48 protein-coding genes and 1 pseudogene (2 of these 49 cut by a window edge) are annotated in these 56,992 nt (G+C 69.9%); 19 read left to right on the top strand and 30 right to left on the bottom strand.

Going from position 1 to position 56,992, the window contains the following annotated elements:
* The 3 genes from ABIE21_RS02180 to ABIE21_RS02170 all read right to left on the bottom strand — a co-directional run.
* Positions 1–777, bottom strand: partial view of an aldo/keto reductase gene (locus tag ABIE21_RS02180; RefSeq protein ID WP_354023145.1) — the 5' portion only. 210 nt of this gene lie to the left of the window's left edge; 777 of the gene's 987 nt are visible here — the first part of the coding sequence; its start codon is at positions 775–777; the stop codon falls past the left edge of the window.
* Between the two features lie 399 nt (positions 778–1,176).
* A complete protein-coding gene (locus tag ABIE21_RS02175) occupies positions 1,177–3,456 on the bottom strand; it encodes a polyribonucleotide nucleotidyltransferase (RefSeq protein WP_354023144.1) in 2,280 nt (759 codons plus the stop codon).
* Between the two features lie 269 nt (positions 3,457–3,725).
* Positions 3,726–4,940, bottom strand: coding sequence for an MFS transporter (locus ABIE21_RS02170; RefSeq protein ID WP_354023143.1), 1,215 nt, complete (start codon positions 4,938–4,940; stop codon positions 3,726–3,728).
* 80 nt (positions 4,941–5,020) lie between these two features.
* Here ABIE21_RS02170 and ABIE21_RS02165 point away from each other — a divergent pair, with 80 nt between their 5' ends.
* From ABIE21_RS02165 to ABIE21_RS02155, 3 genes are all read left to right on the top strand, one after another.
* Positions 5,021–5,908: a LysR family transcriptional regulator gene (locus tag ABIE21_RS02165; RefSeq protein WP_354023142.1), complete on the top strand. Its 888-nt coding sequence runs from the start codon at positions 5,021–5,023 to the stop codon at positions 5,906–5,908.
* A 137-nt stretch (positions 5,909–6,045) separates the two neighbouring features.
* On the top strand, positions 6,046–7,077 hold the full coding sequence (locus ABIE21_RS02160) for a glycoside hydrolase family 6 protein (protein ID WP_354023141.1): 1,032 nt from the start codon (positions 6,046–6,048) through the stop codon (positions 7,075–7,077).
* 160 nt (positions 7,078–7,237) lie between these two features.
* A complete protein-coding gene (locus ABIE21_RS02155) occupies positions 7,238–8,218 on the top strand; it encodes a glycoside hydrolase family 6 protein (protein ID WP_354023140.1) in 981 nt (326 codons plus the stop codon).
* Here the strand turns inward: ABIE21_RS02155 and ABIE21_RS02150 are convergent.
* The 9 genes from ABIE21_RS02150 to ABIE21_RS02110 form a co-directional block, all read right to left on the bottom strand.
* Entirely contained in the window at positions 8,215–9,069 is an 855-nt protein-coding gene (locus ABIE21_RS02150; RefSeq protein WP_354023139.1) for a fumarylacetoacetate hydrolase family protein, read from the bottom strand. The two genes, ABIE21_RS02155 and ABIE21_RS02150, sit on opposite strands and share 4 nt — an antisense overlap.
* A 57-nt stretch (positions 9,070–9,126) precedes the next feature.
* A complete protein-coding gene (locus ABIE21_RS02145; protein WP_354023138.1) occupies positions 9,127–9,756 on the bottom strand; it encodes an FMN reductase in 630 nt (209 codons plus the stop codon).
* Positions 9,753–10,883 carry an LLM class flavin-dependent oxidoreductase gene (locus tag ABIE21_RS02140; RefSeq protein ID WP_354024385.1) on the bottom strand — a complete coding sequence of 377 codons (1,131 nt, stop codon included), beginning with the start codon at positions 10,881–10,883 and terminating at the stop codon, positions 9,753–9,755. The genes ABIE21_RS02145 and ABIE21_RS02140 overlap by 4 nt, the downstream gene beginning before the upstream one ends.
* 168 nt (positions 10,884–11,051) lie before the next feature.
* Entirely contained in the window at positions 11,052–11,624 is a 573-nt protein-coding gene (locus ABIE21_RS02135; RefSeq protein WP_354023137.1) for a hypothetical protein, read from the bottom strand.
* Positions 11,625–11,689: 65 nt separating this feature from the next.
* Positions 11,690–12,406, bottom strand: a complete 717-nt coding sequence (locus ABIE21_RS02130) for an anti-sigma factor domain-containing protein (RefSeq protein ID WP_354023136.1) — start codon at positions 12,404–12,406, stop codon at positions 11,690–11,692.
* Entirely contained in the window at positions 12,387–12,959 is a 573-nt protein-coding gene (locus ABIE21_RS02125) for an RNA polymerase sigma factor (protein ID WP_354023135.1), read from the bottom strand. The genes ABIE21_RS02130 and ABIE21_RS02125 overlap by 20 nt, the downstream gene beginning before the upstream one ends.
* 67 nt (positions 12,960–13,026) lie before the next feature.
* Positions 13,027–13,668 carry a class F sortase gene (locus ABIE21_RS02120; protein ID WP_354023134.1) on the bottom strand — a complete coding sequence of 214 codons (642 nt, stop codon included), beginning with the start codon at positions 13,666–13,668 and terminating at the stop codon, positions 13,027–13,029.
* A gap of 16 nt (positions 13,669–13,684) precedes the next feature.
* The gene (locus ABIE21_RS02115) at positions 13,685–14,554 is read right to left on the bottom strand and encodes a DUF4397 domain-containing protein (RefSeq protein ID WP_354023133.1); all 870 of its coding nucleotides are present in this window, start codon (positions 14,552–14,554) and stop codon (positions 13,685–13,687) included.
* Positions 14,555–14,706: 152 nt separating this feature from the next.
* Positions 14,707–15,315, bottom strand: coding sequence for a helix-turn-helix domain-containing protein (locus ABIE21_RS02110; protein WP_354023132.1), 609 nt, complete (start codon positions 15,313–15,315; stop codon positions 14,707–14,709).
* 42 nt (positions 15,316–15,357) lie between these two features.
* Between ABIE21_RS02110 and ABIE21_RS02105 the strand changes: the two genes are divergently transcribed.
* On the top strand, positions 15,358–15,990 hold the full coding sequence (locus tag ABIE21_RS02105) for a class I SAM-dependent methyltransferase (protein WP_354023131.1): 633 nt from the start codon (positions 15,358–15,360) through the stop codon (positions 15,988–15,990).
* On the opposite strand, the gene ABIE21_RS02100 is transcribed toward ABIE21_RS02105, so the two are convergent.
* The 3 genes and pseudogenes from ABIE21_RS02100 to rpsO all read right to left on the bottom strand — a co-directional run bounded on the left by ABIE21_RS02100 (position 15,959) and on the right by rpsO (position 18,213).
* On the bottom strand, positions 15,959–17,017 hold the full coding sequence (locus ABIE21_RS02100) for an FUSC family protein (protein ID WP_354023130.1): 1,059 nt from the start codon (positions 17,015–17,017) through the stop codon (positions 15,959–15,961). The two genes, ABIE21_RS02105 and ABIE21_RS02100, sit on opposite strands and share 32 nt — an antisense overlap.
* An 82-nt stretch (positions 17,018–17,099) precedes the next feature.
* A pseudogene (locus tag ABIE21_RS02095) lies at positions 17,100–17,861 on the bottom strand (fructosamine kinase family protein).
* An 82-nt stretch (positions 17,862–17,943) separates the two neighbouring features.
* Entirely contained in the window at positions 17,944–18,213 is a 270-nt protein-coding gene (rpsO, locus tag ABIE21_RS02090) for a 30S ribosomal protein S15 (protein ID WP_184234419.1), read from the bottom strand.
* A gap of 334 nt (positions 18,214–18,547) precedes the next feature.
* Between rpsO and ABIE21_RS02085 the strand changes: the two genes are divergently transcribed.
* A complete protein-coding gene (locus ABIE21_RS02085; protein WP_354023128.1) occupies positions 18,548–19,906 on the top strand; it encodes an HNH endonuclease signature motif containing protein in 1,359 nt (452 codons plus the stop codon).
* Positions 19,907–19,965: 59 nt separating this feature from the next.
* Here the strand turns inward: ABIE21_RS02085 and ABIE21_RS02080 are convergent, their stop codons facing one another.
* The 5 genes from ABIE21_RS02080 to ABIE21_RS02060 form a co-directional block, all read right to left on the bottom strand.
* Positions 19,966–20,883, bottom strand: coding sequence for a nuclease-related domain-containing protein (locus ABIE21_RS02080; protein WP_354023127.1), 918 nt, complete (start codon positions 20,881–20,883; stop codon positions 19,966–19,968).
* Between the two features lie 225 nt (positions 20,884–21,108).
* The gene (locus ABIE21_RS02075; protein ID WP_354023126.1) at positions 21,109–22,122 is read right to left on the bottom strand and encodes a glycoside hydrolase family 43 protein; all 1,014 of its coding nucleotides are present in this window, start codon (positions 22,120–22,122) and stop codon (positions 21,109–21,111) included.
* A complete protein-coding gene (locus ABIE21_RS02070) occupies positions 22,119–22,979 on the bottom strand; it encodes a carbohydrate ABC transporter permease (protein WP_354023125.1) in 861 nt (286 codons plus the stop codon). The genes ABIE21_RS02075 and ABIE21_RS02070 overlap by 4 nt, the downstream gene beginning before the upstream one ends.
* Entirely contained in the window at positions 22,976–23,947 is a 972-nt protein-coding gene (locus tag ABIE21_RS02065) for a carbohydrate ABC transporter permease (protein ID WP_354023124.1), read from the bottom strand. The genes ABIE21_RS02070 and ABIE21_RS02065 overlap by 4 nt, the downstream gene beginning before the upstream one ends.
* Positions 23,940–25,256, bottom strand: coding sequence for an ABC transporter substrate-binding protein (locus ABIE21_RS02060; RefSeq protein WP_354023123.1), 1,317 nt, complete (start codon positions 25,254–25,256; stop codon positions 23,940–23,942). Before ABIE21_RS02060 ends, ABIE21_RS02065 begins: the two co-directional genes overlap by 8 nt.
* Positions 25,257–25,474: 218 nt before the next feature.
* Between ABIE21_RS02060 and ABIE21_RS02055 the strand changes: the two genes are divergently transcribed.
* The 7 genes from ABIE21_RS02055 (at position 25,475) to ABIE21_RS02025 (ending at position 38,012) form a co-directional block, all read left to right on the top strand.
* The gene (locus ABIE21_RS02055) at positions 25,475–26,488 is read left to right on the top strand and encodes a LacI family DNA-binding transcriptional regulator (protein WP_354023122.1); all 1,014 of its coding nucleotides are present in this window, start codon (positions 25,475–25,477) and stop codon (positions 26,486–26,488) included.
* A gap of 92 nt (positions 26,489–26,580) precedes the next feature.
* A complete protein-coding gene (locus ABIE21_RS02050; RefSeq protein WP_354023121.1) occupies positions 26,581–28,428 on the top strand; it encodes a glycoside hydrolase family 2 protein in 1,848 nt (615 codons plus the stop codon).
* 63 nt (positions 28,429–28,491) lie between these two features.
* Positions 28,492–29,679: a MarP family serine protease gene (locus ABIE21_RS02045; protein WP_354023120.1), complete on the top strand. Its 1,188-nt coding sequence runs from the start codon at positions 28,492–28,494 to the stop codon at positions 29,677–29,679.
* 49 nt (positions 29,680–29,728) lie between these two features.
* On the top strand, positions 29,729–35,659 hold the full coding sequence (locus ABIE21_RS02040; RefSeq protein ID WP_354023119.1) for a DUF4011 domain-containing protein: 5,931 nt from the start codon (positions 29,729–29,731) through the stop codon (positions 35,657–35,659).
* Positions 35,660–35,803: 144 nt separating this feature from the next.
* Positions 35,804–36,058: a hypothetical protein gene (locus ABIE21_RS02035; protein ID WP_354023118.1), complete on the top strand. Its 255-nt coding sequence runs from the start codon at positions 35,804–35,806 to the stop codon at positions 36,056–36,058.
* An 86-nt stretch (positions 36,059–36,144) separates the two neighbouring features.
* Positions 36,145–37,353 (top strand): BTAD domain-containing putative transcriptional regulator, encoded by a 1,209-nt coding sequence (locus ABIE21_RS02030; RefSeq protein WP_354023117.1) that lies wholly within the window; start codon positions 36,145–36,147, stop codon positions 37,351–37,353.
* Positions 37,354–37,442: 89 nt separating this feature from the next.
* Positions 37,443–38,012, top strand: a complete 570-nt coding sequence (locus tag ABIE21_RS02025) for an HdeD family acid-resistance protein (protein WP_354023116.1) — start codon at positions 37,443–37,445, stop codon at positions 38,010–38,012.
* A 32-nt stretch (positions 38,013–38,044) separates the two neighbouring features.
* On the opposite strand, the gene ABIE21_RS02020 is transcribed toward ABIE21_RS02025, so the two are convergent.
* The 6 genes from ABIE21_RS02020 to ABIE21_RS01995 all read right to left on the bottom strand — a co-directional run bounded on the left by ABIE21_RS02020 (position 38,045) and on the right by ABIE21_RS01995 (position 44,843).
* Positions 38,045–38,962: an NADP-dependent oxidoreductase gene (locus ABIE21_RS02020; RefSeq protein WP_354023115.1), complete on the bottom strand. Its 918-nt coding sequence runs from the start codon at positions 38,960–38,962 to the stop codon at positions 38,045–38,047.
* Positions 38,963–38,985: 23 nt separating this feature from the next.
* Positions 38,986–39,819, bottom strand: coding sequence for a nuclease-related domain-containing protein (locus tag ABIE21_RS02015; protein WP_354023114.1), 834 nt, complete (start codon positions 39,817–39,819; stop codon positions 38,986–38,988).
* 148 nt (positions 39,820–39,967) lie between these two features.
* The gene (locus tag ABIE21_RS02010; protein WP_354023113.1) at positions 39,968–42,202 is read right to left on the bottom strand and encodes a UvrD-helicase domain-containing protein; all 2,235 of its coding nucleotides are present in this window, start codon (positions 42,200–42,202) and stop codon (positions 39,968–39,970) included.
* Between the two features lie 265 nt (positions 42,203–42,467).
* Positions 42,468–43,712 (bottom strand): PrsW family intramembrane metalloprotease, encoded by a 1,245-nt coding sequence (locus tag ABIE21_RS02005; RefSeq protein ID WP_354023112.1) that lies wholly within the window; start codon positions 43,710–43,712, stop codon positions 42,468–42,470.
* A gap of 104 nt (positions 43,713–43,816) precedes the next feature.
* Positions 43,817–44,326: a hypothetical protein gene (locus tag ABIE21_RS02000; protein ID WP_354023111.1), complete on the bottom strand. Its 510-nt coding sequence runs from the start codon at positions 44,324–44,326 to the stop codon at positions 43,817–43,819.
* Positions 44,327–44,336: 10 nt separating this feature from the next.
* Positions 44,337–44,843, bottom strand: coding sequence for a winged helix-turn-helix transcriptional regulator (locus ABIE21_RS01995; protein WP_354023110.1), 507 nt, complete (start codon positions 44,841–44,843; stop codon positions 44,337–44,339).
* A 58-nt stretch (positions 44,844–44,901) separates the two neighbouring features.
* On the opposite strand from ABIE21_RS01995, the gene ABIE21_RS01990 reads away from it, so the two are divergent.
* The gene (locus ABIE21_RS01990) at positions 44,902–46,140 is read left to right on the top strand and encodes an MFS transporter (RefSeq protein WP_354023109.1); all 1,239 of its coding nucleotides are present in this window, start codon (positions 44,902–44,904) and stop codon (positions 46,138–46,140) included.
* 62 nt (positions 46,141–46,202) lie between these two features.
* Here the strand turns inward: ABIE21_RS01990 and ABIE21_RS01985 are convergent, their stop codons facing one another.
* Together ABIE21_RS01985 and ABIE21_RS01980 are read right to left on the bottom strand one after the other, a co-directional pair.
* A complete protein-coding gene (locus tag ABIE21_RS01985) occupies positions 46,203–47,042 on the bottom strand; it encodes a hypothetical protein (protein WP_354023108.1) in 840 nt (279 codons plus the stop codon).
* 77 nt (positions 47,043–47,119) lie between these two features.
* Positions 47,120–48,541 (bottom strand): FAD-binding oxidoreductase, encoded by a 1,422-nt coding sequence (locus ABIE21_RS01980; RefSeq protein WP_354023107.1) that lies wholly within the window; start codon positions 48,539–48,541, stop codon positions 47,120–47,122.
* Between the two features lie 115 nt (positions 48,542–48,656).
* Here ABIE21_RS01980 and ABIE21_RS01975 point away from each other — a divergent pair, with 115 nt between their 5' ends.
* Genes ABIE21_RS01975 through ABIE21_RS01960 form a run of 4 tightly spaced genes read left to right on the top strand, consistent with a single transcriptional unit; the run spans position 48,657 to position 51,986 of the window.
* Positions 48,657–50,168, top strand: coding sequence for a DNA-3-methyladenine glycosylase 2 family protein (locus ABIE21_RS01975; protein ID WP_354023106.1), 1,512 nt, complete (start codon positions 48,657–48,659; stop codon positions 50,166–50,168).
* A 21-nt stretch (positions 50,169–50,189) separates the two neighbouring features.
* A complete protein-coding gene (locus tag ABIE21_RS01970; RefSeq protein ID WP_354023105.1) occupies positions 50,190–50,714 on the top strand; it encodes a DUF6328 family protein in 525 nt (174 codons plus the stop codon).
* The gene (locus ABIE21_RS01965; protein WP_354023104.1) at positions 50,711–51,730 is read left to right on the top strand and encodes a YihY/virulence factor BrkB family protein; all 1,020 of its coding nucleotides are present in this window, start codon (positions 50,711–50,713) and stop codon (positions 51,728–51,730) included. The genes ABIE21_RS01970 and ABIE21_RS01965 overlap by 4 nt, the downstream gene beginning before the upstream one ends.
* The gene (locus ABIE21_RS01960; protein WP_354023103.1) at positions 51,720–51,986 is read left to right on the top strand and encodes a DUF7218 family protein; all 267 of its coding nucleotides are present in this window, start codon (positions 51,720–51,722) and stop codon (positions 51,984–51,986) included. The genes ABIE21_RS01965 and ABIE21_RS01960 overlap by 11 nt, the downstream gene beginning before the upstream one ends.
* 36 nt (positions 51,987–52,022) lie before the next feature.
* Here the strand turns inward: ABIE21_RS01960 and ABIE21_RS01955 are convergent, their stop codons facing one another.
* The gene (locus ABIE21_RS01955; protein WP_354023102.1) at positions 52,023–52,862 is read right to left on the bottom strand and encodes a Ku protein; all 840 of its coding nucleotides are present in this window, start codon (positions 52,860–52,862) and stop codon (positions 52,023–52,025) included.
* A gap of 74 nt (positions 52,863–52,936) precedes the next feature.
* On the opposite strand from ABIE21_RS01955, the gene ABIE21_RS01950 reads away from it, so the two are divergent.
* Positions 52,937–55,471 (top strand): ATP-dependent DNA ligase, encoded by a 2,535-nt coding sequence (locus tag ABIE21_RS01950; RefSeq protein ID WP_354023101.1) that lies wholly within the window; start codon positions 52,937–52,939, stop codon positions 55,469–55,471.
* A gap of 9 nt (positions 55,472–55,480) precedes the next feature.
* Positions 55,481–56,032: a protoporphyrinogen oxidase gene (locus ABIE21_RS01945; RefSeq protein WP_354023100.1), complete on the top strand. Its 552-nt coding sequence runs from the start codon at positions 55,481–55,483 to the stop codon at positions 56,030–56,032.
* 27 nt (positions 56,033–56,059) lie between these two features.
* On the opposite strand, the gene ABIE21_RS01940 is transcribed toward ABIE21_RS01945, so the two are convergent.
* Positions 56,060–56,992 carry the 3' portion of an aspartate ammonia-lyase gene (locus ABIE21_RS01940; protein ID WP_354023099.1) on the bottom strand. Its footprint extends 669 nt past the window's final position, so only the last 933 of its 1,602 coding nucleotides appear in the window; its start codon lies beyond the right edge, outside the window; it ends in the stop codon at positions 56,060–56,062.

The raw sequence follows: 56,992 nt of genomic DNA, 5'->3' as shown, positions 1-56,992 counted from the left end.
ACCGCGGCGGTTGACGTACTTTGCCGCCTCTCCCCCGCGCTCGTTCTTCGCGAGGTCGCCGCGCGATCGGTACTTGCCGGTGAGGAAGCCGCTCGCCAGGGCGAACCGCGGCATCACGCCGAGCCCCTGACGGTCGGCGACGCGCGCCAGGTCGCCCTCGTACTCGCCGCGGTGCATGAGGTTGTAGTGGTTCTGCAGGGCGACCATGGGCGCGATGCCCATCTGCCCGGAGGCGATGCGAGCCTCGATCAGCCGGTTGCCGGTGTGGTCGGAGACACCGAAGTAGCGCACCTTGCCCGCGCGGATGAGCTCGTCGACCGCGAACAGGGTCTCTTCGAAGGGAACGGACTCGTCGTCGACGTGCAGGTACAGGAGGTCGACGTAGCCGGTGCGCAGGCGCTCCAGGGAGGCATGCACCGACGCGGTGAGGGCGCGGGCCGAGAGACCCGGGTTGTCGGCGCTCTTGCCGACCTTGGTCGCCACGACCATGTCTCGGCGGTTGCGGCGGTCGCGCATCCAGTTGCCGATCATGATCTCGCTGCGGCCAGCGGCGTAGGAGTCGGCCGTGTCGATGAAGTTGCCGCCGGCGTCGGCGTAGGAGTCGAGGATCGCGTTGGTGGCGACAACGTCTGAGGTCCAGCCGAAGACGTTGCCGCTCATGGCGAGAGGGAAGACGTGCAGGTCTGACGCGCCCAGCTGGCGGTTCACGGAGCGGAGGGCCGACGGGGAGCTCGCCACGGGGCCGGTGCTGGTCGTCGCCAGTTTCGTGTCGGCCATTCTCGTGTCCATCACACTCGTCATGCTTCGTTCCCCCGGGTACACAATGCCGCTCTGCTCCGCGTCACGACAACACTGAGTCACGACAACGCTCGGCTTGCACCGCCTCGGGATAGACGGCGCCAGTCCCGCTGACTGGCTTGCTCCGAGAATATGCGCAGCCCCCGACATTTCCGCCGCGACACGGCGATCGTTATCAGCCCGTAGCCGATCGGACTTCTGCCCGTCACATTCTGGCCGAAATCACCCCCGAACTGGGCTTTGCGCGCGCTCCCCAGACCCAGGGAACGCGACAGGCTCAGGGAACGCGACGCAGAGAAGCCCCCCACCTTGCGGTGAGGGGCTTCTCCGTCTTACTCGAGCGCCTGGCGAGAGGCCTCGAGCAGAACCATCAGGCTATCAGCCTTCTGCGGGAGCCTCGGGACCCTCGCTGGCCGCGGCGCTACCCTCGGTGTCTCCACCGGCGGTCTCGTCCTCGACGGGAGCGAGCGACAGCTTTCCGCGGTCGTCGATCTTGGTGATCTCGACCTGGATCTTCTGGCCGACCACGAGCACGTCTTCGACGTTCTCGACGCGCTTTCCACCGGCGAGCTTACGAACCTCGCTGATGTGGAGCAGGCCGTCCTTGCCCGGGGTGAGCGAGACGAACGCACCGAAGGTCGCGATCTTGACGACCGTTCCCAGGAAGCGTTCCCCGACCTCGGGGTTGAGCGGGTTGGCGATCGCGTTGACGGCGGCACGGGCGGCCTCGGCCGAAGGACCGTCGACAGCACCGATGTACACGGTTCCGTCGTCCTCGATCGAGATGTCGGCTCCGGTGTCGTCCTGGATCTGGTTGATCGTCTTGCCCTTCGGGCCGATCAGCTCGCCGATCTTGTCGATCGGGATCTGCACCGAGATCACGCGAGGCGCCGTGGGGGCCATCTCGTCGGGAGCGTCGATCGCAGCGTTGATCACGGCGAGGATCGCGGTGCGAGCCTCCTTGGCCTGCTTGAGCGCGCCATCCAGAACGGAGGAGGGTAGGCCGGCGAGCTTCGTGTCGAGCTGGATCGCGGTGACGAACTCGCTGGTGCCGGCGACCTTGAAGTCCATGTCGCCGAGAGCGTCTTCAGCGCCGAGGATGTCGGTGAGTGCCGCGTAGCGCGTCACTCCGTCGATCTCGTCGGAGATGAGGCCCATGGCGATGCCGGCGACCGGTGCGCGCAGCGGCACACCGGCGTTGAGCAGCGACAGGGTCGAGGCGCAGACGGAGCCCATCGACGTCGAACCGTTGGAGCCGAGAGCCTCGGACACCTGGCGGATCGCGTAGGGGAACTCCTCGCGGGGAGGCAGAACCGGTGCGATGGCGCGCTCGGCGAGGAAGCCGTGCCCGATCTCGCGACGCTTCGGCGAACCGACGCGGCCGGTCTCACCGGTCGAGTAGGGCGGGAAGTTGTAGTGGTGCATATAGCGCTTCTTGGTGACAGGCGCGAGGGAGTCGATCTGCTGCTCCATCTTGAGCATGTTCAGCGTGGTGACGCCCAGGATCTGGGTCTCGCCGCGCTGGAAGATCGCCGAACCGTGGACGCGGGGAATGACCTGCACCTCGGCGTCGAGCGCGCGGATGTCGGACAGGCCACGGCCGTCGATGCGGATTCCCTCGGTCAGGACGCGGGTGCGCATGACCTTCTTGCTGACCGACTTGTAGGCGGCGGATATCTCACCCGTGGCGCTCGCGTCGAGCTTGCCCGATTCGATCTCGGCTGCGACGTGCGCCTTGACGCGGTCCTTGAGCTCGTCGTCGGCGTCCTGGCGGGCGACCTTGTCGGCGATTTGGTAGACGCCCTTGAGCTCTTCGTAGGCGAAGCCCGCGACCGAGTCGTAGGTGGCCTGCTGGTACGGCGGGAAGACCGGGTACGCGGCGATCGGCTTCGCGGCCTGCGCTGCGACCTCGAGCTGGGCCTTGATGAGCTGCTTGAGGAACGGCTTGGATGCCTCGAGGCCCTGGGCGACGACGGTCTCGTCGGGCTTCGTGGCGCCGGCCTTGATGAGGTCCCAGCTGTTCTCGGTGGCTTCTGCCTCCACCATCATGATCGCGACGTCTTCGTTGCCATCGGCATCGGTGACGAGGCGGCCGGCGACGGTGAGGTCGAACACGGCCTCTTCCAGCTGCGAGTACTTGGGGAACGCGACCCACTGGTCGTTGATCAGTGCGAGGCGGATGCCGCCGATGGGACCGTAGAACGGAAGGCCCGAGATCTGCGTCGACAGCGATGCCGCGTTGATGGCGAGAGCGTCGTAGAACTCGTCGGGCGCGATGCTCAGCACCGTGATGACGACCTGGACCTCGTTGCGCAGGCCTTCGACGAAGGTCGGGCGCAGGGGGCGGTCGATGAGACGGCAGACGAGGATGGCCTCGGTCGAGGGACGGCCTTCGCGACGGAAGAACGAGCCCGGGATCTTGCCTGCAGCGTAGGAACGCTCTTCGACGTCCACCGTGAGGGGGAAGAAGTCGAAGCCCTCGCGGGGGTGCTTGCCAGCGCTGGTCGCGCTGAGGATCATGGTGTCTTCGTCGAGGTAGGCCGCGATCGCGCCCTGTGCCTGCTGTGCGAGACGACCGGTTTCGAAGCGCACGGTGCGCGTGCCGAACTTGCCGTTATCGAGAACGGCTTCGGCGAATTTGATTTCTGGACCCTCCATGGTGGGGGTTTCTCCTCTTTGTTTTACGTCCGCTCCCGTATGGAGAGGACTCGTCGAGGAGCAGGGGCCGTAAGACACACAGATATGTGTACGCGCGCCTATACCCAGTGTTGGGACTTTCCCCAGATTGGGACGCATGTCTGGTCAACAGTAGAAAAACGCCAGATGGATGTCGACGCATCTGGAATCTCACCACCACTGACCAGCGTTCCGCCAGCCTGCTCCATGGTGTTGCCCCATCAGACTACCAGCAGGCCCGGCGAAACCCTCTAGCGACGCGTCGCGATCATGCGCGAGCCTGACACGAGCACCAGCACCAGGATGACGGCGGCGAAGCCCACGAGCACGGTCGTGCTCGGCAGGAAGGCCAGCGCGAGCCCGATGAGCAGCACCGGGATCGACATGCCCGCGTAGGCGACGAGGAACAGCGCCGCCAGGATCTCGCCGCGCGACGGTCCGCTCGCGAGCGACGCCGCGACGCCGATCGAGGCGCGGAACAGGATGCCGACGCCCGCGCCCGCCCCGATGCCGGCGACGACGAAGAGCGGCAGGCTCGCGACGAGCACGCCCGCCGCCATCGCGATCAGCCCCGACGCCATGAGCGCGACCGCGAGCGCGAGCTGACGCGCCTGGCTCAGCCGCGCCGTGAGCACCTGCGAGATCGCGGCGGCCGCGAACACCACGAAGGTGACCGCGCCGGCGACGAGTCGCGACGGTTCGTGCAGCGTCGACGCGAGGAAGGTCGGAGCCAGGGAGGTGAAGAGGCCGAAGATCGCGAACGCCGAGAAGGCGCCGGCCGCGGCAGCGAAGAACGTCGAGCGGGATGCAGCGGGGAGCGACACCCGCTGCGGGCGGTACGCCGGCCGTTCCTCGAGCCGTTCGACGGTCTCGGGAACGAACCAGACGGCGACCGCGGCCGCGACGAGGAGAACGAGGAACAGCGCGTACGGCACGACGAGCGGCGCCACGACGTATTGGGCGAGCACCCCGGAGACGAGCGCGCCGAGGGCCAGCCCGCCGATGTTGACGAAGCTCGACACCGTGCCCGAGGTGGACGGACCCTCGTCGGGCCGCGCGACGGCGCGCAGTTCGCTGAGGTGCGCGGTCGCCGTGGCGGTGAGCATGCCGACGCCGACGCCGTTGACGAAGCGCGCGACGATCAGCCCGGGTACGTCGGGCCAGAGCAGGAACACGACGGCCGCGACGATCTCGACGAGCACGGCGATGAGGATGATCCTCCGCCGGCCGAGCCAGTCGCTCACGTGCCCGGCGAAGTAGAGGCTCGCCATCACGCCGACGCCGTAGGCGGCGAAGATCACCGTGATGAGGAACGTGGCGAACTCGTCGCGCTGCTGGTACAGCGCGTAGAGCGGGGTCGGCACGGTGGAGAACGCCATCACCGTGAGGAAGGCTGCGGCGATGACCCAGAAACCCGCGCCGTGGCGGAGCTGGAAGCGGGAGGGTGTGGGAGCGAGAACGGTCATGGGTCAACTCTGCGCCGACCGATCCATCGTGTCCAACGACTGATATTGCATACGGTGATCGGTCTCATCGATAATGAGGCATGGAGACCCGCCAACTGGAGTATTTCGTCGCCGTCGCGGAGGAGCTCAATTTCACCCGGGCCGCGGCCCGCATGTTCGCCGTGCAGTCCACCGTCTCGGCCGGGATCCGGGCGCTGGAGGCCGACGTCGGGGCAGCGTTGTTCCTGCGGTCGACGAAGAGCGTCGCCCTCACCCCCGCGGGCGAGGTGCTGCTGCCGGAGGCGCGGCTCGCGCTGGAGGCGGTCGACCGGGTGCGCAGCGCGGCCGCCGCGTCGACCGCCGGCATCCGCGGCCGGCTGCGGGTCGGCATCTTCACGAACATCGGCTTCGTCGACCTCCCCGCGTTGTTCGGCGAGTTCCACGCGTCGCATCCCCTCGTCGACCTGCAGCTCGGGGCCTCGGCGTCCGGCTCCACCGGTCTCGCCGACGACGTGCGCCGCGGCCGGGTCGACGTCGCGTTCATGGGCCTCCCCGCGCGCGACCTCGCGGGACTCGACGTTCTCGTGCTCGCCCAGACCCGCTTCGTCGCCGTGCTTCCGCAGGGGCATCCACTCGCCGCCCGCGACGGCGTGACCATGCACGACCTCGCGCAGGAGAGGTTCGTCGACTCCCCCGAAGGCTTCGGCAACCGGGTCGTCATCGAGCGCGCCTTCGCCGAGGCGGGAATCACCCGCGCCGTCTCCACAGTGGTGAGCGACCTGGGCGAGATTCCCCGCTTCGTCGCGGCCGACCTCGGTGTGGCCGTCGTGCCGGCCCTGGGCCTCACGCCCCCGGCGGGAACCGTCGCCGTGCCGCTCGTCGACCCGGTCGTCGCGTGGAGCCTGAGCGTCGCGAGTCGCGCGAACCCGAGTCCGGCGGTCGCTGCCCTGCTCGGCCTCCTCGCCGCCCGGTTCCCACTCCCGGCCTAGATCTCGCAGCCGCGCCTCGCGCGGCACCTCCGGATCGGCTGTGCGTCGTTTGCCAGCCGCACGGACCCCGTGCGAACCTTGAACCTCACCACCTGGCTGGGGGCGCCGTGCGTACGACCACACCTTCCATTTCTCGGTTGGGCATCGTCGCCGCCATCACCGCCTTCGTCGCGCTCGCCGCGAGCGGCTGTGCCGCGCCGTCCGCCGGGACCGGCCCCGAGTCATCCGCGAGCCCCACCCCCACCCACAGCGCGGGCGAGAAGACGAGCAGCCAGATCTTCCCCGGCGGTCCGTTCCTCGATCCTCGCTCGGAGGCGATGGTCGTCGAGCAGCAGCTCGTCGCCAAGGGCGAGAAGGAGAAGGCCAGGAAGATCGCCGAGATCAGCCGGCAGCCGACCGCGATCTGGCTCGGCGAGTGGCTGACCGAGGAGAAGATGCCCGCGGTGCTCGGGGAGTACGCCGCCGAGGCCAGGGCCGACGGCACGACGCTCGTCTTCGTCGTCTACGCCATTCCGAACCGCGACTGCGGCGGCCTCTCGGCCGGCGGCCACGAGTCGGACGACTACGCGGGCTGGGTGCGCGCCCTGGCTGAGCAGCTGCGCGGGACCGGCGCCGTCATGATCGTCGAGCCCGACTCGCTGGCGATGCTCAAGGCGGAGAAGTGCGCGAGCGAGCGGGAGACCCGGCCCGGCCTCATCAAGGGCGCCGTCGACGCGTTCACCGAGGCGGGGCTGACCTCGTACCTCGACGCCGGCAACAACAACTGGGTGCCCGAGAAGCAGATGGCCGAGCTCCTGACCGAGGCGGGGGTGGCCGGCGCCCGCGGATTCTTCACCAACGTGTCGAACTTCTACCGCGTCGACGAGGAGCGCGAGTATGCGGAGGCGCTTTCGGCCATGATCGGCGACAAGCGCTTCGTGATCGACGTCTCGCGGAACGGCAACGGGTGGAAGGGCGACTGGTGCAACCCGACCGGTGCCGCGCTCGGACAGCCTCCCGTCGTGACGACGAGCGAGAGCACCAACCTCGACGCCCTGCTCTGGATCAAGCACCCCGGCGTCAGCGACGGAGCGTGCAACGGCGGCCCCAAGGCTGGCCAGTGGTGGGAGCAGCAGGCGCTCGACCTGGTCGACAACCGGCCCGCTGCGACGGACAAGAAGTCGGACTAGCTCCGCCCCGCGCCCGCCGCCCCGTTCCCGCTCCGCACCCGGACCGCCCCGAACGCGGGTAGGGACAGGCGCGAGCGCGCCGCCTAGCCTGTGAGGGCAGAACCCGAGTCATCCTGCGACGAGCGATACCCGGGGGTGGGTTGTGCGCGGAGTTCGAACGATGACGGCGTCGATTGCGGCGTCGATGGTGATCCTGGCCGTGTTGGCCGGTGCACAGGGCCCGGCCGCCGCCGAGACAGCCGCTCCGTTTTCCAGACCCCTATACCTCGAGGCCGACACCGACGCGAGTCGGGCGCAGACGCGCCTCCTCGCCGCCGGGGACCCGGCGGGCGCCGCGGCGATGGGGCAGATCGCCGCGCAGCCGACGGCGGTGTGGCTCGGCGAGTGGTGGGCGGAGCCGCTCATGCGCAGCAAGCTGCGCAGGCACGTGGCCGCCGCCGCCGCCCAAGGCACGACAACCCAAGGCTCGACTACCCAGGGCGCGACCCTCGTCTTCGTCACCTATGCGATCCCGTACCGCGACTGCGGAGGGCACAGCGGCGGCGGGACCACGTACGAGGCGTATCTCGACTGGAACCGTGTCATCGCCGAGGAGCTCGCCGGTACCGGCGCCGTGATCCTGGTCGAGCCGGACTCGCTCTCCTCGCTCGCCGCCGCCAAGTGCGCCGGAGAGGTGGAGCGGCGCCCGGCGCTGATCGCGCAGGCCGTCGGCATCCTCGCCGACGCCGGGCTGGCGACCTACCTCGACGGCGGAAACTCGAACTGGCTGGGCCCGGCAGCGCAGGCCGTGTGGCTGCAACGCGCGGGCATCGACCGCGCGACGGGGTTCTTCACCAATGTCTCGAATTTCTACCCCGTGCAGCAGGAGTCGGACTACGCCGGCAAGCTGTCGTCACGGGTCGGCTGGAAGCACTACGTGATCGACGTGTCGCGCAACGGCCGCGGCTGGACGGGAACGTGGTGCAACCCGCTCGGCGCGGCGCTCGGAGCGAACCCGAGGCCGACGGCGGGCACCACCAAGCTCGACGCCCTGCTGTGGGTGAAGCATCCGGGGGTCAGCGACGGACCGTGCAACGGCGGCCCGAACGCGGGCGTCTGGTGGGACGAGTACGCGCTGGCGCTCGTGGCGAACCGCGGCTAGCGCGGGGCGGGCACCACGCGCTGCCGCATGGTGCCGAGACCCTCGATGCCGAGCTCGACGACGTCGCCTGCGGCGAGGTACGGGAAGCGGCCCGACATGGCGACGCCCTCCGGCGTGCCCGTGTTGAGCAGGTCTCCCGGGTCGAGCACCGCGTACTGCGACAGGTGCCAGACGAGGTTCGCGACGGAGAACACCATGTCGGCGGTCGTCGAGTCCTGCCGGGCCTCGCCGTTGACCGTGGACCAGATGCGCAGCGCCTGCGGGTCGATCTCGTCGGCGGGCACGAGCGCGGGGCCGAGCGGGTTGAAGGTCTCGGCGATCTTGCCCTTCGACCACTGGCCGCCCGACTCCGCCTTCTGCCAGGTGCGCTCGGAGACGTCGTGGCTCACGACGTAGCCGGCGACGTGGTCGAGGGCATCCGCCTCGGATGCGAGGTACCGGGCGCGCGTGCCGATCACAACACCGAGTTCGACCTCCCAGTCGATCTTCTCGGCGCGCGGCGGCACGTGGATGTCGTCGAACGGGCCGACGACGGTGTTCGGGTGCTTGAAGAACAGGATGGGCACGGTGGGCGCGGCGTTGCCCGACTCGGCCGCGTGCGCCGCGTAGTTCTGGCCGATGCAGAGCACCGCGCCGGGGCGGGCGATCGGCGGTCCGACGCGGAGTTCGCGTGCACCCTCGAGCACCGGCAGCTCGGCCGCCAGGTCACGGGCGCGGCGCAGGCCGTCGCTCTCGAGGAAGGAGCCGTCGATGTCGGCGGCCAGCGGACGCAGGTCGTGCACGACCCCGTCTGCCGTCTCCATCGCGGGAATCTCGCTGCCGGCCGGGCCCAGTCTCAGGAACTTCGTCATTACTCGATCCTAGACAGGCCCGGCCTAGACAGCGCCCGGCGCGGCAGCCCGGCCGGCCTACTGCGCGCCGTATCCGCCGACGGGGCTGAACCCGGCGGGAAGTGCGAACGGGTCGACCATGCGGCTCGAGCGGTCGGACTCCTTCGCCAGTGTGGCGAGCTCGCGCGCGGCGCGGTCGATGCGGTCGGGCAGGGCCCCCGCACCGGCATCCCCCGTGCTGCCCCAGTCGCTCGACGCGGCGTAGACGCTGGTCGGCACGACCACGGCGTGCAGGTAGGTGAACAGCGGGCGCATCGCGTAGTCGAGGGCGAGCGAGTGGCGCTCGCTGCCTCCCGTCGCGGCGATGAGCACGGGCAGGTCGGTGAGGGCGGCAGGGTCGAGCACGTCGATGAACGACTTGAACAGCCCGCTGTAGCTCGTTGTGAAAATCGGGGTGACGGCGATCAGCGCGTCGGCTCCGGTCACGGTCTCGATCGCGGCCTCGAGCTTGGGGCTCGGGAATCCGGTCATGAGGTTGTTCACGACGTCCTGTGCGGTGTCGCGCAGTTCGATGATCTGCACCTCGGCGTCGACGCCCAGCGACTGAAGCTGTCTAGTCGTGGCATCCGCGAGCCTGTCGGCCAGCAGCCGCGTCGACGACGGCTGGCTGAGCCCCGCGGCGATGACCGCTATCTTGCGGGTGGTCATGATGCGACCGCCGCTTCGGGCGCTTCGACAGGCTCAGCGACCGCGAGGAGGGCCGCGTCGCGCTTGGCGACGAGCGCCTCGTGCGTCGGACCGTCGGGCACGTTGGCCGGACGGTTCTCGGCGAACTCCTTGCGCAGCACGGGGATGACCTCCTCGCCGAGCAGGTCGAGCTGCTCGAGAACCGTCTTCAAGGGCAGGCCGGCGTGGTCCATGAGGAACAGCTGGCGCTGGTAGTCGCCGTAGTAGTCGCGCATCGAGGCGTAGCGGTCGATGACCTGCTGCGGGCTTCCCACCGTGAGGGGGGTCTGCTCGGTGAAGTCCTCCATGGTTGGGCCGTGACCGTAGACGGGCGCGTTGTCGAAGTACGGGCGGAACTGCGCGACGGCGTCCTGCGAGTTCTTCGCCATAAACGCCTGGCCGCCGAGGCCCACGATCGCCTCGCTCGCCGCGCCGTGTCCGTAGTGCTCGAAGCGCTGGCGGTAGTAGCCGATGAGCTTCATGTAGTGCTCCTTCGGCCAGAAGATGTTGTTCGCGAAGAAGCCGTCGCCGTAGTAGGCGGCCTGCTCGGCGATCTCAGGAGAGCGGATGCTTCCGTGCCAGACGAAGGGAGCGACGCCGTCGAGCGGGCGCGGTGTGGACTGGAAGCCCTGCAGCGGTGTGCGGAACTTGCCCTCCCAGTTGACGAAGTCCTCGCGCCAGAGACGCTGGAGCAGCGCGTAGTTCTCGATGGCGAGCGGGATGCCGTCGCGGATGTCCTTGCCGAACCAGGGGTAGACGGGGCCGGTGTTGCCGCGGCCCATCATCAGGTCGACCCGGCCGTCGGCGACGTGCTGCAGCATCGCGTAGTCCTCGGCGATCTTCACCGGGTCGTTGGTCGTGATGAGCGTGGTCGCGGTGGAGAGGATGAGACGCTCGGTCTTCGCGGCGATGTAGCCGAGCATCGTCGTCGGGCTCGAGGGCACGAACGGCGGGTTGTGGTGCTCGCCGAGCGCGAACACGTCCATGCCGACCTCCTCGACCTTCTGGGCGATGGTCAGGATGTTCTTGATGCGCTGATGCTCGGTCGGGGTGGTGTCGTTGGTCGGGTCGGTGGTGACGTCTCCGACGGTGAAGATTCCGAACTGCATTCCCGTGCCTGTGTTCGATGCGCTGGCGATGGTGCTCATGGTTCCTGTGCCCTCCCGGGTTACCTGGGTAGATCTACTGCGTGCAACTCTATGCGTATGCATGTACTGCTCTCAACGGAAGTCATGCCGAATCTATTCCGGGCGCACCCGACCGTGCGCAACCCATTCTCACTGCTCCGACCAGCCGTCGATACCCGGGAGGGTCGGCGCACATCTGGCCGCGAGCGCGGCTCGCTCGCCCGGGGTCGCCGGATACCGCTCGAGAGCGGCGTAGGGGTTCCATCGCTCGAGTGCCGGGTCGGCGTCACGGAACGCGGTGCGCGTGGGTGCGCTCGTCACGTCGTAGCCGCTGCTCTCGAGACACGGGATCAGCCAGCGCATGTAGTAGTCGTAGATGAAGTCGATCTGCGCGGGGGTGAGAACATCGACGGTGGGGTACCGCTCGAAACACCAGTAGAACTGCAGCTGCTCGCTGGTGGTCGGGGTATCCCCCGGGATGAAGAGGCCCTCGTCGGGGTCGTAGCCCCAGTTCATGATGCCGGAGGCGGCCATGCACCTGCCCACTTCCGACGCCCACTGGCCCGCGCCGATCACGGGTCGCGGCTGGAACCTCGGCCGCACGACCACCCCCTCGAGTCCGGACAGCTTCCACTGTCGGTCGAGCCCGGCCTCGACCGCGGCGGCGACGACTTCGGGGCTCTGGCCCTCCGGCGCGCGGCGCTCGAGGGCGCAGCCGGTCACAGCGCATCCCACCACCACAAGGACCGCGGATGCCACGGCCGATGCAGCTCGGAACGCCCGTGTTCTCACCCTCCGATTGTCGCGCTCTCCAGCTTTCCCCGCACGATCGAATCTCCCGAATGCGCGGCGTCGCCGTCGTCGGCCTCGGCCGACACGTCGACGAGATCGAACCGCGCGGTGTCGACCCCCGCAGGCAGGTCGAAGGTGCCCGACCCGCCGCGCATCGTTCCGAGGCTGACGAGCTGGGTTGCGTCGGAGCTGATCAGCCAGGCCTCGCGGAACCCGCTGTCGGCCGGCGGTGCCTCGAGGGTCACGGTGACCGATCGTGTGCCGTCGGGGTGCTCCTCGAGCACGGCGCTGCCCGCCGCGGTCGGCCAGGCCGGGAACGGCTCGAGCGCCGCGGTCGCGACGAGACGATCGGGCCCGAGGGGGACGGGCCCGAGAGGGTCGGACGCGGGGCGCAGCGCCTGCCAGACCGCCGCTCCCCCGACGACGAGAGCGAGCGCCGTCACGGCGGCGACGAGCAGCGGGAGTACGCGCATCCGGCGAGACCGGCGCTGCGCGAGGCCGAGTTCGCTAGAGACGGCAGCCCAGACGCGGGCGTCGGGCGCGACGAGCGCCTCGCTCGTCAGCGACTCGCGACCGACGTGCACGGTGAGGGCGAGCGCTTCGATCTCGTCGCGGCACGACGCGCACTCGGCGAGGTGGGCGGTGTCGGCGTCGGTCGCCACCGCCTCGCCGAGCGAGAGCAGCGCGAGGGTGTCAGGATCGAGGTGCGGCATGGGTCACCTCCAGTCTGGTGCGCATACGGTGCAGGCTGCGTCTGATGTGGCTCTTCACGGTTCCCAGCGGTATCCCCAGTCGGTCGGAGATCTCACTGTGCGTGAGATCGTCGAAGAACGCGAGCCGGATGACCCGTTGTGCATCGGGCTCGAGCAGGCTGATCTCGTCGGCGATGGCGAGCCGGTCGGCGATGTCGACGGTCGGCGCGGCCTCGTCGTGCACGGCGATGCTCGCGGCGAGCTCCGCCTCGAGCCTGCGCAGCCTCGCGCGCGCCTCGTGGGTGTCGGCGATCGTGTTCTTGGCGATTCCGACGAGCCACGCCGGCAGCCGTGAGCGCGACGCGTCGAAGCCTCGCCGCCCCTGCCACGCGCCCACGAATGTCTTCTGCGTGACGTCTTCGGCGTCGGTGACGTCGGCGAGCGAGCGCAGGGCGATCGTGTACACGAGCGGCGACCACCGGGCGTACGCCGCCTCGAGCGCCGCTTCGTCGCCCGCGACGAAGCCGGCCGTGAGGGCCTGTTCATCGCTGTCGGTCGAGTAGATGTCTGTCACCGCGCGGCTCCGTTGCTGGGGTGGGGTTCTATCGTAGGCCTGCCTCGTCATCTCGCGACGGCCTCCCTCACCCGGCCACGGGAACGGCCCTGGCGAGGATGTTGTCGAGGTAGTGCCCCGTCTCGTAGTCGAACTGGCCGCCGCACGTCATCAGCACGAGGTGGGCCGGACCGGTGCGGTCGAAGACGGTGTCGAGCGCGATCTCCTCCTTCGCGACCCGGGTGATCGACTCGATCGAGTACCGGTGCACCGCGCCGTCGGCGGTCGTGACGCCGACCGGGGCCCCGGCGGCGAGGTCCCGCAGGCGGGAGAACGGTCCGAGGCCGTACACGAGGGAGTCGACGTGCGCGGCGAGGATCGTCGCCCCCGTCGCGCTCGCCGGGTCAGGGCCGTACTCGTACCAGCCCGCGATGCTCGTGTCTGCTGGCAGCTCCATCTCGCCGTTGCCGAGCACGCCCACCGGCTCGATCGCGATGTCGATGCCGGCGTCGGGCACGGTCACCCGCACCGGCGGCACGGCGGCGCGTGCCGGGGTGTTCGCGGTGCCCTGGATCGGCACCTCGGGGACGGGCGGTGTCGTCGCGGTCGGGCTCGGCTCGGCGGTGGGCAGTGCGCCGGTGGGGACCGGATGCTCCGAGGCTGGGTTCAAGGAGCATCCGGTCAGGAGGAGCGCGACTGCGGCACCCGCGAGTGCGAGCGGGCGAAGCATCCGTACCCTCCGTTCTTCAGCGATCGCCGTCAGCCGATCGCGAGCGCACGGGCGCCGCCCTGCGGGCCAGCACGGCCGCCCCGGCGAAGGCCGCCAGGATCAGCAGGCCGGTCGATCCCCAGAGCACCGAGGAGCTCCAGGTGCCGAGGCCGACCGGCCCGTTGTCGGCCGCGAGTCCGGCCTCGCCCGCCGGGACTCCGGCGGGAGGCGTGTGCAGGCCGCCGATGGTCTGCACGGCGACGGCCAGGTTCTCGTCTTCGAGGCTGCCCCACGCGTAGACGATCGTGTTCACGCCCTCCTGCACCGCGACATCCGTCGGTCCGAGCACCGGGGTGGTTGTGCCCGTCGCGGCGACGGCGGCCGAGATCGTGCCCGCCGGGAGGTCGAGCTTCGCCTCGTTCGGGTTGGTGAGAGCGGTGATCACGGGCGCTCCACCGGCTAGCACGTCGACCGACGGTGCCGCGGCCACGTGCCGCACCGTGAGCCGACCCTGGCCCGGGGCGGTCTTCGCGATGTCGTTGGTGAAGAGCGTCGCCGTCGGTGCGCCGGCCGCGCTGAGGTGCGCGACCGCCGTGTAGCTGGTGCCGGCCGCCAGCACGAGGTCGATCGGGCCGATGACGGGCGCGCTCGCGTCGGTCGCCGTGGCCGCCGTGATCGCGACCGAGTAGCTTCCCGCCGGCAGGTCGAGGGGTCCGGCGAGGTCGCCCGGTTGGAAGTCGTCGAGGGTGAGCGCCCCGTTGACGTAGACGTCGACGGGAGTGTCGGGAACCGCGTGGAGCACATACAGGTCTGCGGTCGTGGGTGAGATGGCGTTCGCCGGGGTTGCGACGAGCCCCAGCGCGGCGATGCATCCGGCGGCGGTGCCGGCAATCAGTGTTCTGCGCACTGCATCCTCCTAGTGTCGTTGCGCCGTAGACCAGCGAGTGCTGCGGCGTCGTGTACTAGGTACTTCCCTCGGAGGGCCCTGTTTGGATGCACCCGGGCAGAAAAAAGGGTGGGGCTTCTGCGAGTGGGCCCTCCTGCGCTATGGAGACCGCGCTAGAGACCGGCAGCGGCGCCGCTCGGCTTTGCCCGCAGGTGGATGCGTTTGCCCTGCTTGCTGAAGATGGCGAGCAGCTCGGTCGGGCCCGGCCCGGCCGAGTGCAGCCAGTGCGGGGTGCGGGTGTCGAACTCCGCGGCCTCCCCCGGCCCCATCACGATGTCGTGCTCGCCGAGCACGAGGCGCAGCCGGCCGCTGAGCACGTAGAGCCACTCGTAGCCGTCGTGCACCTTGGGGTCGGGCAGCGCGCCGGACTCGGGCGGAGGGAAGGTGACCTTCGCCGCCTGGCTGGGCGACGACTCCGGCGACAGCTGCTCGAAGGTGACCTGGTCGATGCGCTTGGTCACCCGCGGCACACGGGGGTCGGGCACGACACGCGGCAGGAGGTCGTCGAGCTCGAGTCGCAGCGCGCGGGCGAGCGGCACGACCAGTTCGAGGTTCGGGGCGCGCTTGCCGGACTCGAGGCGTGAGATCGTGCTCGCCGAGATGTCGGTGAGCCGCGACAGGTCGTCGAGCGTGAGATTGCGCTTCTGGCGCCAGCTCTTCAGGCGCGGCCCGATCTGCTGCAGTGCGAGCTCCGCCACGGTGGCTCCTTGCTGATTCGGCACGAGTATTTGCTAGAGCCTACCCCGCCCGTGCAGGGTGGTGTCATGACGAGTGAAGCAGCACAGTACTGGGAGAACCGCTACCGCGAACGGGGTCGCACGTGGAGCGGCCGGGTCAACGCCGCGCTCGAGCGCGAGGTGAACGGGGTCGCACCCGGCTCGGCGCTCGACCTCGGTTGCGGCGAGGGCGGCGACGCGCTCTGGCTGGCGCACAACGGCTGGTCGGTTACCGCGGTCGACATCGCCCCGTCGGCGATCGCCATCGGTGCCGCCGCGCAGCAGCCCGGCGACGACATCGAGTGGGTGGTGGCCGACCTCGCCGAATGGCAGCCGCCGCGCCGGTACGACCTGGTGACGGCGAGCTTCCTGCACTCGTACGTGGAGCTTCCGCGCGAGGAGATCCTGCGGCGGGCCGCCACCGCCGTGGCATCCGACGGTCTGCTGCTCATCGTCGGCCACGCCGGTGTTCCGCACTGGGCCGCCCACACGCCGCACGAAGGCGAGGTGGTCGAGCTGCCCTCCCCCGACGAGATGCTCGAGGCGCTGCGTCTCGAGCCCGCCGAGTGGACGGTGCTCACGAAGGCGCTGGTCGAGCGCCCCGTCACCGCACCGGACGGCTCGGCCGGCACGATCGACGACAGCGTGCTTATGCTGCGTCGGAACCCCGCCGTCTCCTGAGCCTGCGCAGTGCGAGGGCCCCGAGCAGCACGAGCATGGCGATGGCCGTTCCGATGAGGGTGTCGACGACCCGGTCGGCGATGATCTCGCCCACATGGCCGCCCTGCGTGGAGATGAGCAGCGCGAGCGGGGTGATGAACACGAGGGCGAGCCCGTAGTTGCGGATCACCACCATCTCGACCACGAACTGCAGGCCCATCAGCACGAAGGCGAGCCAGAGGCCCTCGGGCGCGAACAGGGCGATCAGCCCGAACAGCGCGAGGCCGACGAAGGTGCCGAGAACGCGGTGCACGCCGCGCAGCGCCGACAGACGCACGGTGTGCCCGTTCTGCAGGATCACCACCACCGTGAGAATGACCCAGTAGGCGCGCGGCAGGCCGAGCGGCGCGGAGACCGCGACGGCGATGGCGCTCGCGAGCACGAGTCGGAGAAGGATCACGCGGCTGATGTCGTCGATGACAAAACGCATCGGCAGCCGCTCCTCGTGCAGCGCGGCGTCGCGGCGCCTGACCGCGGGCCGCAGCAGGGGGCTGAGCACCACGAGGTACGAGATCACGCAGCCGAGCACGAGCAGGCCGACGACGAGGCCGCCGTCGATGCCGGCGCCTCGGATGGCCGGCGGGCCAGCGAGGTGCGTGGCGACCCCGCCGATCAGCACGAAGAAGAGGGCGCCGGGCGGGCCGACCGAGAGTCCGAGGCAGAGAGTGGCGCTGACGGCCGCGATGGCGAATACCGCGAGCAGCGAGCCGAGCAGGCTGCCGCTGGCGAGGACGCCGACGACCGCGGATGCCACGAGGCCGGCAGCGATGAGCGGGAGCTTCGCGGCGCGCTCGCGGCGGCTGCGGCCGGTGAGGTAGAGCGAGAGGAACCCGCCGGTGCTGGCGAGGAGGCCGAGGTCGCTGCGGCCGGCGAGCGAGAACCCGACGGTGGGTATGCCGATGGCCACCGCCGCCTGGAGGGCGATGGGCCAGCGCACGGGGCTGGGGCGCAGCTCGAACAGGCTGCGGACGTCGGCCCGGATGCTCACAGTGCCTCCGTTGCTCTACCTGTCTAGGGTACGCGCTGCAGCGCGAGCTGACCGCGGCTACATCGCCGTCTAACCGCGGGCGCTACAGCGCGAGCGTCGCCTCCGCCGCCTCGACGAGCGCGACGCCGTAGCTGCGTCCGTGCCCCGCCGCGTGCACCGCGAGCGGGTGCAGCTGGTGCACGGGGACCCGCTCGCGCCAGCCCGCCCGAAGCGGGATCTCGGCGTCGTAGGCGGCGAACACCTCGTCGAGGTGCGGGCAGCCGAAGAGGGCGAGCATCGCGAGGTCCGTCTCGCGGTGGCCGCCGTGCGCGGCGGGGTCGATGAGCACGACTCCCTCTGCGCTCCAGAGCACGTTGCCGTTCCACAGGTCGCCGTGCAGGCGGGCGGGCGCCTCAGCGTCGTCGAAGTCGCCGGCGGCGATGCGGTCACAGGCCGTGCGGATGACCCGTTCCTCGCGCTCGGTCACGGTGTCTGCCTTCACGGCCTCGACCAGGTAGGGCAGCACGCGGTCTCGCGCGTAGAAGCGACCCCAGCGGGTCTGGCGCGCCGTGGTCAGCGGGCGGCGTCCGATGAACATCGGCCCGGCGTAGCCGGCGGGAGGCGAGCCGAACGCCGCCGCGCCCGCGTCGTGGGTGCGCGCGAGGGCGGCGCCGAACGCGCGGGCGGCCTCGAGCGTCGGGCGTGCGGTCTCGATGCGCTCGAGCTCGATGGTGCCGGGGCGCACGGCGAGAACCCGGGCCGTGCGCACACCGTCGGGAGCGTCGGCCAGCTAGGCCAGCCCGGCCGCTTCGGCCTCGAAGAATCCGGCCGGGGCATCCGCTCGGCTCTTGATGAAATTCGGCATGCCTCATTTAACCCACGAAAGCCGCCACCCGAGAGGATGACGGCTTCCGTGCCAAGAACTGATTCGTTCCTAGCGGTTCGAACTAGCGGCGCAGGCCGAGACGCGCGATCAGCGAGCGGTAACGCTCGATGTTGACGTCCGACAGGTAGCCGAGCAAGCGACGACGCTGGCCGACCAGCAGAAGCAGGCCACGACGCGAGTGGTGGTCGTGCTTGTGCTCTTTCAAGTGCTCGGTGAGGTCCAGAATCCGTGCGGTCAGCATAGCGACCTGCACTTCGGGGCTTCCCGTGTCACCAGGGTGAGTGGCGTACTCGTCGATGATTGCTTTCTTGGCATCTGGTGCTAAAGGCATAGATGACCCCTTTCCCTCGTTGCGCGGTGCCGGTCACAGTGTGTGCCAGCTCTCTTTATCCGCGGCCGTTTGACGGCAACCTTGGGAGTTTAGCAGGTTTGGGGAGGGCGGCGGGGGCACGACTCTTCTCCCCCACTGCGGTGGTTTCCCAGCACTCTATCCACAGCCGCCTGTTGCGGGCAGTCGTGATGTCGGACGCCCGGCTTTGAATGCGCGCATGAAAGTCATCGACACATCACCCGCCCCGGGAGCCGCGTCGGCGCCCGGCGACGGCGGTGGTCGCCCGCTTCCGTCTGTCAGAGCCGGTCGCGACGATGCACCGCCCGAATCCATGATGGAAATCTACAGGGCTCTCGTCGACGAGCTGGAGGCCGCAGAGAGGGCGATCGCCGCGGCGACCGCCGACCGGGCCGAGGTCATCGACCGGCTGCGACGGTGCAGCGAGCAGATGGCTGCGGTCGACCCGCACGACGACACCGACAGCCACGGCTGGGACGCGAAGACGCGTGCCGAACGCGAGCTGCTGTTCGAGCTGGTCGGGCTGCTGCGGGTGCCCGAGAACACGGCGCGCAACCTGCTCTCAGAGAGCAGGTTTCTCGTGAACGAGCTGCCTGCCACGATCGCCGCCCTCCACGAGGGCGAGATCAGCTACCAGCACGCCCGGGTGATCGTCGACAACAGCTCGTCGGTGCCCGCCGAGGCGCTCGCCGCATTCGAAGATGCGCTGCTCGGCCCGGCGAAGGAGCTGACGGTCGCACAGTTCAAGAGGGTCGCCAACCGGCAGCGGGAGAAGGCGCACCCGGTTTCGATCACCGAACGCCACGAGAAGGCGGTCGAGGAGCGTGCGGTGTGGCTCGAGCCCGCCGACGACGGCATGGCCGTGGTCGGCGCGCGGCTGGCCGCCGAGGTCGCGCACGCGATCTACGACCGGCTCACGCACATCGGGCTCGGGCAGCCGAAGGGCGCGGGCAGCGGAGGTGACGGCAACGGCGGACGTGGCGGCGACGACGGCAGCAGCGGCAGCGGCAGCGGCAGCGGCAGCGGCGAGGGCAGCGGCAGCGGCGAGGGCAGGAGCGCCAGCGACGAGCGCTCGCTGTCGCAGAAGCGGGCCGACGCGTTCGCCGACCTGTTGCTGACCGGCGACACGTGTGCCGCGACGCTGGAGGGGGCGGCAGGGCAGCGGCCCGACGTGGGACACGGCATTCGTCCCCGGGTGCTGGTGACGGTGCCCGTCATGACGCTGCTCGGTCGTTCCGACGAGCCGGCGAATCTCGAGGGATACGGGCCCATCGACGCGGACACCGCCCGCGAGCTCGCCGCCCACGCGCCGAGCTTCTCGCGGATCCTGGTTCATCCGGTGACGAGCGCGGTTCTCGACTACGACCGCACGACCTACGCGGTGCCGTCGGATCTGCGCACGGTTCTGCGGGTGCGCGACGAGACGTGCCGCGCTATCGGGTGCAACCGGTCGGTGGAGAACTGCGACGCTGATCACACCGACGACTGGGCGCTCGGCGGCGCCACGGCGCTGACGAATCTCGCCATGCTGTGCCAGACGCATCACCGGGTGAAGACGCACACCCGGGTGAGGATGCGCTCCCTGCCGAACGGCGACATCGAGTGGACCGCGCCCAGTGGACGTGTCTATACGACGCACCCGGCCGCCGTGATCTCGGGGGTGAAGACGGTCTAGCTTCGCGGTGGCACAGGAATGCGGTGGCACAGGAATACAGAGTGGCAGAGGAATCAGCTCTACAGCCCGGCGATCAGGCCCGCCAGAACGGGTGCGAGAGTGACGACGGCCGCGGCGACGCCGACCAGCACGGCCGATGCGGCGAGCAGCGACCAGGCCCTGCGACGAACGTGGGCCCGATCCACCTCGGCGCGCAGCCGGGCGAACCGCAGTTCGTGCCCCGTGGCATCGGTGTGCTCGACGATCGGGCGGGGAGCGCCGTGGTCCTCGCTGGCCGAGCACCAGGTGGTGCGGGTCTCGGCTGCCGCGAAGACGCGGGCTACGGCCTCGTTGGTCTGCATCTGCGGGCGTCGGCGCATCCACCGGAAGAGCTCGTTGGATGACAGCACCGCGACCTTCGGGTCTTTGCAGGTGATCGACTCCGGGTTCACGATCACGATGAGCGGCGTCACGGCGACGGGGAAGCCGGTCACCTTCGAGAGCAGCCGCGACGCCCGCTCGGCCTCGAAGAGCGAGTTGCGGATGTGTGCGAGCCGTTGGCCGTTGACCAGGAAGCCGTCGCCGCCCGCCCAGATCTTCTTGCCGGTGTGGTTCTTGGTGTTGATCGTGAAGACGCCGCCGGGCCCGATGACGACGTGGTCGATGTCGGCGCCGCCGCTGCCCACCGGCACCGCGTGGAGCACGCGCCACTGGTGGTCGAGCCGCCCGAGGATGCGTGCGACCTCGATCTCGCCGAGCGCTCCGCGGTACCAGCTGCGGGCATCCGGATGCAGCGGTTCGCGCCCGAAGATCTGGGCCAGTCGCGAGAGGGGCTCGCGGTCGTCCTGCAGCTTCAGACACTGCTGCATAACGGCGTACCCGGCGGCGCGGTCGCGCAGGCTGAGCTCGCGCGTCATCCGCTCGATGTGGATCTGGTCGAGGATGGCCGGTTCGATGGGTTCCGGCTGAGCCGGAACGGACTGCACTGGGGGGGCCACGACCGCTTCCTCCGTCGAGGCAGCGCGAACGCGCACTACAAGATCAGTCACGGATGCCCCCATCGTTCCTCTGCACCGAGGTTAGACCCCGGCGACCGCCCAGACGAGTCCCCCGTACGGGGACTCAAAGCGCCTCCGGTCAGCAAAAACAGGCTGACGAGTATGTTCTCGCGCGTCGCGCGTGGCACGTGCGACGGGTCGGCCAACTGGGCCGGCCCGACAGGGTCAGTCCGACAGCTGCACCGACGGCACGCCGTCCGTCCAGTCCAGCGGCACCACGTTCACGCCCCGCTGGATGTACAGGGAGTCCCACGAGTGGAACACCAGCATGTCCGCGCTACCCGCACCGTCGCTGCTCGGCGCCGTCACGACGTCCTGACCACCGGGGCCCAGGTAGCGTCCGCCGGTGAGTTCCGTGGTCAGCAGCGGACCCTCGGCCTTCGTGAACGGTCCGCGAACGGATGACGCGGTGGCGAATCCCGTCGCATAGGCGTCGCCGCCGTAGTCATTGGCCGAGTACAGCAGCACGTAGACGCCGTCGCGCTCGAGAAGGGTCGGGGCCTCGATGAGGTTGCCCTCCCACGCCTGATCCTGCATGAGCAGCTTCGTCGTCTCGCCGACGAGCGCGGTGCCGTCGACAGAGAGCTCGGCGACCTGCAGCCACGTGTCGAGGCCGCAGCAGTTGCCGTCGTTCTTCCAGAGCAGGTAGCGCGTGCCGTCGCCGTCGACGAACGTCGCCGGGTCGATAGCCCCACCCTGGTCGGGCGGACAGACCACCGGGCCGTCGCCGACCGGAGCGAATGGGCCCTCGGGGCTCGTCGCGGTCGCCACGCCGATGCACTGCAGCGCGGGGTCCTTGCTGGCGGCAGTGAAGTACATGACGTAGGCGCCGGGACTGGACTCCGAGACATCCGGGGCCCAAGTCTTGCCCGGCAGCGCCCAGTCGGGCAGCGCGGGCAACGCGTCGCTCCCCTGCACCTGCCACGACTCGAGGTCGGTCGACACGGCCGACTGCACGTTGAAGCCGGCACCGTTCGTCGCATATGCGTAGAACCGCTCGCCGACGGCGAGCACGTCGGGATCGGGGAAGTCCTGGTCGATCACGAAGTCGTCGGTCGCAACGGTCGGCGCGGAGTCTTCCGGCGGGGCATCCGCCTGCCCCACCGCGCACCCGGCGAGCGCCAGCGCCAGCAGCGCGCCCGCCGCCACCACGCGCGAACTCCGCGCCCGGCGCGTCATCCCTTCACTCCCGACGACGCCACGCTCTCGACGATCTGCTTCTGCGCGAGCGTGAACAGGATGAGCACTGGCACCGAGGCGATCACCGCACCGGCCATCACGATCCCGAAGTGCGTCGAGTACGTGCCCTGCAGCACCGACAGTCCGGGCTGCAGCGTGAGGTTCTCGGGGCTGAGCAGCACGTAGATCGGCCAGATGAAGTCGTTCCAGTTGGTGAGGAAGCTCAGCACCGCGAGGGTGGCCAGCGCCGGCCGTGACAGCGGAAGGATGATCTGCCAGAAGATCCGGAAGTCGCCGGCGCCGTCGACGCGAGCCGCCTCTTCGATCTCCCCGGGCAGCGAGATGAAGAACTGCCGCAGGAAGAAGACGCCGAAGGCACCCGCAGACCCGGGCACGATGATCGCCCAGAGTGTGTCGAGCCAGCCGAAGCTGTCGACGATGAGGTAGTTCGGAATCAGGAAGATGACGCCGGGAACGAGGAGTGTGGCCACGATCGCGCCGAATACGATTCTCTTTCCCCGGAACTCGAGTCGGGCGAGCGCGTAGGCGGCCGCTGACGCCGTCACCAGGATGATCACCGTCTGAGCCGTCGCGGCGATCACACTGTTCGCGAACCAGCGGAGAATCGGCAGGTCGCCACTCGCGAGGGTGACGTAGGCCTCGATGGTGAACGGGTTCGGCCACGGCGACGCGGGCGAGTTGATGGCGTCGAAGTCCGTCTTGAACGATGTCAGCAGCATCCACAGCAGCGGCACGATGATGATGAACGAGATCAGGAACAGCGCGACGTAGCTGAGCACGCTGGGTGCGAGGGCACGGCGCGACGTGCGTGGGATGGTCTCTGTCACGGTGCTCATTTCGTGTTGTCCCGCTGGAGTCGGAAGTTGAAGACGCTGACCACGGCGAGGATCGCGAAGAGCACGTAGCTCATCGCCGTCGCGGCACCCATCTGGTTCTGCACCAGTCCCTGGTTGGCGATGTACATGATCGCGGTGCGTGTCTCGGTTCCTGGACCGCCCTGCGTGATCAGGAACGACTGCCCGAACATGTTGGCCGACGAGAGGAGCGTGACGGTGACGACGAAGGTCATCACCGGTCGCAGTCCGGGAAGGGTGACATTCGTGAACTTGCGCCAGGCTCCGGCGCCGTCGAGCGAGGCGGCCTCGTAGAGGTCGGGGCTGATGCCCTTGAGGCCGGCGAGCAGGATGACGGTGTTGAGCCCGAGCGTCCACCACACCGTTATTCCGACGAGCGAGATCCACGCCCACGGAACGTCGACGGTCCAGGGCGTGTCGGACGGAAGGCCGAGCAGCCCGAGCACCGCGTTGACCACTCCGAGCTGCGGGTCGAGCAGGTAACGCCAGAGAACGCTGACCACCGCGACGCCGAGCACGTACGGGGCGAAGAAGATGCCGCGGAACACCGTGCCGCCCTTGATCCGGCGGTTCAGGAGCACCGCGATCCCGAGGGGCACGGCGAGGAGCAGTGGAACGCTCGCGGCGACGAAGATGCCCGTGGCCCGCATGCTCTCCCAGAAGTCGTCGAAGGTGAGGGAGCCGGGGGTGAAGAGGTCGAAGAAGTTCTGGAGGCCGACGAATGGATGATCGTCGAGGAGCGGGTTCCACACGTGCAGGCTGATCCACAGTCCGTAGACCGCGGGGAAGAGCACGAAGATCAGGAAGATAGCGAGGAATGGCGCTAGGAAGAGATAGGCCGTGAGAGTGCGACGGCCGTGCGGGGTGCGGTTTCCGCCGGTGCGGCGGACCGCCGCTCCGCGGGAGCCGGAGCCCCCGCGGAGCGGCGCCAGGAGGCTGGGATTAGCCACCGTACTGTGCCTTGTTCTGCTTGAGCAGCTGCGTCGCCTTGGCGGCCGCGTCGTCGAGCGCCTCCTTGGGTGACTTCTTGCCGAGCATCGCCTCGTTGACTCCGGTCGTGACCTCGGCCATGGCGTTGGTGATGCCGGGCGAGACGGTCTCGTAGTGCGCGTACTCGAGCTGCTCGAGGAACGGCGCGAGCGCCGGGTACTCGGTCAGCAGGGCCGGGTCTTCGCGCACGGTGTTCTGCGCGGGAAGCTCGCCCGTCGACGCCCACTGGGCGGAGTTGTCGTTCATCCACTTGACGAACGTCGCCGCGGCGGCCGACTTGTCGGCGTCCTGGTTCTTGTTCGCGGGGAACATCCAATGGGTCGAGCTCGACCAGACCGCCTTCTCGGTTCCGATCTGCGGAACGGGGATCGCGGTCCACTGCACCGAGTCGAGCGCCTCGTTCGTCGTCTGCCAGACGCCGTTCCAGTTGAACGCCGTCTCGCCTCCGATGAGCGCGTTGATGTTGCCGTCCTGCGCGACGTTTGCCGGGCTGTAGCCGTTCTTGATGAGGTCGGTCATCCAGGTGAGCGCCTTAACGCCCGCCTCGGAGTTGAAGGTCGCCTCGGTGACCTCCTCGTTGAAGAGCTCGCCCCCGAACTGCCACAGCAGCGACTCGAACTCGAAGGTCCCGGTGAACACGTAGCCGTCTGCCCATTCGCCCTGGACGCCGGCCGCCTTGAGCGCGTCGAGCGCGGCGAGGTAGCTCTTGGCGTCGGTCGGAGCGGTCTCGGGGTCGAGCCCGGCCTTGGCCAGGACGTCTTTGTTGATGTAGAGACCGAGCGGGGTGACGCTCCACGGAACACCGTACTGGCTGCCGTCGAACTGTCCCGCGTCCATCAGGCCCTCGGGGAAGTCGCTCTTGTCGTAGCCGAGAGCCTTGACGACGTCGTCGGTCTTGAGCAGCAGGCCCTGAGCCGCGTAGGTAGCGACGTCATCGCCGTGCCCGACCGCGACATCCGGTCCCTTGCCTGCCTTGATGGCGAGTGGCATCTTCTGCGAGATGTCAGCCCACTCCATGGCGTTGCTCTTGACCTTGATGTCGGGGTGGGTCTCGTTGAACTCCGCGACCAGCTGCGGAACGAGCACGGGAGCCGCACCGCCCGTCCAGCCGTTCCAGAATGAGATCTCGACCTGGGGGCCGGAGTACTCGGCGTCGGCGCGAACGCTGTCGGACGATTCGCTCGAACCTCCGCTGGAGCACGCAGCGAGCGACACCCCTAGTCCGAGAATCGCGACCGCGGCGGCTGCGCGCAGTGTGGGGTTCTTCATGTGTAGCTCTCCTTTGAGTGACGGTGCAGGGTCGTGCCGATGGTGCGGTGTGGCCGGTGGTGCGTGGCTGCTGGTCAATTTACAGCGCTGTAATTGCATAGTCAAGGCAATGAGGTTCCGCTGGCGCTCCGGTCGGTACAGTGGTACCCGAGAACGAGCAGGACTCGGCTACGGCGACCGCCGCTCCCCCGAGCTCGCCGACGAGAAGGAACACCGCGATGGCAAACGTACGCCTGCAGGATGTGGCCGAGCTCGCCGGCGTCTCCATGAAGACCGTGTCGAACGTGGTCCACGACTATCCCCACGTCAGCCCGGGCATGCGGTCGCGCGTCGAGGCGGCCATCGCCGAGCTGGGATACCGCCCGAACGCCTCCGCCCGACGACTGGCAACAGGCCGCACCGGCATGCTGTCCCTGGCTTTCAGCGACGTCAGCCTCCCGTACTTCGCCGAACTGGCGCGCATCATCGCGCATCTGGCGACGGCCCGCGGCTACCGACTCCTGCTCGAGCAGACCGACGGCACGATCGAGAGCGAGCGCGCGATCGTCTCCACGCGAGAGGCGGGCCTCGTCGACGGCGTCATCTTCCAGCCGTCGCGCATGCCGTCGCTCGAGATCGCGAAACACCGCGAGGATGTGCCGCTCGTGCTCCTCGGCGAAGGACCCGCGCCCTTGAGCGTCGACCACGTCATGATCGACAACGAGGCGGCTGCGATCGAGGCCACCGCGCACCTCGTGGCGCTCGGCCGACGACGCATCGGCTTCGTCGGCCACGAGGAGTTCGACCAGTCGGTCACCTCGCTGCAGCGACTCACCGGCTACCAGCTGGCCCTCGACGCGGCGGGGCTGACCGTCGACATGTCGCTCGTGATCCCGAGCGCCGCCATCAGCGCCAAGGAGGCGGCGGATGCCGTGCGTCGCGCCCTCGCGGACGGCCGCGTCTTCGACGGGCTCGTCTGTCGAGACGACCTGGCCGCGATCGGCGCGCTGCGCGCCCTGCAGGAACACGGTCTGCGGGTTCCGGAGGACGTCGCGGTCGTCGGCTGGGACGACATCTCTATGGCGGCATTCACCCACCCGTCGCTCACGACGATCGCACCGGACACCGGCCAGATCGCGACGATGGCCCTCGACATGCTCGAGGAGCGGATCGGCGGCTACACCGGGCTCGGTCGACACCGGATCGCCGACTACTCGTTCGTTGTGCGGGAGAGCGCTCCGCGCGTCGATTAGCCGCCCATCGAGTGGCACGCGGGGACGACGCGCGAGGCAACTCGGCCGTAATACAGTTTTACAGCGCTGGAAAAATACAGCACACTGTAGCCATGGACACCGACGCCCTCGAGACAACCGCCAGCCCCGTTCGCGCCTCCCGGCAGGACGGCAGCTACCCCCGGCCGCAGCTCGTGCGGCCCTCGTGGACGGACCTCGGCGGCGAGTGGGACCTGCGATTCGACGACGACGACGACGGACTCCGGGCGAAGTGGTTCGCGCCGGCCACCGCGATCACGTTCGACCGCACCATCACCGTGCCGTACCCGCCCGAGTCGCCGGCATCCGGAATCGGGGACACCGGATTCCACCCCGTGGTCTGGTACCGACGGTCGATCACCCGGCCCACGACCGAGGGCGGCCACACCCTCCTCCACTTCGGCGCGGTCGACTACCGGTGCTCCGTCTGGCTCGGCGGCACTCTGCTCGGCCACCACGAGGGCGGCCACACGCCCTTCTCCTTCGACGTCACCGACGCCTTCGACGGCGAGGGCGAACACTCGCTCGTCGTGCGCGCCGAAGACGACCCGCTCGACGTCGCTCAGCCCCGAGGCAAACAGGACTGGGAGCTCGACCCGCATGTCATCTGGTACCACCGCACGACCGGGATCTGGCAGCCGGTCTGGCTCGAGACGGTGCCCCCGCTGTACGTCGACCACCTGGCCTTCGCCCCCGATGTGACCACGGGCTCGGTCGTCGTCACCGTCGAGCTCAACCGCCGACCCGACGACCACACGCTGCTCGACGTCGAGCTCAGCTTCGAGGGAGAGCCGCTCGCGACCCACCGGATCGCGGTCCACTCGCACCGCGTCGACGTGACGGTCGTCGTGCCCCGCCAGATCAACGGGCAGAACTACGAGGAGCTGCTCTGGAGCGACCGCACTCCGCGCCTCATCGACGTCCGCCTCGACCTGACCGGCCGCACAGGCGTCGACAGCAGCGACACGGTGTTCTCGTACTTCGGCCTGCGGAGCGCGACCGTCGACCGCGGCCGCTTCCTGCTCAACGACCGCCCGGTGTTCCTGCGCTCCGTGCTGAGCCAGGGGTACTGGCCGCAGTCGCACCTCGCGGCACCGAGCGGCGATGCGCTGCGTGCCGAGGTTCAGCTCATCAAGGACCTCGGCTTCAACGCCGCGCGCGTACACCAGAAGATCGAGGACCCGAGGTTCCTGTACTGGGCCGACCGCCTCGGCCTGCTCCTGTGGGAGGAGATGCCTAGCGCGTACGAGTTCTCGACCACCGCCGCACGGCGGGTCGTCGCCGAGTGGTCCGACGTGATCCGCCGGGACTCCTCGCATCCCAGCATCGTCACATGGGTTCCGCTCAACGAGAGCTGGGGCGTGCAGCACATCGCCCACGACGCCACGGTGCGCGAATACGCGCGGTCGCTCTTCCACCTCACCAAGAGCCTCGACCCGACCCGGCCGGTCGTGTCGAACGACGGCTGGGAGCACCTCGACTCCGACATCTGGTCGATCCACGACTACGAGCCCTCCGGCGACGTCGTCGCTGCCCGTTACGCCGACCGCGCGAGCGTCGCGGCGCTGTTCGACGGGGTCGGCCCGGCCGGTCGGCGGCTGCGCCTCGGCGACGAGCCCGATCGCGGCCAACCGGTCATGCTCACCGAGTTCGGCGGAGTGAAGTTCGCGCCCAACAGCGATGTCGACAACGCCTGGGGCTACTCGACCGCGAGCTCGGCCGACGACTTCGCCGCCCGACTCGGGTCGCTTCTCGACGCGGTCCGTGCGAGCGAGGTGCTCGCCGGCTACTGCTACACCCAGCTGACCGACACGGGCCAGGAGACGAACGGCCTGGTCACGGCCGACCGCATCCCCAAGCTTCCGGTCGAGCGGCTGCGTGCGATCATGACGGGTGGTGCCGGCGCAGCAGAGGCGGTCTGAACCCCCGTAGTGTCGTGACTGCGGGATAACCGCTCCCGCAGACCACGACCGAAGGAACGACGGATGCCCGAAGCCTGGCTCCTCGACCTGCTCCTGGTCGTCTTGCTCGTCGGCTACGTCGTCGCGGGATACCGCCGCGGCCTGCTGCACAGCGCATTCGCGCTCGCCGGCGTCGTGATCGGCGCGGTCGTCGCCTACTTCGCGATTCCGGTCGTGGGCTCGTGGGTGCCGGAACCGATGTGGCGCGTCGTCGCCACGGTGTTCACTGCGGTAGCGCTCGTGGTGTTCGGCCACTCGCTCGGCGCGGCTGTCGGCCGCGGCATCCGCTCACGACTCGAGAAGTCGCCGCTGCGGTTCATCGACCGGCTCTTGGGCGCCGCGGTCAACGGCGTCGCGGCCGCCCTCATCGCCGCGCTGCTCGCGCTCAGCGTCGGCTCCCTCGGGGTCCCGGCCTTCTCGCAGGCCATCGGCGCCTCGACAGTGCTGCGCGGCATCAACGACCTCACCCCCGACCCCGTCGAGGCGTTTCTCGCCGAACTGCGGTCCACGGTGGTGACCGACGGCATCCCGTTGATCACGGAGGCGCTCGGCGGAGTCACGACGGCGCCCGAGCTGCCCGTCACCGACACGGGCACCCCGGCTCTCACCGAGGCGGCCCGGTCGGTCGTGCGCATCAGCGGCAACGCCTACGAGTGCGGGCAGAACCAGACCGGCAGCGGCTTCGTCGTGGCCGGCGACCGGGTCGTGACGAACGCGCACGTCGTCGCGGGGGTCGCGGAACCCGTCGTCGAGGTGCCCGGCGGCGGATCGTTGCCCGGTCGCGTCGTCTACTTCGACCCGCGAAAGGACATCGCGGTGATCGCGGTCGACGGGCTGGCCGTGTCGCCGCTCCCGCTCGCACGATCGATGCCGGTCGGCGCGACGGGTGTCGTCGACGGCTACCCGTTCGGCGGACCGTTCACCACGACGCCGGCGCGTGTGCTCTCGCTCACCTCCACCGCGGTCGACGACATCTACGGCGAGCCCGGCGGCACCCGCGAGATCTACACGCTCGCCGCCGTGGTGCGCGAGGGCAACTCGGGCGGCCCGCTTCTCACCGTCGACGGCGCCGTCGCCGGCGTCGTCTTCGCCCGCAGCGCCGACGTCGACAACCTGGGCTACGCCCTCAGCCTGAACGAGCTCACGCCCGTGGCGCAGCAGGCGCCGGCCCTCACGACGACGGTCGCGTCGGGAACGTGCGTGCGCGGCTGATCGTGCGGGGTTGACCCGGCATCCACGCCCGCCCGGGTAGCCTCGGTCTATGGATTCGAGCGCTGCTGAAACCGAGATCTACCAGGTACTCGACACCACGGCGGGCGGCGTGCGGCTGCAGATCGAGTTTCAGCCGCGGGTCAACTACTCGCTCGTGCTGAGCGGGATCCCGTTCATCCGCGCGGTCGTCGTGCACAACGAGACCGGCGCCGACCTGCCCGCCGTCGAACTCGCCGCCGCCCTGGGGCTCACTACCGGCGCCGAGGTGGTCTGGCGCCGCAGCATCGCCGGACCGCTCGTCGCGGGCGGAGTCACCCGCATCGACGACCCACGCGACTTCGACCTGTTCAGCCCGCTTCTCGCTGGAGCGAGCGAGTCGGCGATCGCGACTCTCGACGTGACCGCGAACGAGGCGCGCATCCTCGCAACCGTCGAGGTGAGCGCCTTCAACGAGTGGCTCAACTTCCCGGGACTGCACGCCTCCATTGCGGCATTCGTGCAGCCGAACACGTCGGCCGTGACGACCATTCTTCGAGCGGCATCCGATCTGCTCCTGAAGAAGACGAACAGCGGCTCCCTCGAGGGATACCAGTCCGGCCCCGAGCGGGCCCACCAGCTCGCCGCAGCGATCTACGAGTCGATCCGCGCCCTCGGAGTCACCTACATCAACCCGCCGGCGTCGTTTGAGCGCACCGGCCAGAAGGTGCGCACGACCGAGCAGGTGCTGCGCGACCGCTTCGGCACCTGTGTCGACCTCGCCGTGCTCTACGCCGCCTGCCTCGAGGCGGTCGGCCTCTCGCCGCTGGTCTTCATCACCCGCAACCACGCGTTCGGCGGGTTCTACTCCGCCGAGACCTACGGCGAGCGCGCCACCATCGAACAGGTCAACGTGCTCACCAACCTGGTCGAGTCGGGGGCGGCGACCCCGGTCGAGCTCACCGGCCTCGGCCCGGGCAGCGGATCGCTCGACTTCTCGCGGGCGAAGAAGGCGGGCGCCGACTACTTCCGTACCGACTTCCACCTGCTGCAGACGATGGTGGATGTCACGCGCGCACGCATCGACGGAGTGCGACCGATGCCCGTGCCCGGGTCGGAGGTCTCGGCGGAGCAGACCGCCCTCGACCGCCCGTTCGTCGCCCGGTCGAGCCTGAAGAACCTGTCCGCCGCCGCGGAGGAGGAGATCGTGCGCGGCCAGCTCGACCGGCACGACGACTCCCCCGCTCGCTTCAAGAACTGGAAGCGCGACCTGCTCGACCTGACGCTGCGCAATCCGCTGCTCAACATGCCGCGCAACCAGAAGGTGCTCGACCTCCTCGTGCCCGGCGGCATGCTGCCGAAGCTCGACGACGTGGTGCACTCCGGCAAGAGCGTGCGGGTCTCGGGCGGCCTCGACTCGTCCGAGCTGCAGAAGCTCGCGGGGATACGGGTTGCGAGCGAGGTCGCCCCCGAGATAATGACCACGGTGTTCACCACCACGCGCACGGTGTTCTCCGCCCTGCCCGACGAGAGGCACCGCACCCAGCTGCGGGCGATGAAGCGCGAGGCCGACACGCTCGAGCAGGAGTCGGGCAGCAACTACCTCTACCTGACCCTCGGCAGCCTCGTGCACACCAAGGCCGACGGCAGCGAGGCGCGGGCTCCCCTGTTCCTGCTGCCCGTCCGGCTCACCGGCGGGCTCGCGTTCACGCCGTACGCGATCAAGCTCGACGGCGACGACGTCGCCCAGCCGAACCTGTGCCTGCTGCAGTGGCTGAAGACCACCAAGGGGCTCGACCTCACCGAGCTGGCGACACCGTCGCTCGACGACACCGGCATCGCGATCGGCGCGGTGCTCGGCGGCATCCGGCGCCAGCTGCTCGAGGCCGAGCTGCCGTACCGCATCGACGAGTCGGCGAGCCTCGCCATCCTGCGCTTCTCGACATTCCAGATCTGGAAGGACCTCGACGAGAACTGGCGTCCGCTGATGCAGAACCCGGTGGTGCGTCATCTCGTCGAGACGCCCGGCGAGACGTTCGACGACCCGGCGGGCGGCGGGGGCGCGACCACCGCGCCTGCCGTCGACGAGACCGAGCTGCGCCTCCCGATCGCTGCCGACGGGTCGCAGATGGCGGCGATCGTGCGCGCCACGAGCGGACAGTCGTTCGTGCTCGAGGGTCCTCCGGGCACCGGCAAGTCGCAGACCATCACCAACCTCATCGCGCACGCGCTCACCGCGGGCAAGAAGGTGCTCTTCGTCGCCGAGAAGCAGGCGGCCCTCGAGGTCGTCAAACGCCGGCTCGACGCGATCGGCATCGGCTCGTTCGGGCTGGAGCTGCACGGCGCGAAGCAGTCGATGAACTCGATCCGCGAGCAGCTGCGTGCGGCGCTCGACACACGGGTGGAGACGGACCAGGCGGCGTGGGATGCCACGGACGCGCGACTGCGCTCGGCCATCGTGCAGCTCGAGCGCTACCCGGCGATCGTGCACTCCCGCAACGCGCACGGCTACTCGCTGTGGAGCGCGTACGACGCCGTCGCGGCCCTCGGCGACGGCCCGGCGGCGAGCATCCCGCTGCCCTGGCTGTCGCGGGTCTCCGACGCCGACGTCGCCCAGCTCACCCGCGAGTACTCGGATGCCGCAACACGGTTCGGCCTGCGCCCCGGCCACCCCTGGCTCGTCTCCGGCGCGGGAGACCCCGGGTCGCTCGACGCGGCGGCGCTCGACCTCGAGTCGGTGCGCGGCGCGCTCGGAGACCTCGCCGCCTCCCGCACCGGGGTCGCGGCACTGTCTGACGCGTGGCGCGCGGCGCTCGCGGCGCTGCTGCCCGGAGCCGGACTCACCGCCGTGGTGCGCCTGGCCGCCGCCAGGACCGCGGGGCTCCTGCCCGCGGCCGGCCACCTCGCCTACGTCGATCGCACGTCGTGGCGTGAGGCGAGCGACGCGCTGCAGAAGGCCACGGCGCAGTACCGCGCCACCCACGCCCGGGCACTCGCCGAAGCGACACCGGCCGCCCTCGAGTACCCCGGACTCGGCGAGCTCATCGCGAAGTCTACGAAGCTCGACGGCGAGTGGTTCCTGCCCGAGTGGCGTCGGCGCAGGCTGCGCGAGCGCATCGAACCGCTGCTGAAGAGCGGCGTCGCCGTGCCCGGACCGGAGTTCACCGACATGCTCACCCGCCTGCGCGACGCCTTCGTCGACGCCGAGCCGCTGATGAACGCGCGGGCGCAGCTGCAGGGGCTCATCACCCCCGACCCGTGGCGCCCGTACACCGACGACGCGCACCGCGAGCTGGCCTCGGCCGTCTTCATCGCCACGACGGCCGTGTGGCTGTCGAAGCACGCCGAACCCGCGTGGTCGCTGCTGAGCGCCGCACCCGCCGACACCGCCGATGCCGGCGATCTCGACGTGCTCGCCGATCTCGACTCCACCTGGGGTCGCTGGCTCGCGGCCATCGGCGGGACGCAGACCACGGTGCGGCACTGGGTGGGCGACGCCGGTACCGGCGGCTGGCTCGACCAGTGGGCGCACGACGAGGCCCTCTGGCAACGCGACCTCGAGACGACAGGCCTGCTGCAGCTGCAGCGGTTCGCCGAGACGCGCCGCCTGCTCGCCGCCATCACCGCAGCCGGACTCCCCCGCTTCGCCGACCAGCTCGCCCGGGTCTCGATCCCGCCCGAGGCCGCACCCGAGGCACTGCTGCGCGGCCTCGCGCTCGCCTCCCTCGAGGAGCGCACCGCCGCGGGCTCACTCGACAGCTTCGACGGCGACGCGCAGGACCGCGCCGCGGCGAGCTACCTCGAGCAGAGCGCCGTGTCGCGGGAGCAGCTGCGCTCCGCGGTCGCCGCACGACTGATCGCCCAGCGGCCGTTCGACGTGGGCAACCTGCGCGGGGAGGTCGCCGAGCTCAAGCGTCAGATCGACCGCAAGCGCGGCGGGCTCGCCTTTCGCGAGGTCGCCAAGCGTTTCCCCGACGCCCTGACCTCGATCGTCCCGGTGTTCCTGATGAGCCCCGGCTCTGTGGCGCACTTCCTCGACGCGTCGAGCATCGACTTCGATCTGGTGATCTTCGACGAGGCCTCGCAGATCCGCGTGCCGCAGGCGATCGGCGCAATGGGCCGCGGCAAGGCCGTCATCGTGGTGGGCGACTCGAAGCAGATGCCCCCGACACGCATCATGCAGGTGGATGCCACGGGGGAAGGCGATTCGCGCGCCGTCGCGGGCGAGGAGCTCGTCGTCGAGGACCTGGAGAGCATCCTCAGCGAGGCGGTCGAATCCGGTCTGCCGCAGCTGTGGCTGTCGTGGCACTACCGCAGCCAGGACGAGAGCCTCATCGCTTTCTCGAACGCCACCTACTACGACGGCAAGCTCGTGAGCCTGCCGTCGCCGCGCTCGGGCGACGGCTCCGGACTCAGCCTGCGCCGTGTCCAGGGAGAGTTCGCCCGCGGCGCCGCCCGCACCAACGAGGTGGAGGCCGCGGCCATCGTCGCCGAGATCGGCGAGCGCCTGCGCGACCCGGCCACCAAGCACGAGTCGATCGGCGTGGTCTGCTTCAACATCCAGCAGCGCGACCTCATCCTGAACAAGCTCGAGGACTCCACCGACCTGCTCGTGCAGCGCGCCCTCACCGCCGAACCCGGCCTCGACCTGTTCGTGAAGAACCTCGAGAACGTACAGGGCGACGAGCGCGACACGATCCTGTTCTCCCTCGCCTTCTCCCGCGACGCGAAGACCGGGACGCTCCCGCTCAACTTCGGCCCGCTCAACCTCACCGGCGGCGAGCGCCGCCTCAACGTCGCCGTCACCCGAGCGAGGAAGCACGTGGTGCTGTTCGCCTCGTTCGACCCCGCCGACATCGACCTCGCCCGCACCGGGTCGCAGGGCATCGCCGACCTGAAGGGCTACCTGCAGTTCGCGGCGCAGCGCACGCTCGAGGGGCAGCATGTGCAGGGCGGGCAGGGCGGGCAGGGCGAGCTTCGACAGAGCGCCGTGCAGCAGGGCGGCAACGGCGGCCGGTTCGTCGAGGAGCTCGCCGCCGCGATCCGGGAGGAGGGCTTCGAGGTGGAGACCGCCCTCGGACTCTCGTCGTTCAAGGTCGACCTCGCCGTGCGCCGGCCGGGCGACGACGACTGGCGCCTCGCGATCATGGTCGACGGCGCCGGCTGGGCGGCGCGACCCACCGTGTCCGACCGGGACGGCTCGCCGCAGCTGCTCATCGACCTCATGGGCTGGCCGGCCACCGTGCGCGTCTGGCTTCCGGCCTGGATCCGCGACCGCGCGGGCGTGCTGGGCCGCATCCGCGAGGCCATGGACCGTCCGGTGGCCGAGCGCCCCCGGTTCGTGTCGGTCGCGGCGGCACCGGCGGAGTTGCTCGTGCCGACGGATCCCGCCGTTCAGCCGGGGGTGACCGCACCCGCGGAGCAGCTCGCGGCCGCGCCATCCGGAATCGTCCTCTCCCCCTTCGAGGTGGCCGCCGACAGCGCGATCGCCAACCAGTCGGTGCTCGACAACATGCGCATGGCCCGGCCGGCCATCGAGCGGATCGGCGCGGAGGTGCTGTCGACCGAGGGTCCGATCCCGCTGGCTCGTCTCGTGGCCACGGTCGCGAGACGCTTCGGCTACACGCGTATGGGCGAGGGTCGCCGCAACGAGCTGTCCGATGCGCTCGCCTCGGCCTTCCCCGTCGTCGACGGTTTCGCGTGGCCGCCGACCCTCGACCCGGCGACCTGGCGCGACGCCCGACGCTCGCCGTCGACCGCCGCACGGGCGCTCACCGAGGTGAGCCCGCACGAGATCGCGAACGTCGTGGAGATGCTCGTGCGCGAGTCGTTCAGCATCACGCGGGACGACCTGCTGAAGGAGGCCTGCGACGTGCTCGGATACTCCCGGCTCACCGAGCAGGGACGCGCCTGGCTGACGCGCGGCGTCGATCTGGCACTGCTCGAGGCGCGGATAGTCGCCGAGGACCGTGACGGCGAGGGTGAGCGGATGCGCCTGCCCTGAGCTGTTCTCGGTCGTGGGTGGTCCCGGTCGTGGGTGGTCCCGGTCGTGGGTGGTCCCGGTCGTGCCGGATCCCGCGGTCACGCCCCGGTAACGGCCTCGTGACGGCCCCTCTGACAGGCTGCGAAGCGAACCGGAGGAGACCACATGAACAGTCGCACACTCGAAGAAACGGGCACGCTCGACGCGTCGCGCACCGCAGTCACCCGTGGCATCCTCGTCTTGCTGGTCGTCGCCGTGGCGGTCACCGCACTGGGCGTGTCCACCCTGGCCCTCGCCGCGCAGGCGGACATCGCCGAGACCGGCAGCAGTGTCCTGCTGCCGCTGCTGCTCGCCCTGCTGACCGTCGCGATCGGCGGCGCCATGAGCCTCTTCTCGCTGGCGCGCCGCCGCGCCGCCTGACGGAGAACGCCAGAACGGCACAAATAGTGACCAGCTCTCGCTAATTGCCGCTAGCCTTGCAGGACGCAAGGAGCGGAGCCACGATCATGAACCCCGTACACGCGGCGGCAGAGGAAGCACCCGACCCTGCCGTGCACAACTTCTCCCCCGCCCGCGCGCTCGAGGCCGTGGGCGAACGGTGGAGCCTGCTGATCATCCGCGAAGCCGTCTTCCGCGACGTGACGAGGTTCTCCGAGTTCGAGCGCCGCGTCGGAGTCGAACGCGACATCCTCGCCGCCCGGCTCGACGGATTCGTCGGCGCGGGTCTCATGACCCTGCGGCCGGTGAACGCGCTCGACAGCACCGGGCAGGTCGAGCTCGAATACCTGCTCACCCAGAACGGCCGCAACCTCGAACCCGTCATCGTGGCACTCAGCACGTGGGCCGACGGCTGGGCAGCGTCACCCGTCACCGAGAGGGCCCTCCTCGCCGCGGCGCCCGAGCTGCCCCCGTCGCCCGAACTGCCCGCGTCGCCCGAGCCGCCCGCGTCGCCCGAGCCGAGGCAGCGCCTGTTCCCCACCCCCACGATCGCCGACGCCGGCGCCCTCCTCATCGAGATCCGCCTCTTCGGGGCGTTCGAGCTGCGCGTCGGCGGCACCGTCGTCGGCGGGCTCTCGGTGGGCTCACAACGACTGCTCGCCTTCCTCGCGCTGCACGATCGAGCTGTCGCCCGCATCGCCATGGCCGGTGCGATGTGGCCGGAGGTGTCCGATGAACGCGCCCGACTCAGCCTGCGCTCGGCGCTCTCGCGACTGGACGCACCGACGCGCGACGCGATCCTCTCGGCGAGTCCGGGGCTCAGCCTCGCCGAAGCGGTCGTCGTCGACCTGCGCGACGGGCAGACGCTCGCCCGACGCCTGCTCGACTCGAACCAGGCACCGCTCGAAGCCGACCTCGACCCCGCCGCGGTCGCGATGCTCTCGCTCGAACTCCTCCCCGACTGGTACGACGACTGGGTCGTCGCCGAGGCCGAGGACTGGCGTCAGCTGCGCATGAGCGCACTCGAGGCGCAGGCCGTGCTGCTCACCGACGCCGACCGGCTGGCAGAGGCCGCGGGGGCCGCCCGCGCCGCCATGAAGGTCGAACCCTTGCGCGAGAGCGCCCACGCGAGCCTCATCAGGGTGCACCTCGCCGAGGGAAACCAGTCGGAGGCGCTGCGGGTGTACGACCGGTACAGCTCGATGCTGCAGAGCGTGCTGGGGCTGGAGCCGACGCCGCTGATCACCTCACTCGTCGAACCGATCCGGCAAACCTGAGCGATTGACTTCCCTCCGGGTCGGGCTAGTGCGACCATGAGGCAGGAGCCGTCGCCGACGGCGGGCTTCCTCGATCGAAGGAGCTGCACATGTCCGACCTGTACTCCGCCGGAACTCCCGGCCCCGGCAGCTTCCTGCTCGTCCATCGCGGCGAGGTCGTCGCCGTCGCGGTCGTGGGTCTCGTGCTCGGCATCGTCGCGCTCGTCTGGCCGGACGCGACACTGACCACGATCGCGATCATCTTCGGCATCTACCTCGTGGCGTCGGGGATCTTCCGCATCACCGTCGCGGTGCTCCCGCACCCGGGCGGCGCGGGACTCCGCTGGCTCAGCGGCATCCTCGGGCTGCTCGTCACGGCGGCGGGCGTCTTCTGCCTGGCCTCCCCCGAGAAGTCGCTCGTCGTCATCGCCTTCGTGATCGGCTTCGGCTGGATCGCCGAGGGTGTCATCGACATCATGGCGGGCATCCAGGGCGTCGTATCGCCCCGCTGGCTCGCGATCGTGAGCGGGGTCATCTCGATCGTCGCCGGCGTCGTCACGTTCACGCTGCCCGCACTGGCCGTGACCGCGTTCCTCGTATTCGGGGCGATCCTGCTCATCGTCGTCAGCATCTCCACGCTGCTCACCCTGCCGCGCAGATCCACGGTGGCGGCGAGCTAGTCGGGGTAGTCACGCTCGTCGGCCTGGTCGGGTCAGACGGGCTCGTCGACGACGATGACGACCTTGCCGCGCACGTGCCCGGCCTCGAGCTGCTCGAATGCCTGGCGCACGCGGTCGAGCGGGTAGGTTGCGGCAACGGGCAGCACCAGGGAGCCGTCGACGACTCGGGCGGCGAGGGCGGCCAGGGTCGGTGCATCCGCCGGCCCGCGTCCCACCCGCTCGACGCCCAGCTCGTGCGGGTCCATCGCGATGGTGTTGATGCGCTCCCGCGGCACACCGAGCCGGATGGCGGCCTCGACCGTCTCCCGACCCTGCTGGTCGAAGACGGCGGTGATCCGGCCGGGCGCCGCATCGCGGATCCGTTCGTCCATGCCGTCGCCGTAGAGCACCGGGATCACACCGAGACCGCGGAGGAAGTCGTGGTTCGCCCGGCCGGCGGTGCCGATCACGGTGGCGCCGGCGAGCCGCGCGAGCTGGCAGATCACCGTGCCGACTCCCCCGGCCGCCGCGCTCACCAGAACGGTGTCGTCGGCGGTCAGGTGGAGCGACGCGACCGCGTCGTGGGCGGTCTGCCCGACGAGGGCGAGCCCGCCGGCCACGGCCCAGTCGAGCTCGCGGGGTCTGCGCGCCAGGTTCGCCGGATTCGTGACGACGAGGTCGGCGATGGAGCCGTCGGGCACAGCGCCGAACACCTCGTCGCCGACCGAGAACCCCGACACTCCGTCACCCACCGCCTCGACGACCCCGGCGAGTTCCCGGCCGACACCCGCCGGAAAGGCGAAGTCGGCCGAGGTCGTGAGCCCCTCGCGCCGCTTGTAGTCGGCCGGGTTGATCCCGGCGGTGCGCACCGCGACCCGGACCCGGCCGGCGCTGGGCTCGGCGACGGTGACCTCGTCGATCCGGAGCACAGAGGCCGGACCGAATTCGTGGAACCTGACGGCGCGTGACATCAGGCGATTCTAGCGACGCGGGGTCAGCGGCTGCCGATGGTCGCGAGGGCGCCGACCAGGATGGCGTAGGTCACCGCGACGAAACCGCCGGCACCCAGAACGGTGAGTCCAGCCGCCCACATCACCTGCAGCCGCCGGGCCCGCCGCACGTCGCGGCGCAGCGCGGCGAAGCGTTCCTGCAGCGGCCCCCTGTCGCCGACCGGCTCGCCACCGCGGTACCAGGTGCTCTCGAGGGCGGCGACGCCGCCGATCGTGCACACGTCCTCCGCCGTGAGCACGATAGGACGCGCCCGAAGCCACGGAGTCACCGCTCCCACCTCGAGCACCGTCACGTCGCGGTGCCGGTCACGCACGGTGATGCTCTTCGCGGCGACGACGGCGAGGATGCCGCTGACCTCGACCGAGATGCCGGCCGCAGAACCGAGAAGCCGCTCGGTGCGCCCCATCTCGTATTCCATGTTGCGGATGTACGGGTGTCTGATGCCCGACACGAGGAACGCCCGCTGCGACGCCCACACCGTCTGGCCCGCGTGGTTGGTCGTGTCGATGATGTACACGCCGCTCTTGCCGATCGCGATGTGATCGATGTGCTCGATCCTCGAACCCTCGGCACCCACGGGAAGGGCGTGGAACACCAGCCACTCCTCGCCCAGTTCGGCCAGGGTCTCTCCCACCCTGATCTCGCTCTCCGCCGCCTCGAACCACGGCCGCGACTCCGCGCTGAGCGGGCTCAGGCCGACGAGCGACGCGAACCGCGACCGCGGAGGGGCGGCGTCGTAGAGCCGCAGGAGTTCGACGATGGCGTACTGCCCGGGCAGGTTGACGGCCGGTCCGGCGTGCGGGGTCGTGCGCGTCATATCAACCCCATCCGCGAGTCTCGATCGAGAGTACGGCGGTCCCGAGTTTCTCCTATGCCCACTGTGGCGTGCCCGAACCGGCGCCACCACCCCCAGATATGAGGGTTAGCCGCCGGACGGCCCGACCGGTCGAGGGCGCCGACCGGGGCTAGTCGAGGATGCCGACGGGGAGCGCGGTCGTGGTGACCAGGTGGAGGCGCTGCGTCGGCCGGGTCATGGCCACGTAGAGTGCTGCGGCGCCACGGGCGATCTCGTCGATGATGAGCTGAGGCTCGGCCACGATCGCCGCGTCGAACTCGAGACCCTTCGACTCCTGCGGCGTGAGCACCGCCACGGCACGGTTGAGGCCCGCTGCTCCGCGTCCGACGTCGTCGCCGAAGCGCGCGGCGAGCCGCTCGCTGAGATCGTCGACCATCGACGCGCTCGCGATGACGGCGATGGTGCCGAGGGCGTCGATCCCGCGGTCGGTCGCGACAGCCTCCTCGACCGCGGAGAGCAGATCGGTCGCCTCGACCACGGCGACGGGCCACTCGCTCGCCCGCACCGAGCGCGACCGGGTGATCGTCAGCCCGTGGGCGATCGCCATCGACTCCGCGGACTCGGCGATCTGAGCCGGCGTGCGGTAGTTGACGGTGAGCTCCTCGAGGCGCCAGTTGTCGCCCACGACGGGTTGCAGAGCGTCGGCCCAGCTGGAGGCGGACGCCGCGGCGCTCGCCTGCGCGACGTCGCCCACGATGGTGAACGACTTCTGCGGGTTGCGGCGCATGAGCAGCCGCCACTGCATGGGCGACAGCTCCTGCGCCTCGTCGACCACGATGTGCCCGTAGGCCCAGCTGCGGTCGGCGGCGGCGAGGTCGGCGGTCGAGCCGCGCTCGACGGCCGCCTCGAAGCCGTCGGCGAGCGACTCGGCGTCGACGAGTCCTTCGACGCCCATGTTGCGGATCGACTGCTCTGCGTTCTCGATGTCGCGCTTGCGCTGTTGCTTGCGCTCGCGCTTCTCGGCGTCGCCGCCGCCGCTCACGGCGCCGAGCAGCTCGGCGGCCTCGTCGAGCAGGGGCACGTCGCTCACAGTGAAGTCGGCCTCGCGGTCGCGGCGCAGCAGCGCGCGGCGCTCGGCGCTCCAGTCGGGCGTGAGCGTCGCGAGCCATTGCGGCCGCGCGTAGAGGTCTTGCAGCAACTTCTGCGGGGTCAGCGGGATCCACGCCGTGTTCAGCGCGACCTTCACGTCTTCGGCGGTGCGGATGTCTTCCTTGAGCCAGTTCTGGTCGGAGTCCTCGATGGTGTTTCCGTGGTCGCGCAGCTGGGCGGCGAGCTGCTTCGCGAGCGCGTTGATCGCCGCCTTGTTGAAGATCGCCCGCGCCTCGTTGTGCGGCTTGCGCGACTCCCACGCCCGGTGCATGGCGTTCTGGATCAGCTGCGGCTCGACCGTGAGGTACTCGCCGTTGACCTCGAGCGTCTGCGGCTGGCGCGGAACGACCTGACGCGACTTGACCGCTCGCGCCAGCAGCGCTGCCATCTCGACCGAGCCCTTGAGCACCGAGACATCCTGCGTGTCCTCGTTGGCCGTGTCCAGGCCCGGATACAGCTGCCCGACGCTCGAGAGCACGACGCCCGTCTCGCCGAGCGACGGCAGGACGGCCTCGATGTACTGCAGGAACGAGCGGCTCGGTCCGACGATGAGGACTCCGGATGTCGCGAGCCGGTCCCTGTGCGAGTAGAGCAGGTACGCGGCCCGGTGCAGCGCCACCGCGGTCTTTCCGGTTCCCGGGCCGCCCTGCACCACGAGCACGCCGCGCAGGTCGGAGCGGATGATCCGGTCCTGCTCGGCCTGGATCGTGGCGACGATGTCGCCCATGCGTCCTGTGCGCTGCGCCGTGAGGGTGGCCAGCAGCGCCGCCTCGCCCTGCAGCGAGCTCGTGTCGCCCTCGAGCAGGCTGGCGTCGAAGATCTCGTCGTCGATGCGCACCACCTCGCGGCCCTTGCTCGTGATGTGGCGACGGGCCCTGGCGCCGAGCGGCGTGGCCGCGGTCGCCTGGTAGAACGCGCGTGCCTGCGGCACCCGCCAGTCGAGCAGGATGGGCTGCAGATTCTCGTCACGCAGACCGATGCGGCCGATGTAGCGGTGCACGGTGGGGTCGTCGCCGACGGGCACCAGGTCGAGGCGCCCGAAGGCGAGACGCTCGTCGATCTCGGTGAGCTGGCTCACCCGGTCTTCGTAGATTCGGGCGAACGCGTCGCGTTCCGAGCGGTTCTGGTGGGTGCCGCCCTGGTTCGTGCGTCGCACCGCCTCGAGCTGGTCCTTCGCCTCGTCGCGCAGCTCGTCGAGCCTCGCGTAGAGGGTCGCCACGTACTCGCGCTCGCTTGTCAGATCGGCTGAAGCCACGTCTACACCCCTCGAAATCAGGGTATCCAGCCTACGTGGTTTGGGTGGCGGGGATGTGCACCGTGCAGTGCGCCCCGTGCCGCGAGCGCGACCCGCCGCAGAATTCGCTATTGCATTCGGGCGCCGACGGGGGCAAGGTATTTACCAGAACAACTCGTCGCCCAGAATGAGCCGCAGGCAACGCCGCGCCGCTGGGCGATGAGTCTGTTAACGGGGCGTCTCGGTCCCCCGGGCGGCGGCACTCAGCGTCGCGCGGCCGGAGCGTCTAACGGGGCGTCTCGGTCCCCCGGGCGGCGGCACTCAGCGTCGCGCGGCTCGCCACGATCGCGGTGAGGAGAGCCGCTTCATCCGCCTCGGCCCCTATGCTCGCCCGACCGGTCACGAGCCGCTGCCGGGTGAACGCGAGCCGGGTGGCGTCGTGGGTGTACCGGCGCATGACCTTGCCGACCCCTCTCCGATTCGCCCACGCCTGAGCCCTGCGGCGTCCGGCGCCGGTGGCGAGAGCGTTGATCTCGTCGCGGTTGAACCAGCCGACCGCCGCATACTCGCTCAGCCGGTCGTGGGTGAGGCTCGCCTCCTGACGACGCAGGAACAGCACGAGCACCACCGCCATGGCGAACAGCGGGAACTGCACGATCGCGTAGTAGCCGTAGAAGTCGCTGACGAAGTAGAGCGAGCCGTTCCAGAAGGCGTGCAGCAGGATCGCGGGCACCAGGCCAACGAGGAAAACCCCGGCTGCACCGAGCGCGCTCGCCCGCCGGGCCGCGAAGCCGAGCGCGATCCCGGTGCAGGCGGTGAACATCACGTGGGCGAACGGCGACATGATTCCGCGGGCGAGGAAGATCTCGGCGACGCTGCCGTCGACCCCGCCGACGGTGAGCAGCTGCACGCCGAAGTAGAGGATGTTCTCGGTGAAGGCGAATCCGCCTGCGACCCATGCGGCGTAGACGAGCCCGTCGATGGGGCCGTCGAAGTGCTTGCGGGCGAACCAGAAGATGAGGAGCAGGCCTAGTCCCTTCGCACCCTCCTCGACGACGGGTGCCTGCACCACTGAGTCGAGGAACTCACCCAGGCCGGTTCCGCCCGTGAGCGCGGCGAGCACCCCCTCGAGCTGGGCGCCCACTATGAGGGCGACGGCGACTGACGCCGCGGCACCCCAGAGGAAGGCGAAGACGAGGATGCCGCGGGGCTCCGGTTCCCAGCGGTCGATCCAGTGCACGCCGAGGAAGACGATGGCGAGCGGCACGAGGGCCATGATGCCGCCGATCGCGAAGGCGACGGGGCCCAGTCCGGCGACGAGGTAGGCGAGGATGCCGAGGGCGACGAGGGAGAGCACCGAGATGCCGACGATGCCGACGGCGGTCAGCCCGCCGCTGCGACGCACCGGTCTCGTGATCGCCGGACCGGTGACGACGTCGGCGGCCTGGCGCACGTCGAGCGGCGCCTGCAGGGGCGCCGCGTAGGGCTTCTGGGTGGCCGCGCCGTGGAGGTCCGAGTCGCTGAGGGTCATAGCGATGCGATCGGTGTCGATGCGCCCGGTGTCATAGTGCGACCTTGTGTCATGGTGCGACCTTACCGGCCAGCGCGCCGCGTGAGCGTGCGCCCGACAGCGCGTCAGGCGAGCGGGACGCGCCCGACCGAGTTGAAGACGTTGGTCGCGACGGTGAATCCCGCGAACGCCACGAGGATCAGCCGCAGCTTCTCGCTGAACGCCTCTTCGAGGCTCGCGATCAGCTCGTCGTCGACCTCGTGCGGCGCGGTGGCGATGAGAGTGCCCCACCGCATGAGCAGGGCCTCGGCCTCGGTCACCGGAATGTCGTCGGGATCGTCGAGGTCCTCCCCCGCCGCGACCAGGATCTCGGTGAAGAAGGCCACGCTCACGGCGCTGCCCGCGGCGCGGGAGATCGCGAAGGCGAACAGGGTGACGGCGCGCTCGCCGATGAAGGGCACGAGCTCGTCCTTGAGCGTGTACCACTGCATGTACGCGTCGAAACTCGGCAGGTGCCCCAGCAGTGTCGCCTTCGTCGTGGTGAGCCGGCCGCCGTGCGTCTCGAGCTGGTGGTCGATCGCGGCGCGGGCGGCGGGGGCCAGGTTCTCGTAGGTCGTGATGGGCAGAAAGGTCATGAACTACACACTATTCACTGGCGTTTGCGAGCGCACCGTCGCGCAGTGCACTCTCCAACGGCGCACCCTCGAGCGCGGCACCGCCGCGGACCACCTCGACGTCGAGTGGCTCGATCACCCGGCCGTCGTCGCTGACGAACGCGATGCGCACGGGGGCGGCGGACTCCCGCTCGCGGTATACCGCCGCCGGTCCGAACCCGCTGGGACGGAACGCGTCGCCCCACTGCGTGAGGGCGGCGAGCACCGGACGCAGGGCGAGCCCGCTCTCGGTCAGGTGGTAGCTGGAGCGCTCCCGCGCACCGTCTTCCCGATAGGCGCGCCGCTCGAGGACCCCAGCGTCGACGAGGGTCGCCAGCCGGTTGGTGAGGATGTCGGATGCCACGGAGAGCGTCGACTTGAACTCCGAGAACCGGGTGGCGCCCCAGAACGCCTCGCGTACGACGAGGAGCGTCCACTTCTCCCCCAGCACCTCGAGGCTGCGGGCGACGGAACAACGCGGGCTCTGTGCTGTACTCATCCGACGACTATACCGGGCTGAGTTGGTTAATCCAACTTAGAGGTGTATCGTCGGCGCAATGCTCAGCACCCGGTTAGGCCACGCACACCTCGGCGACAGGGGCAGCTTCTTCGCCGCCGCATCCGTCGCCGCCCTCGCCCTCTGGGCCAGCGGCTCCCCCTCGATCGTCTACCCCGTCTACACGAGCGACTGGGGACTCACCGCCTCGCTCGTGACGATCGTGTTCGCGGTCTACCCGATCAGCCTCGTCGTCACGCTCGTCGTCTTCGGCAGCCTCTCCGACTACATCGGGCGTCGCGCGACCCTGCTCATCGGCGTCGCGCTCATCGGCGCCGGCGTGCTGCTGTTCGCCGTCGCGCCGAACGTGGTCTGGCTGATGCTGGGCCGAGTGCTCCAGGGCGCGGGCGTCGGCTTCGCCATGGGCGCGGCGAGCGCCGCGATGGTCGAGTACAACACGGGCAGCCCGGGCCGGGCCAGCTCGGTGAACACCGCGGCGACGGCCTTGGGGCTCGCCCTCGCGACGATCGTGGGAGGCGGCCTCGTCGAATACGCGCCGTTCCCGTTGCACCTGAGCTACTGGGTGCTGTTCGGCATCGCGGCAGTGGTCTTCGTCGCGGTCTGGTGGATGCCGCGCGGACTGACCGGAGCCCCGCCGCGCGACGACGCCCCCGCGACGCGCTGGCGCCCGCAGCGCGTGGCGGTTCCGCGGGGTCTCCGCGTCGTCTTCGCGGTCTCCGCCCTCGCCATCTCGGCCGGCTACGCCATGGGAGCCCTGCTGCTCTCGCTCGGCTCGCAGATCGCCCAGGACCTGATCAAGACAGACAACGCCCTCGTGGCCGGTGTCGCCCTCTCCATCTCGGCGATCGTCATCGGGGTCGTGGCCATCCTCGCGCGATCGCTGGCGCCGCGCACCTCGATAGCCGTGGGCGGCTTCTCCATCGCCGCAGGACTCGGGCTGCTCGTTCTGTCGGCCGCGCTCGAGTCGCTGCCGGTGTTCGTCGCGGCGTCGGTCGTGGCGGGGGCCGGGTACGGCTGGCTGTTCCTCGGCGGACTCGGGCTCATCAGCCGACACGCGCCCGTGCACCACCGCGCGTCGACGCTGTCGGCGGTGTATCTCGTCGCCTACCTGGCCCAGGGTGTCATCGCCGTGCTGATCGGCCAGTCGGCCACCGCGCTGGGGCTCGAGCCCGCACTCGACATCTGGGCGCCGGTCATCGCGGCGATCGGGCTGGCCGCGTCCGGCGCGGCGATCGCCACGAGCATCGGCCTACGTCGTCGGCAGGCGGAGGCGGGCTAACCGCGCGGCTCGACGCCTGCCTGCCTGCCTGCCTGCCTGCCTGCCTGCCTGCCTGCCTGAACCTATGCCGCCTCGCGGGCCTCCGGCAACAGCACGATCGGAGCGGGCGACACACGCTGTTCGAAGTCGTCGCGGGCCCTCTGCGCGTCGGCGATCGGGTAGTTCGTCACCTCGATGTCGTCGAAGATGCCGCGGCGCACCTCGGCGAAGACGTCTGCCGAGGCGATCTGCGCCTGTCCGTTGGCGTAGCGCCAGCGGCGGGCGGCGAGGTAGTCGGCGGCGGTGACGACGACATCGGCCGAGGCCGCATCGTCGACCACGGTCGCGCCGAGGTCGAGCACCCAGGCGGTCACGAAGGCGTCTGCACCGGTCTCGTCGGCGGCCACCAGCACGCGGTTGCCGCGGCCCACGCTGTGCAGCTGCTTCACGATCGTGCGGGCCATCAGTCCGAGCGGCAGGTACGCCGCGGCGGCCTCGAGCGAGACGTCCTTCGGGAAGCCGATGAGCTCGCGTTCCGGAACCACGGTCGTGTTGACGGATGCCGGCGGGACGGCGAGACGGCCGGTGCCCTGCACGGGCGCCGCCTCGGAGAGCGTGGTGCGGTACGAGACGCGGTCGCCCGCGGCGAAGCCGCCGGCGTCGGGACCGACGGCCGAGACGAGGCCGGCGGCCTGGATTCCGAGCGAGCTGAGGCCGAGGGCGCCGATGCGCACCCGCACCTCGCCTGTCTTGGGGCGCGCGAGACCGTCACGCGTGCGGGGACGGGCGGTGGAGACACGCGGTGTGGAGACGCGCGGTGTGGTGACGTGCGGGGTGGAGACGTGCGTGCTTGTGGCGACTTGGCTCACGCGGGTGGTGCGAGCGTCGCTGTTGCGAGCGGGGTTCACGGGAGTTGGGCTCACTAGGGTCATACCTACAAAACGCTGTACCCCGTTTGGATATTCCTTCTACAAGCGTCGCCGTTGTCGGGTGAGCACCGCTACTCCGTCAGAGCACCGTGGGCCGCGGCATCCGCCGGTCGGCTCTCGTCGGCGACGGAGAAGAGCTTTCCCGGATTGAGGATGCCGCTCGGGTCGAAGACGCGCTTGATGTCGCGCTGCAGGTCGACCTGGTCGTCGCCCAGCTCGTCGCGCAGCCAGCGCTTCTTGAGAATGCCCACGCCGTGCTCGCCGGTCAGCGTGCCGCCGAGGCGCAGCGCGGTGACGAACATCTCGTGCGCCGCGGTCCAGACGTGCTCTGGCACGGCGAATCCGTCGTCAGCGCTTCCCTCGTAGACGAAGTTCGGGTGCAGGTTGCCGTCGCCGGCGTGCGCCACGGTCGCGATAGTCACGCCGTAGCGGGCGCTGATCTCGCCGATGGCGTGGAACATCGCGGGCAGCGTCGACCGGGGAACGCAGACGTCCTCGATGAGCACGGTGCCGCGCGCCTCCATGGCGGGGTGGAACGAGCGGCGCAAAGCCATGAGGCGGTTGCCCTCGGCCACGTCGGTGGTCAGCGTCGCGTCTCCGCCGAGAGAGCGGATGATCGCGAGGGCGCCAGTGGCCTCGGCGGCGGCACCCTCGCCGTCGGTCTGCACGAGCAGGAACGACTCGGCCCGCACCTCGATCCCGAGGTGTTCGGCGATGAAGCTCATGGCGAGGGGGTCGAGCAGCTCCATGATCGCGGGGCGCAGCCCCGACGCGCTGATGACGGAGGATGCGCGGGCCGCGGCCTCCACCGTCGGGAAGTACGCGCCGATCGTCGACGGCACACCCTGCGGCAGGCGTCGCAGCTTCACGGTCGCCTCGACGATGACGCCGAGGGTGCCCTCCGAGCCGATCATGAGCCCGACGAGGTCGAGCCCCGTGACGCCCTTGACGGTGCGATGGCCGAGCGACATCAGCCGGCCGTCGGCGAGCACGATCCTGAGCCCCAGCACCGACTCCCGAGTGACGCCGTATTTGGCGCAGAGCAACCCGCCGGCGTTGGTGGCGATGTTGCCGCCGACGGTCGAGATGGCGCGGCTCGCGGGGTCGGGGGCGAACCAGAGTCCCTTCGCCACGAGCGCCGCGTTGAGGTCGGCGTTGATAAGGCCGGGCTCGACGACGGCGATCTCGTCGTCCTCCGAGATCTCGAGGATCCGCGTCATGCCGAGGGTCGAGAGCACGATCTCGCCGTGGCTCGCGATCGCGGCGCCGGCGAGCCCCGTGCCCGCACCGCGGATGACGACGGGCGTGCCGGTCTCGGTGGCGATACGCATCGTCGCCTGCACGTCTGCGATGGTCGCGGCGTGAACGAGGGCGATCGGCGCCGACTCCGAGCGGTGACCGGAGCGGTCGAGCCGGCACGCCTCGAGCTCGTCCTGGTCGGTGGAGACGATGCTCCCGAGCTGGGACTGCAGAAGGGTCACGACGGTGTTCACCTCTACAGCCTAGGCCGGGCCGCGGCGGGCGGGCCTGAGAACGACGGTCCGACCGCCGGGAGGCCGTGTCCGAATCCCGCTAGTGTCTTCGGCTCGATGGTGCGACGCTGGAGGCATGGAAGCACTCTTCGCCGAACGGTACCGGGCCATGTCGTCGCGCGACGCACGATTCGACGGCCAGTTCATCACCGGTGTGCACTCCACCGGCATCTACTGCCGCCCCAGCTGCCCGGCGATGACGCCGCTCGCCCGCAACGTGTCGTTCTACCGCACGGCGGCGGCGGCGCACGAGGCGGGGCTCCGCGCCTGCAAGCGATGCCTGCCCGATGCCGTGCCGGGCTCCCCCGACTGGAACACGCACGACGACCTCGCGTCGCGGGCGATGCGCCTCATCACCGACGGTGTCGTCGAGCGGGAGGGCGTCGCCGGGCTCGCCGCGCGCCTCGGCTACACCACACGCCACCTCACCCGGGTGCTCGTCGCCGAGCTCGGCGCAGGCCCCCTCGCGCTCGCCCGCGCCCACCGGGCGCAGACGGCCCGCACACTCCTCGTGTCGACAGACCTCGCCATCGCCGACGTGGCATTCGCCGCCGGATTCTCGAGCATCCGGCAGTTCAACGACACCATCTCGGCCGTGTACGAGGCCACACCCAGCGCGCTGCGTTCGCGGCGCCGCGCGGCGCCGACCCACGCCGAGAAGGGGGCGGGTGCCGCCGCCGGGGAGGGCGTCACGGTCAGTCTGCGGCTGCCGGCCCGGCCGCCGTTCGACGGCGTCGGACTGCTGCGGTTCTTCGCCGACCACGCGGTGCCCGGCCTCGAGGTGGCGACGCCGCACTCGTTCACACGCAGGGTGCGGCTACCGCACGGCGTCGCCACGGTACGGCTGTCGCTCGACGTCGCGGACTGGGTTCGATGCGAAGCGCGGCTCGACAGCGTCGCGGATGTCTCGACCCTGGTCAACCGGGTGCGCAAGCTGCTCGACCTCGACGCCGACTCGGTCGCCATCGACGCCGCCCTCGCGGGCGACACGACACTCGCACCCCTCGTCGCGGCCCTTCCCGGGCTCCGACTGCCGGGAAGCCTCGACGCCGAGGAGACCCTCTTCCGCACCCTCGTCGGCCAGCAGATCTCCGTGCCCGCAGCGCGCACGGTGCTCGGCCGCATCACTCGCGAGCTCGGCGAGGCGGGGCCGTCTGATGAGCTCGGGCAGGGCGACGACGGGATGGGACTGTTTCCGACCGCCGAGCGGATCGCGGGCAGCGTCGGGGTCATCCGCGGTCCGCTCCCCCGCGTGCGCTCGATCCTCGGCGTCGCCGAGGCGGTAGCAGACGGCACGCTCAGCCTCGACGTCGGCACGCCCGTCGACGAGTTCACGGCACGCCTCGTCGAGCTTCCGGGTGTCGGCCCGTGGACGGCCGGGTACCTCGCCATGCGCATCCTCGGCAACCCCGACGTGCTGCTCGACAGCGACCTCGTCGTGCTGCAGAGCGCGGCCCTGCACGGACTCCCGTCGACGCGCCGCTGGATCGCCCTGCACGGCGTGCGCTGGGCGCCGTGGCGCAGCTACGTGACCATGCACCTGTGGCGCGCACGCGCAAGCGTCGCCGTCGGCGGCGGGGCGGGCTGAGCAAAGCAGTACGATCAACGGATGAGCGGCGACACACCCGACCCTGTCCGCACTCGAGCCGAACCCGGCACGCCCGAGCGCGTCGAGACCGAGACCGAGCGCCTCGAGCGCAACTGGTCCGAGATACTGCAGGAGCTGCGCGTGACCCAGACGGGCACGCAGATCCTCACCGGCTTCCTCCTCACCCTCGCCTTCCAGCCGCGGTTCGCCGATCTGAGCCAGCTGCAGATCGATGTGTACCTCGTGCTCGTCGTGCTCGCCGCACTCACGACCGCCCTCGCGCTCGCCCCGGTGAGCCTCCACCGCGCCCTGTTCCGGGAGGGTGCGAAGGAGAAGATCGTGATCCTCACCGACCGCATCCTCAAGGCGACGCTCGTGGGGGTGGCGCTCGTGCTCACGGGCACCGTCATGCTCATTTTCGACGTCGTCGTCGGCCCCGTCGCGGGTTTCGTGGCCGGCGGCCTCACCCTGCTCGTGATCGTCTTCTTCTGGGTGGGCCTGCCCGCTCTCGTGCACCCCAAGCGCGGCAGGTCGCCGCGGTCGTGAACACGACGCAGACCAGCCGCGGGATCGGCCGCGCGTCGTGGCGCTATGCGCTGCGGCGCGCCTGGCACGGCTTCGTGCGCCACCGCGGCATCGACTCGGCAGCGGCCCTCACCTTCTTCGCGACCCTCGCCCTGTTTCCCGGCGCCCTCGTCGTGGTCTCCGCGTTCGCGATCGTGCGCGACCGCGACCGCGCGGTCGAGAGCATCCTCTCGATCGTCGACGAGTTCGCCACCGAGTCGACGATGACGACGCTGGAGGCGCCGCTGCGGGAGTTCCTGAGCATCGAGAATCCCGGCATCGCCTTCGCGGTGGGGTTCGTGCTTCTGCTCTGGACGCTCTCCGCCTACGCCACGGCGTTCGGGCGGGCCATCAACTCCACCTACGAGGTCATGGAGGGGCGCCAGATCTGGAAGTTCCGCGGCCTCATGCTGCTCGTCACCATGCTCCTCCTGGTCGCGTTCGGAGCCATCCTGCTGATCCTGGTGACGACGCCGAGGGTCACGGCCGCCATCGCCGAGAACGTGGGTCTCGCCGAGCCGTGGATCACGGCGTGGAACATCGGAAAGTGGCCGGTGCTGGCGGTCCTCGCCGTAGTCGTCGCCGGCGTGCTCTACTACTTCACCCCGAACGTGCGCCATCTGCGCATGCGCTGGGTCTCCTGGGGCGCCGTCTTCGCCATCGTCACCTGGTCGTTCGCAACGGCGGGTTTCGCGCTCTACGTGGCCACGATCGGGCAGTACGACCGCATCTACGGCTGGCTGGGCGGCGGGATAGTGCTGCTGCTGTGGCTGTACATCACCAATCTCGTGCTCGTGCTCGGTGCGGAGTTCGACGCCGAGGTGGTGCGGCTGCGACAGCTGACATCCGGCGTGGCCGCAGAGGACACCATCCAGCTGCCGTTGCGCGACACCACTCGCAACCTCACACTCGCGAGGCAGCGAGCAGACGACGTGCGAGATGGCAAGGCGATTCGCGACGCCGCGGTCGCGGTGGCACAATCGCCGCATGCCGAATAGAGAGAACCCCAGCCTGAAGGATCCCGAGCTCTACGAGAAGCTCGTCGAGGAGGGAAACAGCAAGCAGAAGGCGGCCCGCATCAGCAACGCGGCGGCGGCGCGCGGCCGATCGGAGGTCGGCAGGAAGGGCGGCCGGTCGGGCGACTACGACGGCTGGACGGTGCCGGACCTCCGCGGCCGGGCGAAGGAGATCGGCCTCACCGGCTACTCCCGGCTCACCAAGGCGAAGCTGATCGAGGCGCTGCGAAACAGCTGAGCCCCCAACAGCTGAACCGGTGCCGGAAGGGGGCGGCTACCCCGCCGCCTTCGCCGATTTCTTCTTCGCGGGCGCCTTCTTCGCCGGCGCCTTCTTGGCCCGGCTCGAGTCCACGCTGCGGCGCAGCGCCTCCATGAGGTCGAGCACCTCGGCCTCCTTCTCCGGCTGCTCGCCGAAGGTCTCCTCGGTGCTCACCGCGTCGCCCTTCTTCAGTTTCGCCTCGATGAGCTGGCGCAGCTCGTCCTGGTAGTCGTCGCTGAACTTGCCCGGCGCGAAGTCCGACTCGAACGAGGCCACGAGGGCGTGCGACATCTCGAGCTCCTTGGCCGACAGGCGCACCCGCTCGTCGAGGGCGGGGAAGCTCGCCTCGCGCACCTCGTCGTCCCACAGCAACGACTGCAGCATGAGCACGTCGCCGCGAACGCGGAGGGCGCCGAGCCTGGTCTTCTGGCGCAGCGCGAAGTGCACGATCGCGGTACGGTCCGTCTCCTCCAGCGTGCGTCGCAGCAGCGCGTAGGCCTTGTTCGACTTCGAGTCGGGTTCGAGGAAGTAGCTGCGGTCGAACATGATCGGGTCGATCTGCTCGCTCGGCACGAACTCGACGACGTCGATCTCCCGGCTGCGCTCCTCGGGCAGCGACGCCAGGTCGTCCTTGGTGAGCACGACGGTGCGCTCGCCGTCGTCGTAGGCCTTGTCGATGTGCTCGAAGTCGATGATCTTGCCGCAGATCTCGCACCGACGCTGGTAGCGGATGCGCCCGCCGTCCTTGTCGTGCACCTGGTGCAGCGAGATGTCGTGGTCCTCGGTGGCGCTGTAGACCTTCACGGGCACGTTGACGAGTCCGAACGTTATCGCACCCTTCCAGATAGCTCTCATAACCCAAGTACACACAGGTGTGCGGCTCGGGGCAACGGGTGGCAGCGGATGCGGCATCCGCGCAGCATGGGGATATGACAGAAGAACACGTCGTCTCCGTCGACGGCCACCGCATCCGTCTCACCAACCTCGACAAGGTGCTCTATCCCGAGACCGGCACGACCAAGCGCGACGTGCTCGACTACTACGCCCGCATCGCCGACGTGCTCATCCCGCACACCGCGAACCGGCCGGCGACCCGCAAGCGCTGGGTGCACGGGGTCGGCACTGCAGACGAGCCCGGCCAGATGTTCTTCCAGAAGAACCTCGACGAGTCCACGCCGTCGTGGGTCAAACGGCGCACGATCGAACACAAGAACCACACCAACGAGTACCCGCTCGTGAACGACCTCGCCACCCTCACCTGGCTGGCCCAGATCGCGGCGCTCGAGATCCACGTTCCGCAGTGGCAGTTCGGCCGCACCGGAACGCAGAAGAACCCCGACCGGCTCGTGCTCGACCTCGATCCCGGCGAGGGCACGGGTCTCGCGGAGTGCGCCGAGGTGGCCCGGCTCGCCCGCGACATCCTCACCGGCATGGGGCTCGACCCGCTGCCGGTCACGAGCGGCAGCAAGGGCATCCACCTGTATGCGGCGCTCGACGGCAAGCAGACGAGCGACGAGGTGGCAGCTGTCGCCCACGAGCTGGCCCGCGCCCTCGAGGCCGACCACCCCGACCTGGTGGTCAGCGACATGAAGAAGACGCTGCGCCCGGGCAAGGTGCTCGTCGACTGGAGCCAGAACAACGGCAACAAGACGACGATCGCCCCGTACTCGCTGCGCGGACGCGCGCACCCAACCGTCGCGGCACCGCGCACCTGGCGCGAGCTCGCCGGAAAGAACCTCGCCCAGCTCGACTACACCGAGGTGCTCGCCCGGGTACGCCGCCGCGGCGACCCCCTTGCCGGGCTCACCGCCGGCCACCTCGCCTCCCTCGAGCCGACGCCCGAGCGCATGGCCGGCTTCGACCGGTTGGAGAAGTACCGCAGCATGCGCGACGACTCGAAGACGCCCGAGCCCGTGCCCGCGGCCGCCGCGCCCACCTCGGACGGCACGAGCTTCGTGATCCAGGAGCACCACGCCCGCCGGCTGCACTACGACTTCCGGCTCGAGCACGACGGCGTGCTCGTGAGCTGGGCGTTGCCGAAGGGGGTGCCGACCGAGAGCGGCGTCAACCACCTCGCGGTGCAGACCGAGGACCACCCGCTCGAGTACGGCAGCTTCGAAGGGCGCATCCCCGCCGGGGAGTACGGCGCGGGCGAGGTGACCATCTGGGACGCCGGGACCTACGACCTCGAGAAGTGGCGCGACGGCAAGGAGGTCATCGTCGTCCTGCACGGCGAGAAGCACGGCACCCACCGCTACGCGCTGATCAGCACGGCGCACGGCGGCGACAGCAAGAACCAGGAGAACAACTGGCTGATCCACCTGATGAAGGAGCAGCCGGGCGACGGCACCGGAGCGGCGGATGCCTCGGCTCAGGCCGCACCGAGCGGGAAGGAGCGCACCAGGGTCGGGGCCGACCGCGCCCGGCGCGACGCCTCCCGTCCGCCATCGCCCATGCTCGCCACCCTCGGGGCGGAGGCCGACATCGACGACGAGGGCGACTGGGCCTTCGAGATGAAATGGGACGGCATCCGCGCGGTAGCGGAGGTGAGGGGCGGGAAGGTGCGCCTGTTCAGCCGCAACGGCGTCGACATCACGGTCAGCTATCCCGAGCTGGTCGAACTCGCCGACGTGGTCGACGGCGACGCGGTGCTCGACGGCGAGATCGTCGCCCTCGACCGCACCGGTCGACCGAGTTTCGGCAGGTTGCAGGGCCGCATGCACCTGCGCAAGAAAGACGACGTCGACGCTGCGATGCGCGACATCCCGGTGCACTTCATGGTCTTCGACGTGCTCGAGGCCCACGGCGAGTCGCTCACCGGCGCTGAGTACACGCGACGGCGGGAGGCGCTGCGGTCGGTCGTCGGCGCGAGCGACCTCGTCCAGGTTCCGCCGGCGTTCGACGGCGACCTGGGCGCGGCCCTCGCGAGCAGCAGCGCTCTCGGGCTGGAAGGGGTCATGGCGAAGAAGCGCGACGGGCTGTACTCGCCGGGGATCCGATCGCGCACGTGGATCAAACTCAAGCACCACCTCGCGCAGGAAGTCGTCGTGGTGGGCTGGCGGCCCGGGCACGGCTCGCGGGCGCGCCGGGTGGGCTCGCTGCTCATGGGCGTTCCCGAGGGCGACGGCATCCGCTATGTCGGGCGGGTCGGCACGGGCTTCGACGAGAAGACCCTCGACGAGATGCTCCCTCGGTTGAAGAAGATGGCGCGCAAGACGAGCGCCGTCACCGACGTGCCCGCCGCCGACGCCCGTGACGCGGTGTGGGTCAGCCCGCGGCTCGTCGGCGAGGTCGAGTTCGCCGAGTGGACGCCGACGGGGCGGCTGCGTCAGCCCAGCTGGCGAGGCTGGCGACCCGACAAGGACGTGACACAGATCGTGGTCGAGGATCCGTCCGGGACGCTCGGCGCCGACGCACAGGCGGCGGCGGAATCGTCGGTCGCCGATGTGGGTGCCGGTGGCTAGGGTGGAAGCATGAAGCGCAAACTCCTCTTCCTGACCGGGCTCGCAATCGGATACGTCGTCGGCGCGAGGGCCGGCAGGGAGAAGTACGACAAGCTGCGGGCCGCGACCGAGCGCTACTGGCGTGACCCGCGCGTGACGAAGGTGCGCTCCGACGTCGAGTCGTACGCGCGCACCCAGGCTCCGATCATCCGCGACCGGGCAGGGGCCGCCGCGAAGGCCGCCCCGGGCGCCATCGCCGGCGCCGCGAAAGACGTCGCAGACAAGACCAGCACGCTCGCGAAAGACGTCGCCGACAAGACCAGCACGCTCGCCAGAGACGTCGCAGACAAGACCAGCACGACCGCGAAAGACGTGGCCGACAAGACCACGGCAACCGCGAAGTCGGTTGCGGGCCGGGTGACGGATGCGGCGGACGACGTGAAGGACCAGGTCGTGAAGACCGCGTCCGACCTGCGCGAGCGCGGCGAAGACGCGGTCGAGCGCGTGACCCTCAGCGTGAGCGAGGCGCGCGACCGCGCCCTCGACGTCGAGGACGACGAGGACGACCTGCCCTCGAAGTAGCCGCGCGCGTTCGCCGACCCTCCGCCGTTACGGGGTCGGGGGCGCCATCGGGCTCGACTCGGTCGGTCGTGACTCGGTCGGTCGCGAGTCGGCGGCGGCTCCGGCCTCGGTGTCGATGGTGGTGATCGCCGACGTGGTCGGGATCATCCCGCTGAGTCGCTCGGGCGACAGCACCCGGGCGACGTCGTCCTTCGACATCAGTCCGGCGGCGACCACGAGCTCCGCGATCGAGGCGTTCGTCGTGAGGGCGGTGTGCGCGAGGTTCGCCGACGCCGTGTAGCCGATGAAGGGCGTGAGCGCGGTCACCACTCCCACCGACGACTCGACCTGCTGGGCGAGCTTGGCGATGTTGGGCGTTATGCCGTCGACGCAGTTGACGCGAAGCGTGTAGCAGGCCTTCGTCATCCACGACAGCGACTGCAGGATCGAGTGCGCGATCACGGGCTCGAAGGCGTTGAGCTGCAACTGCCCAGCCTCCGCAGCGGCCGTCACCGTGGCATCCGCCCCGATGACGCTGAAGGCGACCTGGTTGACGACCTCGGGAATGACCGGGTTGACCTTTCCGGGCATGATCGACGAGCCGGCCTGGCGCGGCGGCAGGTTGATCTCGCCGATGCCGGCCTGCGGTCCGGAGCTGAGCAGCCGCAGGTCGTTGCAGATCTTGGAGAGCTTCACGGCGGCGCGCTTGAGGGTGCCGCTCACCGTCATGAAGATGCCCGCGTCGCTCGTGGCCTCGATCAGGTCGGGGGCGGTCTCCATCGGGATGCCGGTCACGCTGATCAGTTGCTCGCGCACCGCGTCGGCGTAGCGCGGGTCGGCGGTGATTCCGGTGCCGATCGCGGTCGCGCCCATGTTGATCTCGTTGAGCCACTTGATCGTCTCGCTCAACCGGTCGTAGTCCTCGTCGAGGGTGTGGGCGAACCCGCGGAACTCCTGACCGAGGGTCATCGGCACGGCGTC

It is taken from the genome of Conyzicola nivalis (genome assembly GCF_040548875.1).
In the GTDB taxonomy this organism is placed as follows: Bacteria; Actinomycetota; Actinomycetes; order Actinomycetales; family Microbacteriaceae; genus Conyzicola; species Conyzicola nivalis_A.
Note: the sequence above shows the minus strand (reverse complement) of the source record. Positions and strands in the feature narration are given on the sequence as shown.

Excerpts from the sequence above, each read along its gene's own strand:
- ABIE21_RS02175 (WP_354023144.1), bottom strand. The coding sequence starts at position 3,456 with ATGGAGGGTCCAGAAATCAAATTCGCCGAAGCCGTTCTCGATAACGGC.
- ABIE21_RS02170 (WP_354023143.1), bottom strand. The coding sequence starts at position 4,940 with ATGACCGTTCTCGCTCCCACACCCTCCCGCTTCCAGCTCCGCCACGGC.
- ABIE21_RS02165 (WP_354023142.1), top strand. The coding sequence starts at position 5,021 with ATGGAGACCCGCCAACTGGAGTATTTCGTCGCCGTCGCGGAGGAGCTC.
- ABIE21_RS02155 (WP_354023140.1), top strand. The coding sequence starts at position 7,238 with ATGACGGCGTCGATTGCGGCGTCGATGGTGATCCTGGCCGTGTTGGCC.
- ABIE21_RS02150 (WP_354023139.1), bottom strand. The coding sequence starts at position 9,069 with ATGACGAAGTTCCTGAGACTGGGCCCGGCCGGCAGCGAGATTCCCGCG.
- ABIE21_RS02145 (WP_354023138.1), bottom strand. The coding sequence starts at position 9,756 with ATGACCACCCGCAAGATAGCGGTCATCGCCGCGGGGCTCAGCCAGCCG.
- ABIE21_RS02140 (WP_354024385.1), bottom strand. The coding sequence starts at position 10,883 with ATGCAGTTCGGAATCTTCACCGTCGGAGACGTCACCACCGACCCGACC.
- ABIE21_RS02130 (WP_354023136.1), bottom strand. The coding sequence starts at position 12,406 with ATGCCGCACCTCGATCCTGACACCCTCGCGCTGCTCTCGCTCGGCGAG.
- ABIE21_RS02120 (WP_354023134.1), bottom strand. The coding sequence starts at position 13,668 with ATGCTTCGCCCGCTCGCACTCGCGGGTGCCGCAGTCGCGCTCCTCCTG.
- ABIE21_RS02105 (WP_354023131.1), top strand. The coding sequence starts at position 15,358 with ATGACGAGTGAAGCAGCACAGTACTGGGAGAACCGCTACCGCGAACGG.
- rpsO (WP_184234419.1), bottom strand. The coding sequence starts at position 18,213 with ATGCCTTTAGCACCAGATGCCAAGAAAGCAATCATCGACGAGTACGCC.
- ABIE21_RS02085 (WP_354023128.1), top strand. The coding sequence starts at position 18,548 with ATGGAAATCTACAGGGCTCTCGTCGACGAGCTGGAGGCCGCAGAGAGG.
- ABIE21_RS02075 (WP_354023126.1), bottom strand. The coding sequence starts at position 22,122 with ATGACGCGCCGGGCGCGGAGTTCGCGCGTGGTGGCGGCGGGCGCGCTG.
- ABIE21_RS02070 (WP_354023125.1), bottom strand. The coding sequence starts at position 22,979 with ATGAGCACCGTGACAGAGACCATCCCACGCACGTCGCGCCGTGCCCTC.
- ABIE21_RS02060 (WP_354023123.1), bottom strand. The coding sequence starts at position 25,256 with ATGAAGAACCCCACACTGCGCGCAGCCGCCGCGGTCGCGATTCTCGGA.
- ABIE21_RS02055 (WP_354023122.1), top strand. The coding sequence starts at position 25,475 with ATGGCAAACGTACGCCTGCAGGATGTGGCCGAGCTCGCCGGCGTCTCC.
- ABIE21_RS02050 (WP_354023121.1), top strand. The coding sequence starts at position 26,581 with ATGGACACCGACGCCCTCGAGACAACCGCCAGCCCCGTTCGCGCCTCC.
- ABIE21_RS02045 (WP_354023120.1), top strand. The coding sequence starts at position 28,492 with ATGCCCGAAGCCTGGCTCCTCGACCTGCTCCTGGTCGTCTTGCTCGTC.
- ABIE21_RS02040 (WP_354023119.1), top strand. The coding sequence starts at position 29,729 with ATGGATTCGAGCGCTGCTGAAACCGAGATCTACCAGGTACTCGACACC.
- ABIE21_RS02035 (WP_354023118.1), top strand. The coding sequence starts at position 35,804 with ATGAACAGTCGCACACTCGAAGAAACGGGCACGCTCGACGCGTCGCGC.
- ABIE21_RS02030 (WP_354023117.1), top strand. The coding sequence starts at position 36,145 with ATGAACCCCGTACACGCGGCGGCAGAGGAAGCACCCGACCCTGCCGTG.
- ABIE21_RS02025 (WP_354023116.1), top strand. The coding sequence starts at position 37,443 with ATGTCCGACCTGTACTCCGCCGGAACTCCCGGCCCCGGCAGCTTCCTG.
- ABIE21_RS02020 (WP_354023115.1), bottom strand. The coding sequence starts at position 38,962 with ATGTCACGCGCCGTCAGGTTCCACGAATTCGGTCCGGCCTCTGTGCTC.
- ABIE21_RS02015 (WP_354023114.1), bottom strand. The coding sequence starts at position 39,819 with ATGACGCGCACGACCCCGCACGCCGGACCGGCCGTCAACCTGCCCGGG.
- ABIE21_RS02005 (WP_354023112.1), bottom strand. The coding sequence starts at position 43,712 with ATGACCCTCAGCGACTCGGACCTCCACGGCGCGGCCACCCAGAAGCCC.
- ABIE21_RS02000 (WP_354023111.1), bottom strand. The coding sequence starts at position 44,326 with ATGACCTTTCTGCCCATCACGACCTACGAGAACCTGGCCCCCGCCGCC.
- ABIE21_RS01995 (WP_354023110.1), bottom strand. The coding sequence starts at position 44,843 with ATGAGTACAGCACAGAGCCCGCGTTGTTCCGTCGCCCGCAGCCTCGAG.
- ABIE21_RS01990 (WP_354023109.1), top strand. The coding sequence starts at position 44,902 with ATGCTCAGCACCCGGTTAGGCCACGCACACCTCGGCGACAGGGGCAGC.
- ABIE21_RS01975 (WP_354023106.1), top strand. The coding sequence starts at position 48,657 with ATGGAAGCACTCTTCGCCGAACGGTACCGGGCCATGTCGTCGCGCGAC.
- ABIE21_RS01970 (WP_354023105.1), top strand. The coding sequence starts at position 50,190 with ATGAGCGGCGACACACCCGACCCTGTCCGCACTCGAGCCGAACCCGGC.
- ABIE21_RS01960 (WP_354023103.1), top strand. The coding sequence starts at position 51,720 with ATGCCGAATAGAGAGAACCCCAGCCTGAAGGATCCCGAGCTCTACGAG.
- ABIE21_RS01955 (WP_354023102.1), bottom strand. The coding sequence starts at position 52,862 with ATGAGAGCTATCTGGAAGGGTGCGATAACGTTCGGACTCGTCAACGTG.
- ABIE21_RS01950 (WP_354023101.1), top strand. The coding sequence starts at position 52,937 with ATGACAGAAGAACACGTCGTCTCCGTCGACGGCCACCGCATCCGTCTC.
- ABIE21_RS01945 (WP_354023100.1), top strand. The coding sequence starts at position 55,481 with ATGAAGCGCAAACTCCTCTTCCTGACCGGGCTCGCAATCGGATACGTC.